The sequence below is a fragment of the Occallatibacter sp. FHG110214_02 genome (assembly GCF_059115385.1).
Map to the genome: position 1 here is coordinate 1 of NZ_JBZYWK010000022.1, position 57,444 is coordinate 57,444.

At 57.3% G+C, this 57,444-nt stretch carries 52 protein-coding genes, 1 tRNA gene, 1 other RNA gene and 1 pseudogene (1 of these 55 only partly in view); 31 read left to right on the forward strand and 24 right to left on the reverse strand.

Going from position 1 to position 57,444, the window contains the following annotated elements:
* The 3 genes from AC5S3R_RS16575 to AC5S3R_RS16585 form a co-directional block, all read right to left on the reverse strand.
* On the reverse strand, positions 1–246 hold a 246-nt coding region (locus AC5S3R_RS16575; RefSeq protein WP_494268270.1), incomplete at its 3' end, for a transposase.
* 155 nt (positions 247–401) lie between these two features.
* Positions 402–1,025 (reverse strand): outer membrane beta-barrel protein, encoded by a 624-nt coding sequence (locus tag AC5S3R_RS16580; RefSeq protein WP_494268271.1) that lies wholly within the window; start codon positions 1,023–1,025, stop codon positions 402–404.
* A 209-nt stretch (positions 1,026–1,234) separates the two neighbouring features.
* The gene (locus tag AC5S3R_RS16585; protein WP_494268272.1) at positions 1,235–2,158 is read right to left on the reverse strand and encodes a LysR family transcriptional regulator; all 924 of its coding nucleotides are present in this window, start codon (positions 2,156–2,158) and stop codon (positions 1,235–1,237) included.
* Positions 2,159–2,288: 130 nt separating this feature from the next.
* Between AC5S3R_RS16585 and AC5S3R_RS16590 the strand changes: the two genes are divergently transcribed.
* The 9 genes from AC5S3R_RS16590 to AC5S3R_RS16630 all read left to right on the forward strand — a co-directional run bounded on the left by AC5S3R_RS16590 (position 2,289) and on the right by AC5S3R_RS16630 (position 13,661).
* Positions 2,289–3,485, forward strand: a complete 1,197-nt coding sequence (locus AC5S3R_RS16590) for a 2-isopropylmalate synthase (protein WP_494268273.1) — start codon at positions 2,289–2,291, stop codon at positions 3,483–3,485.
* 56 nt (positions 3,486–3,541) lie between these two features.
* Positions 3,542–4,633, forward strand: a complete 1,092-nt coding sequence (gene leuB / locus AC5S3R_RS16595; protein ID WP_494268274.1) for a 3-isopropylmalate dehydrogenase — start codon at positions 3,542–3,544, stop codon at positions 4,631–4,633.
* A gap of 19 nt (positions 4,634–4,652) precedes the next feature.
* Positions 4,653–6,086, forward strand: a complete 1,434-nt coding sequence (leuC, locus tag AC5S3R_RS16600) for a 3-isopropylmalate dehydratase large subunit (RefSeq protein WP_494268275.1) — start codon at positions 4,653–4,655, stop codon at positions 6,084–6,086.
* The gene (gene leuD, locus AC5S3R_RS16605) at positions 6,086–6,679 is read left to right on the forward strand and encodes a 3-isopropylmalate dehydratase small subunit (protein WP_494268276.1); all 594 of its coding nucleotides are present in this window, start codon (positions 6,086–6,088) and stop codon (positions 6,677–6,679) included. The genes leuC and leuD overlap by 1 nt, the downstream gene beginning before the upstream one ends.
* Before the next feature lie 105 nt (positions 6,680–6,784).
* Positions 6,785–8,458 (forward strand): dihydroxy-acid dehydratase, encoded by a 1,674-nt coding sequence (gene ilvD / locus AC5S3R_RS16610; RefSeq protein ID WP_494268277.1) that lies wholly within the window; start codon positions 6,785–6,787, stop codon positions 8,456–8,458.
* A gap of 137 nt (positions 8,459–8,595) precedes the next feature.
* Positions 8,596–10,353, forward strand: coding sequence for a biosynthetic-type acetolactate synthase large subunit (ilvB, locus tag AC5S3R_RS16615; RefSeq protein WP_494268278.1), 1,758 nt, complete (start codon positions 8,596–8,598; stop codon positions 10,351–10,353).
* An 18-nt stretch (positions 10,354–10,371) separates the two neighbouring features.
* Positions 10,372–10,908, forward strand: coding sequence for an acetolactate synthase small subunit (ilvN, locus tag AC5S3R_RS16620; RefSeq protein ID WP_494268279.1), 537 nt, complete (start codon positions 10,372–10,374; stop codon positions 10,906–10,908).
* A gap of 67 nt (positions 10,909–10,975) precedes the next feature.
* The gene (ilvC, locus tag AC5S3R_RS16625; RefSeq protein ID WP_494268280.1) at positions 10,976–11,998 is read left to right on the forward strand and encodes a ketol-acid reductoisomerase; all 1,023 of its coding nucleotides are present in this window, start codon (positions 10,976–10,978) and stop codon (positions 11,996–11,998) included.
* Between the two features lie 223 nt (positions 11,999–12,221).
* Positions 12,222–13,661 (forward strand): sensor histidine kinase, encoded by a 1,440-nt coding sequence (locus AC5S3R_RS16630; RefSeq protein ID WP_494268281.1) that lies wholly within the window; start codon positions 12,222–12,224, stop codon positions 13,659–13,661.
* A 14-nt stretch (positions 13,662–13,675) separates the two neighbouring features.
* Here AC5S3R_RS16630 and AC5S3R_RS16635 read toward each other — a convergent pair whose 3' ends face one another.
* From AC5S3R_RS16635 to AC5S3R_RS16670, 8 genes and pseudogenes are all read right to left on the reverse strand, one after another.
* A complete protein-coding gene (locus tag AC5S3R_RS16635) occupies positions 13,676–14,140 on the reverse strand; it encodes a DUF3574 domain-containing protein (protein WP_494268282.1) in 465 nt (154 codons plus the stop codon).
* A gap of 12 nt (positions 14,141–14,152) precedes the next feature.
* Positions 14,153–14,440: pseudogene (locus AC5S3R_RS16640) on the reverse strand (DUF427 domain-containing protein); the annotation flags it as partial.
* 150 nt (positions 14,441–14,590) lie between these two features.
* A complete protein-coding gene (locus AC5S3R_RS16645) occupies positions 14,591–14,923 on the reverse strand; it encodes a hypothetical protein (RefSeq protein ID WP_494268283.1) in 333 nt (110 codons plus the stop codon).
* Positions 14,924–15,011: 88 nt separating this feature from the next.
* Positions 15,012–15,146, reverse strand: coding sequence for a hypothetical protein (locus AC5S3R_RS16650; protein WP_494268284.1), 135 nt, complete (start codon positions 15,144–15,146; stop codon positions 15,012–15,014).
* A 5-nt stretch (positions 15,147–15,151) separates the two neighbouring features.
* Complete coding sequence (locus tag AC5S3R_RS16655) at positions 15,152–15,454, reverse strand: DUF4760 domain-containing protein (protein WP_494268285.1); 303 nt, start codon at positions 15,452–15,454, stop codon at positions 15,152–15,154.
* A 78-nt stretch (positions 15,455–15,532) separates the two neighbouring features.
* Complete coding sequence (gene topA, locus AC5S3R_RS16660) at positions 15,533–18,346, reverse strand: type I DNA topoisomerase (RefSeq protein WP_494268286.1); 2,814 nt, start codon at positions 18,344–18,346, stop codon at positions 15,533–15,535.
* A gap of 345 nt (positions 18,347–18,691) precedes the next feature.
* Positions 18,692–19,873 carry a DNA-processing protein DprA gene (gene dprA / locus AC5S3R_RS16665; protein ID WP_494268287.1) on the reverse strand — a complete coding sequence of 394 codons (1,182 nt, stop codon included), beginning with the start codon at positions 19,871–19,873 and terminating at the stop codon, positions 18,692–18,694.
* A 184-nt stretch (positions 19,874–20,057) separates the two neighbouring features.
* The gene (locus AC5S3R_RS16670; protein ID WP_494268288.1) at positions 20,058–23,828 is read right to left on the reverse strand and encodes an outer membrane beta-barrel protein; all 3,771 of its coding nucleotides are present in this window, start codon (positions 23,826–23,828) and stop codon (positions 20,058–20,060) included.
* 346 nt (positions 23,829–24,174) lie between these two features.
* Between AC5S3R_RS16670 and AC5S3R_RS16675 the strand changes: the two genes are divergently transcribed.
* A complete protein-coding gene (locus AC5S3R_RS16675) occupies positions 24,175–25,047 on the forward strand; it encodes a menaquinone biosynthetic enzyme MqnA/MqnD family protein (protein ID WP_494268289.1) in 873 nt (290 codons plus the stop codon).
* 69 nt (positions 25,048–25,116) lie between these two features.
* Here AC5S3R_RS16675 and AC5S3R_RS16680 read toward each other — a convergent pair whose 3' ends face one another.
* Both AC5S3R_RS16680 and ffs read right to left on the reverse strand, forming a co-directional pair.
* The gene (locus tag AC5S3R_RS16680; protein ID WP_494268290.1) at positions 25,117–26,133 is read right to left on the reverse strand and encodes a beta-ketoacyl-ACP synthase III; all 1,017 of its coding nucleotides are present in this window, start codon (positions 26,131–26,133) and stop codon (positions 25,117–25,119) included.
* Positions 26,134–26,256: 123 nt separating this feature from the next.
* Positions 26,257–26,354, reverse strand: an RNA gene (gene ffs, locus AC5S3R_RS16685) — signal recognition particle sRNA small type.
* A 127-nt stretch (positions 26,355–26,481) separates the two neighbouring features.
* On the opposite strand from ffs, the gene rimO reads away from it, so the two are divergent.
* From rimO to AC5S3R_RS16710, 5 genes are all read left to right on the forward strand, one after another.
* The gene (rimO, locus tag AC5S3R_RS16690; RefSeq protein ID WP_494268291.1) at positions 26,482–28,008 is read left to right on the forward strand and encodes a 30S ribosomal protein S12 methylthiotransferase RimO; all 1,527 of its coding nucleotides are present in this window, start codon (positions 26,482–26,484) and stop codon (positions 28,006–28,008) included.
* A gap of 39 nt (positions 28,009–28,047) precedes the next feature.
* Entirely contained in the window at positions 28,048–28,290 is a 243-nt protein-coding gene (locus AC5S3R_RS16695) for a DNA gyrase inhibitor YacG (RefSeq protein ID WP_494268292.1), read from the forward strand.
* A complete protein-coding gene (locus AC5S3R_RS16700) occupies positions 28,280–28,774 on the forward strand; it encodes a phosphatidylglycerophosphatase A family protein (protein ID WP_494268293.1) in 495 nt (164 codons plus the stop codon). Before AC5S3R_RS16695 ends, AC5S3R_RS16700 begins: the two co-directional genes overlap by 11 nt.
* A 33-nt stretch (positions 28,775–28,807) precedes the next feature.
* Positions 28,808–29,845 carry an IPT/TIG domain-containing protein gene (locus tag AC5S3R_RS16705; RefSeq protein ID WP_494268294.1) on the forward strand — a complete coding sequence of 346 codons (1,038 nt, stop codon included), beginning with the start codon at positions 28,808–28,810 and terminating at the stop codon, positions 29,843–29,845.
* 112 nt (positions 29,846–29,957) lie between these two features.
* Entirely contained in the window at positions 29,958–31,202 is a 1,245-nt protein-coding gene (locus tag AC5S3R_RS16710; RefSeq protein WP_494268295.1) for a competence/damage-inducible protein A, read from the forward strand.
* A 105-nt stretch (positions 31,203–31,307) separates the two neighbouring features.
* Here the strand turns inward: AC5S3R_RS16710 and AC5S3R_RS16715 are convergent, their stop codons facing one another.
* Genes AC5S3R_RS16715 through AC5S3R_RS16730 form a run of 4 tightly spaced genes read right to left on the reverse strand, consistent with a single transcriptional unit; the run spans position 31,308 to position 32,219 of the window.
* Positions 31,308–31,508, reverse strand: a complete 201-nt coding sequence (locus AC5S3R_RS16715; RefSeq protein ID WP_494268296.1) for a hypothetical protein — start codon at positions 31,506–31,508, stop codon at positions 31,308–31,310.
* Positions 31,489–31,869 carry a polysaccharide deacetylase family protein gene (locus AC5S3R_RS16720; protein WP_494268297.1) on the reverse strand — a complete coding sequence of 127 codons (381 nt, stop codon included), beginning with the start codon at positions 31,867–31,869 and terminating at the stop codon, positions 31,489–31,491. Before AC5S3R_RS16720 ends, AC5S3R_RS16715 begins: the two co-directional genes overlap by 20 nt.
* 27 nt (positions 31,870–31,896) lie before the next feature.
* On the reverse strand, positions 31,897–32,046 hold the full coding sequence (locus AC5S3R_RS16725; RefSeq protein WP_494268298.1) for a polysaccharide deacetylase family protein: 150 nt from the start codon (positions 32,044–32,046) through the stop codon (positions 31,897–31,899).
* The gene (locus tag AC5S3R_RS16730) at positions 32,043–32,219 is read right to left on the reverse strand and encodes a hypothetical protein (protein WP_494268299.1); all 177 of its coding nucleotides are present in this window, start codon (positions 32,217–32,219) and stop codon (positions 32,043–32,045) included. Before AC5S3R_RS16730 ends, AC5S3R_RS16725 begins: the two co-directional genes overlap by 4 nt.
* A 106-nt stretch (positions 32,220–32,325) precedes the next feature.
* Here AC5S3R_RS16730 and AC5S3R_RS16735 point away from each other — a divergent pair, with 106 nt between their 5' ends.
* The 4 genes from AC5S3R_RS16735 (at position 32,326) to AC5S3R_RS16750 (ending at position 35,884) form a co-directional block, all read left to right on the forward strand.
* Positions 32,326–33,048 (forward strand): hypothetical protein, encoded by a 723-nt coding sequence (locus tag AC5S3R_RS16735; protein WP_494268300.1) that lies wholly within the window; start codon positions 32,326–32,328, stop codon positions 33,046–33,048.
* Between the two features lie 158 nt (positions 33,049–33,206).
* Positions 33,207–33,839: a glycerol-3-phosphate 1-O-acyltransferase PlsY gene (gene plsY, locus AC5S3R_RS16740; protein ID WP_494268301.1), complete on the forward strand. Its 633-nt coding sequence runs from the start codon at positions 33,207–33,209 to the stop codon at positions 33,837–33,839.
* The gene (locus tag AC5S3R_RS16745) at positions 33,836–34,858 is read left to right on the forward strand and encodes an NAD(P)H-dependent glycerol-3-phosphate dehydrogenase (protein WP_494268302.1); all 1,023 of its coding nucleotides are present in this window, start codon (positions 33,836–33,838) and stop codon (positions 34,856–34,858) included. The genes plsY and AC5S3R_RS16745 overlap by 4 nt, the downstream gene beginning before the upstream one ends.
* Positions 34,859–35,254: 396 nt before the next feature.
* Positions 35,255–35,884, forward strand: a complete 630-nt coding sequence (locus AC5S3R_RS16750) for a methyltransferase domain-containing protein (protein WP_494268303.1) — start codon at positions 35,255–35,257, stop codon at positions 35,882–35,884.
* Here AC5S3R_RS16750 and AC5S3R_RS16755 read toward each other — a convergent pair.
* Together AC5S3R_RS16755 and AC5S3R_RS16760 are read right to left on the reverse strand one after the other, a co-directional pair.
* Positions 35,863–36,045: a hypothetical protein gene (locus AC5S3R_RS16755; protein ID WP_494268304.1), complete on the reverse strand. Its 183-nt coding sequence runs from the start codon at positions 36,043–36,045 to the stop codon at positions 35,863–35,865. The two genes, AC5S3R_RS16750 and AC5S3R_RS16755, sit on opposite strands and share 22 nt — an antisense overlap.
* Before the next feature lie 397 nt (positions 36,046–36,442).
* On the reverse strand, positions 36,443–37,699 hold the full coding sequence (locus AC5S3R_RS16760; RefSeq protein ID WP_494268305.1) for a magnesium transporter MgtE N-terminal domain-containing protein: 1,257 nt from the start codon (positions 37,697–37,699) through the stop codon (positions 36,443–36,445).
* Between the two features lie 166 nt (positions 37,700–37,865).
* Here AC5S3R_RS16760 and AC5S3R_RS16765 point away from each other — a divergent pair, with 166 nt between their 5' ends.
* The gene (locus AC5S3R_RS16765; protein WP_494268306.1) at positions 37,866–38,306 is read left to right on the forward strand and encodes an ATP-binding protein; all 441 of its coding nucleotides are present in this window, start codon (positions 37,866–37,868) and stop codon (positions 38,304–38,306) included.
* 107 nt (positions 38,307–38,413) lie between these two features.
* Positions 38,414–38,758, forward strand: a complete 345-nt coding sequence (locus tag AC5S3R_RS16770; protein ID WP_494268307.1) for an STAS domain-containing protein — start codon at positions 38,414–38,416, stop codon at positions 38,756–38,758.
* A 69-nt stretch (positions 38,759–38,827) separates the two neighbouring features.
* Here the strand turns inward: AC5S3R_RS16770 and AC5S3R_RS16775 are convergent, their stop codons facing one another.
* Complete coding sequence (locus AC5S3R_RS16775) at positions 38,828–39,406, reverse strand: LemA family protein (protein WP_494268308.1); 579 nt, start codon at positions 39,404–39,406, stop codon at positions 38,828–38,830.
* A gap of 73 nt (positions 39,407–39,479) precedes the next feature.
* On the reverse strand, positions 39,480–40,355 hold the full coding sequence (locus AC5S3R_RS16780) for a TPM domain-containing protein (protein WP_494268309.1): 876 nt from the start codon (positions 40,353–40,355) through the stop codon (positions 39,480–39,482).
* A gap of 224 nt (positions 40,356–40,579) precedes the next feature.
* Here AC5S3R_RS16780 and AC5S3R_RS16785 point away from each other — a divergent pair, with 224 nt between their 5' ends.
* Positions 40,580–42,667, forward strand: a complete 2,088-nt coding sequence (locus AC5S3R_RS16785) for a S9 family peptidase (RefSeq protein WP_494268310.1) — start codon at positions 40,580–40,582, stop codon at positions 42,665–42,667.
* Between the two features lie 67 nt (positions 42,668–42,734).
* Here the strand turns inward: AC5S3R_RS16785 and AC5S3R_RS16790 are convergent, their stop codons facing one another.
* Positions 42,735–43,397: a TetR/AcrR family transcriptional regulator gene (locus tag AC5S3R_RS16790; protein ID WP_494268311.1), complete on the reverse strand. Its 663-nt coding sequence runs from the start codon at positions 43,395–43,397 to the stop codon at positions 42,735–42,737.
* Positions 43,398–43,485: 88 nt separating this feature from the next.
* On the opposite strand from AC5S3R_RS16790, the gene AC5S3R_RS16795 reads away from it, so the two are divergent.
* From AC5S3R_RS16795 to AC5S3R_RS16805, 3 genes are read left to right on the forward strand one after another with little or no spacing between them, the layout of a single operon-like run.
* On the forward strand, positions 43,486–44,757 hold the full coding sequence (locus AC5S3R_RS16795) for an efflux RND transporter periplasmic adaptor subunit (protein ID WP_494268312.1): 1,272 nt from the start codon (positions 43,486–43,488) through the stop codon (positions 44,755–44,757).
* Positions 44,758–44,760: 3 nt separating this feature from the next.
* Positions 44,761–47,973 carry an efflux RND transporter permease subunit gene (locus tag AC5S3R_RS16800; RefSeq protein ID WP_494268313.1) on the forward strand — a complete coding sequence of 1,071 codons (3,213 nt, stop codon included), beginning with the start codon at positions 44,761–44,763 and terminating at the stop codon, positions 47,971–47,973.
* A gap of 2 nt (positions 47,974–47,975) precedes the next feature.
* The gene (locus AC5S3R_RS16805; protein WP_494268314.1) at positions 47,976–49,388 is read left to right on the forward strand and encodes an efflux transporter outer membrane subunit; all 1,413 of its coding nucleotides are present in this window, start codon (positions 47,976–47,978) and stop codon (positions 49,386–49,388) included.
* Between the two features lie 444 nt (positions 49,389–49,832).
* Here AC5S3R_RS16805 and AC5S3R_RS16810 read toward each other — a convergent pair.
* Positions 49,833–49,907 (reverse strand) — tRNA-Asn (locus AC5S3R_RS16810).
* 206 nt (positions 49,908–50,113) lie between these two features.
* On the opposite strand from AC5S3R_RS16810, the gene AC5S3R_RS16815 reads away from it, so the two are divergent.
* The 6 genes from AC5S3R_RS16815 to AC5S3R_RS16840 all read left to right on the forward strand — a co-directional run bounded on the left by AC5S3R_RS16815 (position 50,114) and on the right by AC5S3R_RS16840 (position 56,993).
* On the forward strand, positions 50,114–50,710 hold the full coding sequence (locus tag AC5S3R_RS16815) for an HAD family hydrolase (protein WP_494268315.1): 597 nt from the start codon (positions 50,114–50,116) through the stop codon (positions 50,708–50,710).
* A 70-nt stretch (positions 50,711–50,780) separates the two neighbouring features.
* Positions 50,781–51,737 carry a sugar phosphate isomerase/epimerase family protein gene (locus tag AC5S3R_RS16820; protein WP_494268316.1) on the forward strand — a complete coding sequence of 319 codons (957 nt, stop codon included), beginning with the start codon at positions 50,781–50,783 and terminating at the stop codon, positions 51,735–51,737.
* Positions 51,738–51,778: 41 nt separating this feature from the next.
* Positions 51,779–53,053: a Gfo/Idh/MocA family protein gene (locus AC5S3R_RS16825; RefSeq protein WP_494268317.1), complete on the forward strand. Its 1,275-nt coding sequence runs from the start codon at positions 51,779–51,781 to the stop codon at positions 53,051–53,053.
* 126 nt (positions 53,054–53,179) lie between these two features.
* On the forward strand, positions 53,180–54,277 hold the full coding sequence (locus AC5S3R_RS16830; protein WP_494268318.1) for a hypothetical protein: 1,098 nt from the start codon (positions 53,180–53,182) through the stop codon (positions 54,275–54,277).
* Complete coding sequence (locus AC5S3R_RS16835) at positions 54,274–55,479, forward strand: hypothetical protein (RefSeq protein WP_494268319.1); 1,206 nt, start codon at positions 54,274–54,276, stop codon at positions 55,477–55,479. The genes AC5S3R_RS16830 and AC5S3R_RS16835 overlap by 4 nt, the downstream gene beginning before the upstream one ends.
* Positions 55,480–55,625: 146 nt before the next feature.
* On the forward strand, positions 55,626–56,993 hold the full coding sequence (locus tag AC5S3R_RS16840; protein WP_494268320.1) for an alpha-L-fucosidase: 1,368 nt from the start codon (positions 55,626–55,628) through the stop codon (positions 56,991–56,993).
* 16 nt (positions 56,994–57,009) lie between these two features.
* Here AC5S3R_RS16840 and AC5S3R_RS16845 read toward each other — a convergent pair whose 3' ends face one another.
* A protein-coding gene (locus tag AC5S3R_RS16845; RefSeq protein ID WP_494268321.1) for a hypothetical protein crosses the window boundary here: on the reverse strand, positions 57,010–57,444 show its 3' portion. 702 nt of this gene lie beyond the right edge of the window; only the last 435 of its 1,137 coding nucleotides appear in the window; the start codon falls outside the window, past its right edge — the gene reads right to left on this strand; its stop codon occupies positions 57,010–57,012.

Consider the following 57,444-nt stretch of genomic DNA (forward strand, 5'->3'; position numbering starts at 1 on the left):
TTCGTGGAAGATCCGCTCCCAGACGCCGGCGTGGGCCCAGCGCACAAAGCGCTTGTGCACGGTCTTGTACTTGCCATAGCGGTCGGGAAGGTCGCTCCAGCGCGCTCCGGAACGCAGCACCCACAGCACACCGTTTACAAAGATACGGTTATCGGCCGCTGTGCGGCCCACATGCTCCTTGCGTCCAGGCAGAATATCCTTGATCCGCTCCCACTGCGCCTCGCTTAACTCGTACCGGCTCGCCATACTTACACTGCAGCAGCTCGACCAACGGACGCAAAGTGTATATGTCGATACAGCCTAGGGAGTAGGCTGGTCACCGGTAAGCTCAGTCATTCGCAAAAAGAAAATGGCGCAAACCACGGATGTGGTTTGCGCCTCTGTTTTTTCAGTCCCTGTTTTTAGAAGTGGTACGCTACGCCCACTGTCGGAACCGACAGATTCCACCACTTGTTGGTGGTCAGGTTTTCCGTGGTGTTGCTGCTACCCAGACCGAAGTTGGGAACCTTGGTGATATAGGCGCGATATTCAGCGCGGATGTCAAAGCTGGGGCTGATTTCGTAGGCGATACCGGCGCCGTAGAGCACGCCCACCTGCGTCTGCTGCTTGGCGTCCACCGTGCCGGTGCCGCTATTGCGGATTGGCAGGAAGATGAGACCCGCGGGGCCGGCTTCCACAAACGGATTGAACTTGCGGTAGGTAAAGCTGCGCACAAACGCGGCTGAAATTTCCTGCACGCGGGTGTTGATAGGAATGGAGAGCGTGTTCCCGACCAAGTAGCGGAACTTGTTCTGATAGGTTATGCCGTAGTTGGCTTCCAGCGCGCTGCTGGGCGTGAGCATAAAGCGGTAGCTGGCCAGGGCGCCAAGGCCATAGCGGGAGTGAACCTGAACGTCAGTGGAACTAGCGATAAAAGGCGGAATGACGCCGATGCCGCTAATGCTGATATCCTGACGGCTTTCCTGAGCACGGCCCACGGCCGCAAATCCAGCCAGCAGGGAAAGTACGAGCACAATCTTCTTCATTCGTTTCCTGATCCTCAAATAACTGCCCAACCTTGGCGGCTGAAGACAAAACTTGCCCGGCTACCGGGACTTTTTGAAAAAACTCCGGGGACGTGCTGCAGAGATGTCCCTCACAGCATTGTAAATGGCCGGAGAGGGCCAGTTTAACAGTCGAGCCACCGAAAGTTTCTGGTGCTTAGACGCACTGGACGAAAAACGGTGAATATGGCTTACCCTGCTTTCTCCACATGGTAATAAAAGGGGGGGCCCTGTGTACTGGCCAGATCGCGCACTGTGCGTAAAAAAGCCCGCGCTGCGTGGGAAAGGGTGCCGTCGCGCCGGTGCGCCAGGCGAAGGATGCGCTTGACCTCCAGCTCCTTGACCGGCACAGAGGCGAGTTCCCCGGTTTCCAGCTCATGCGCCACCGTGAGGTGCGGAACGAGCGCTACCCCGTTCCCCATGGCGACATAGCGCTTGATGGCCTCGATTGTGGGCAGTTCGATTTCCATATTGAGCGGGGTGCGATAACGCTGGAAAGTTTCGATTACCTTGCGGCGCAACGGCGAGGTAACGTTGTGGGCAATGAAGCTCTCGTTTCCAAGCTGGCTGATGGTGACTTTGCCTGCCTTGGTAAGCGGGTGCTGCGGGCTGGCGATGAGAACAAGGCTATCGCCATAAACGGCGATAGTGCGGAACTGGGCCGGGTCAGGCCGAAAAGAAACCATGCCCAGCTCGAAGGTATGCAGGTTCAGCTCATCAGGAATCCGCGAGGCCAGCATACGGTGGACCGTGACGGAGACCTGCGGGTAGGCTCTGCGGAAAGCATCAATCGCCGGAAGCAGGTAAGTGCAGGTGTATTCATTGGCGGCCAGTTGCAGACGACCCCGTTCGAGGTTCTTGAGCTCACCGAGAGCGCTGGTGGCTTCGCGGCGCAGGGCCATCAGGCGCAGGGCATAATCACGCAGCAGAACGCCGGCTGCGGTCAGCGAACCATCGCGAGCTGAGCGGTCAAAGAGAACTTCCCCGACGGATTCTTCGAGCTTGCGAATCACCTGGCTGACCGCGGGCTGCGTGCGATGCAATCGCAAAGCTGCACGGGAAAAACTACGCTCTTCGGCAACAGTTAAGAATGTTTCCAACTGGTTCAGGTCCATAGCATCTCTAGCATTTGAGACGATAAGTAATTGTAATGCACTCTCAAAAAATAATAACTTTGCCTTATATGGGACCAATAGGCGAAACTACTCAAAGTGGCGGTGAATGTTTTCCCGCACAACCGTTTCTATGAGTGAAAATCACGTAGCATTTTTCGACACCACGTTGCGCGACGGCGAGCAGTCTCCTGGCTGCAGCATGACGACGCAGGAAAAGCTCACCATGGCTCACGCCCTTGAAGATTTGGGCGTGGACATTATCGAGGCTGGCTTTGCCATGGCCTCCGAAGGTGACTTTGCGGCTATCTCCACCATTACGCAGGCTATTCGCAAGCCGAAGATCGCTTCCCTTGCCCGCGCCAAGCAGGAAGACATTGAAATTGCCGCGCGCGCCATTGAGCACGCTGACCGGCCACGCATCCACGTCTTTCTCGCGGCCAGCGATTTGCACCTTGAATACAAACTGAAGATTTCCCGGCAGGAAGCCTTGGACCGCACCGCTGAGTCCGTGCGCCTTGCGCGTTCGCTGGTGGAGGACGTTGAGTTCTCGCCGGAAGACGCTACGCGTGCCGACCGCGACTTCCTCGTCGAGATGGTGAAAGTAGCCATTGAAGCGGGCGCGATGACCATCAATATGCCGGACACCGTGGGCTATACCACGCCGGAAGAGTACAGCAAGATGTTCCGTGAAGTGCGCGAGCGCATCCCGGCTGTCACGGAGAAGAACGTCATTCTCTCCGCGCACTGCCACGATGACCTTGGCCTCGCCGTCGCCAACACACTGGCTGCCATCCAGGGCGGAGCGCGCCAGGTGGAATGCGCCATCAACGGCATCGGCGAGCGCGCAGGCAATGCGGCCCTCGAAGAGATTGCCGCCGCGCTTTACGTTCGCAAGGACTACTACGGAGTGGATACAAGCATTCAACTTGACAAGCTTTATCCGACGAGCGAAGTGCTGGGACAGATTATTACGTTCAAACCCTCGCCCAACAAGGCCATCGTCGGTGCGAATGCATTTGCGCATGAATCGGGCATCCATCAGCACGGCATGCTGGCCAACCCGCTCTGCTACGAGATCATGACGCCCGCACTGGTTGGCGTTTCGCAGACACATCTCGTGCTCGGCAAGCACTCCGGGCGTGCAGCGCTGCGGCACAAGCTGGAAGAACTCGGCTTCACGCTCGACCGCGAGGAGCTGCAGCAAACCTACTATCGCTTTGTTGCCCTGGCCGACCGCAAGAAGAACATCTACGATCAGGACCTCATCAAAATTTTGCCGGATGCGATTCGCTTGAATCGCCGCCAGCCGGTAGCAGAACTCGACTAAGTTCTGCGGAACAACTGAAACCGTGAACCACTAACAAAAAAGAGAATAGAGAACGCATGAAGCTGAAGATTCTTGTTACGGCAGGCGACGGTATCGGCCCGGAGGTTACGAACGAAGCGGTAGCAGTCCTGAAGGACGTAGCCGCTGCGGGCGGGCACGAGTTTACGTTTGATGAAAAGCGCATTGGCGGCGTGGCCATTGAGCAGGACGGCACTCCCCTGCCCAACGAAACGCTGCAGGCAGCGCTTGCGAGCGATGCAGTTCTGCTTGGCGCAGTGGGGGCGAACAAATTTAATTCTCTGTCTCCGGATAAGCGTCCGGAAGCGGGTCTGTTGAAGATTCGCGCAGAGTTGGGCGGCTTCGCGAATCTGCGTCCCGCCTTTGCTTTCAAGGAGCTTGCGGTGAACAGCCCGCTGCGCCCGGAAATCGTGGACGGTGCAGACATTCTCTTTGTACGTGAGTTGCTTGGCGGCCTTTACTTCGGTCAGCCCCGCGCATGGGACAAGGAGAAGGGCGAAAGCTGGAACACCATGCGTTACACGAAGGATGAAGTGGCCCGCGTGGCACGCATCGCCTTCAAGCTGGCACAGGGCCGCAAGAAGAAGCTGACCAGTGTGGACAAGGCCAACGTGCTTGAAGTTTCGCAGCTCTGGCGCGCAGCGGTGGATGAAGTTGCGAAAGAGTTCCCTGACGTCACGCTGGAGCACCAGCTTGTAGATTCGATGGCGATGCACCTGATGAACCAGCCTCGCAACTACGATGTGGTTCTCACCGAAAACCTTTTCGGCGACATTCTTTCGGATGAATCGGCCGTTATTACCGGCTCACTCGGCATGCTGCCCTCGGCCACCATTGGCGGCAAGGTGAATTTGTATGAGCCAGTACACGGTTCCGCTCCGGACATTGCGGGCAAGGGCCTCGCGAATCCGCTTGGCGCAATTCTGACGGCAGCGCTGATTCTGCGCCACTCGGCAGGGCTTGAGGCTGAAGCATCCATCGTCGAAGCCTCTGTGCGCAAGGTGCTGGAGCAGGGCTTCCGTACGACGGACCTGGCCCGCGGAAACACACAGGGCTTTACTGTGCTCTCCACTACGGAGATGGGAGCCAAAGTGCGCGAGACCGTAAAGGCCGCGCTGGTGAACGCGTAACAACTTTCGAGGAATAAAGATGAGCACCGAACCGAAAACACTATTTGAAAAAGTGTGGGAGCAGCACGTCGTCGTAGAGCCCAAGGGCGAGCCGACAATTCTCTACATCGACTTGCAGCTTGTGCATGAAGTCACTTCCCCGCAGGCTTTTGAAGGCTTGCGCCTTACTGGCCGCACTGTACGCCGCCCTGACCGCACCATTGCCACCATTGACCATAACGTGCCGACGACCATTGAAGGCCGACTGAATATTGTGGACCAGATTGCTGCCAAGCAGATTGCCACGCTGCGCCAGAACGCCGCCGACTTCAGCGTGACGCTCTACGACGTGGACTCGCGCGAGCAAGGCATTGTGCACGTCATCGGACCGGAGATGGGTATCACCAAGCCGGGCATGACGATTGTCTGCGGTGACTCGCATACCTCGACGCATGGCGCATTTGGCGCGCTGGCCTTCGGCATCGGCACCAGCGAGGTGGAACATGTTCTCGCTACGCAGACGCTGCCGCAGGGCAAGCCGAAGACCTTCCGCATCTCCGTGGAAGGCGAGCTTCCACTCGGCGTGACGGCGAAGGACATCATCCTCGCCATCATCGGCAAGATCGGCACCGACGGCGCAACAGGCTACGTCATCGAGTACGCAGGATCTGCGATTCGTTCGCTCTCGATGGAAGGCCGCATGACCGTCTGCAATATGAGCATCGAAGCCGGTGCGCGCGCTGGCATGATTGCTCCCGATGAGACGACGTTTGCGTATCTCAAGGGCCGCCGTTTCAGCCCGCAGGGCACGGAGTGGGACAAGGCTGTAGAAGAGTGGTCGAAACTAACCACCGACGAAGGCGCAAAGTTCGACCGCGAGCTAGTTATTGATGCCGCAACGCTTACCCCCTACGTAAGCTGGGGCACCAGCCCCGGCATGGTTGCGCCAATTACGGCTACCGTGCCAAACCCCGCCGATGAAACCGACGAGCTCGACCGCAAGTCTTACGAGCGCGCTCTCGAATACATGGCTCTCACCGCCGGCACGCCTCTGACGGAAGTCAACATCGACCGCGTCTTTATTGGCTCCTGCACCAATGGCCGCATTGAAGACCTACGCGCTGCCGCAAAAATTGCCGCCGGACACAAGGTCTCTTCGCATGTGAATGCGATGGTCGTTCCGGGCTCGCAGCAGGTCAAGTCACAGGCGGAAAAAGAAGGCCTCGACGTAATCTTCAAGGAAGCTGGTTTTGAATGGCGCGAGCCGGGCTGCTCCATGTGCCTGGCCATGAACCCGGATATTCTTTCGCCGGGCGAGCGCTGCGCTTCCACCAGCAACCGCAACTTTGAAGGCCGCCAGGGCCGCGGCGGACGCACCCACCTTGTCTCGCCGGAGATGGCCGCCGCCGCTGCTATCGCCGGTCATTTTGTCGACATTCGCAACTGGGAAGTTCGCACGGAGGTAAACGCCTAATGCAACCGTTCAAGACACTCACCTCCATCGCCGCACCGCTCGACCGCACCAACGTCGATACGGACCAGATTATTCCCAAGCAGTTTTTGAAGCGCATTGAACGCACCGGATACGGTGAATTTCTTTTCTTCGACTGGCGCAACGAGCCGGGCTTTGTGCTGAACGAAGAAAAGTACAAGGGCGCGCAGATTCTAGTAGCGGGCAAGAACTTCGGTTGTGGCTCCAGCCGCGAACACGCCGCATGGGCGCTCAGCGATTATGGTTTCCGCGTGGTCATTGCACCGACCTTTGCGGACATCTTCTTCTCGAATGCCGGCAAGAACGGCATCCTTCTTGTGAAGGTGACGGAAGAACAGATTGAAGAACTGCTGCACAAAGCGCAGAACACACCTGACTACAAGCTCAGCGTTTCTTTGGAAGAGCAGACGTTGACCGATGGCCAGGGCTTCAGCACCAAGTTCGACGTGGACCCTTTCCGCAAGTATTGTCTGCTCGAAGGGCTCGACGACATCGGCCTCACGCTGCGCCACGCCGCCGCGCTGGACGCATACGAAAAGCAGCACGACAACGCCACTTGGCTGAAAGTGAAATAGAGCGGAGTCAGCGCCGTTAGCGGAGTTAGCGGCGCTAGCAGAACACAGACAAATGAGCTAACTCCGCTAGCACAGCTAACTGCTAACACCGCTTAAAGGATTGCAATGACCATCGAAGGCAAACGCCAGAGTGTACCGCTGACCGAAGGAGCCAGCCGCGCCGCTGCACGCTCGTACCTGCGCGGAGCGGGATTCAAGAAGGAAGACCTGCACAAGCCCATCATCGGCATCGCCAACACGTGGACGGAAATCGGCACCTGTAATGTGCACCTGCGCGAAGTGGCCGAAGCGCTGAAGGAAGGCATTCGCGAAGCAGGCGGCACGCCGATGGAGTTCAACACCGTCACCATCTCCGACGGCATCACGATGGGCACGCAAGGTATGAAGGCTTCGCTGGTTTCGCGCGAGGTGATTGCGGATTCCATCGAACTGGTTGCGCGTGGCAATTTGTTCGACGGTCTCGTCGGCATTGGCGGCTGCGACAAGAATATGCCGGGCATCATTATGGCGCTCTGCCGTCTTGATATTCCCGGCATGATGCTCTACGGCGGCTCGATTGCTCCGGGCAAGCTCAACGGCATCGACATTACGATTCAGAATGTCTTTGAAGGTATCGGTTCGCACGCTGCCGGACGCATCGATGATGCGGGCCTTGAAGCTCTGGAAGCCGCAGCCTGCCCCGGAGCCGGTGCGTGCGGCGGCCAGTTCACAGCCAACACCATGGCCATGTCTGCCGAAATCCTCGGAATCTCGCCCATCCAGCTCTCCGGTGTTCCAGCTACTTCCAATGACAAGCATGCCGCCACACGCGAAGCCGGACGCATTCTTATGGAGGCTGTCCGCGCCAACCGCCGTCCTTCGCAGCTCATTACGCGCAAGTCACTGGAAAACACCATTGCCAGCGTCGCAGCCAGCGGCGGCTCCACCAACGCAGTGCTGCACCTCATCGCTATCGCAAAGGAAATGGGCATCGAGCTTACCGTGGATGACTTTGATGCCATCAGCAAGCGCACGCCTTTCATCTGCGACCTCACGCCTGCAGGCAAGTACGTTGCCAAGGACTATCAAGCGGCGGGCGGCTCACGCCTTCTTGCCAAGCGCCTCATCGAAGCAGGACACGCAGACGGCAGCACACTGACCATCAGCGGAAAGACGCTAGCGGAAGAAGCTGCTGAAGCCGTTGAAACGCCCGGTCAGGTTGTCATTCACACCTTTGATAAGCCAATCAAGCCAACAGGTGGACTTGTCATTCTCAAGGGTAATCTTGCGCCGGAAGGCTGCGTGATGAAAATCGCCGCCGCTGACCGCGTGGAGCATCGCGGCCCCGCCCGCGTCTTCGATACGGAAGAGGCATGCTTTGAGGCTGTGCAGTCCGGCAACATCAAGCCGGGCAATGTACTCGTCATCCGCTATGAAGGTCCCAAGGGCGGCCCCGGTATGCGCGAAATGCTGCAAGTGACCGCGGCTATCAGCGGTATTCCTGAGCTTAGCTCGACTGTTGCTCTCATGACAGACGGACGATTCAGCGGCGCGACTCGCGGATTCACCGCAGGCCACGTAGCCCCGGAAGCATTTGTCGGCGGACCCATTGCAGCAGTACGCGAAGGCGACTCGATTCACTTCGATATTCCGAATCGCACTTTGACGCTTGAAGTCAGCGACGAAGAGATTGCCGAGCGTCTGAAGAACTTTGCGCCGCCAGCACTGCGCTGGCCGAATGGCGTCTTCCGCAAGTATGTGGACCGCGTTACCTCGGCCTCGACGGGGGCAACGACATAAAGGCAGCTTTTAGCTTTTAGCCCGATATCCCGTCGCAACATCCTTCACAAGGCGGCAAAGGGCACAAAAGCCCGCACCATCACCACCGAGCTAACGGCTAATAGCTAAAAGCTAATGGCTGTTTTAAGGAGTCAGTCATGGACACGAATGCCAATCCGCTTTCTGCTGCACCGGCCACGTTGACCGGCGCGGAAATCATCTGGGCCACGCTGGTTGGCGAAGGCGTGACGGATGTCTTCGGCTATCCGGGCGGGGCGATTCTGCCTGCATATGATGCGCTGCGTAAGTTCCCTATCCGGCACATCCTTGTACGCCATGAGCAGGGCGCGGCGCACATGGCCGATGGCTATGCGCGCGCATCGGGCAAGGTGGGTGTAGCGATTGCGACCAGCGGTCCCGGCGCGACGAATCTCGTTACTGGCATTGCGACAGCGATGCTCGATTCGATTCCGATGGTCTGCATTACGGGCAACGTGTCGAGCAAGGTGCTCGGCACGGACGCATTTCAAGAAGTGGACATCACTGGCGTAACGCTGCCGGTGACGAAGCATAGCTTTCTCGTGACGCGTGCGGAAGACATTGCTTCGGCTCTGCGGCAGGCCTTTCAGACCGCCAAGTCTGGCCGCCCTGGTCCCGTGCTCGTCGATATCACCAAGGACGCGCTGCAGGCCACGGCACTGTTTGACTTTGAAGCAGCCAAACCAACCCCGTATCGCCCGCATCCGATGCTGAAGGTGGAAGTGAATGGGCTTAGTGATGCTGCAGAGCTGATTCGCAATGCGAAGAAGCCCGTCATCCTCGCCGGCCATGGCATCACGCAATCCGGAGCCATGGAGCAGGTGCGCACGCTCGCCGAACGCGCGCAGATTCCCGTTGCGATGACGCTCCTCGGCATCGGCGGCTTCCCCGCCTCGCATCCGCTGCACCTTGGCATGATGGGCATGCACGGGGAAGCGTGGGTCAACGATGCGATTCAGAACGCTGACCTGCTTATTGCATGCGGCATGCGCTTTGATGACCGCGTGATCGGCACGCCAAACACCTACGCGCCGAACGCGAAGAAGATTCACATTGAAATCGACCCTGCGGAAATCAACAAGAACATCAAGGTGGATGTTGCGCTCGTTGGCGATTTGAAAGAAGTTCTTGAACAGCTTCTGCCGCTCGTTGGCTCTGCAAATGCGGGAAGTGCGACGTGGCTCAAGACCATTGATGCCAGCAAGGGCGAAAGCGCTGTTGTCGATATCAAGAACCTGCCTGACTCCGGGCACCTTTATGCAGCGCATGTAATGCATGACTTGTGGCGCATCACCGGCGGCAACGCTATTGTTGCTACGGACGTAGGCCAGCATCAGATGTGGGAAGCGCAGTACTTCCATCATGAGCATCCGCGTTCGCTTGTCACTTCGGGCGGCCTCGGCACAATGGGCTTTGCGCTACCCGCTGCGATTGGAGCAAAGGTCGCCTGCCCTGACAAAGAAGTATGGGTCGTCGCCGGTGACGGAGGTTTCCAGATGACGGCTGCCGAGCTAGCCACCATCAAGCAGGAAGGCCTCAAAGTCAACATTGCCGTCATCAACAACGGCTATCTCGGCATGGTGCGCCAGTGGCAGGAGTTCTTCTACGACCGCAACTACCAGTCCACGCCGCTCGTCAGCCCGGACTTCGTCAAGCTGGCAGAAGCGCATGGCCTTGCAGGGCGTGCTGTGAAGACACGGGCGGAGTTGGAAGATGCCGTGAGCGAAGCGCGCAGCCACAACGGTGCTTTTCTGCTGAACTTTATGGTTGAGCAAGAAGACGCGGTATACCCAATGATTCCCGCAGGCAGCGCGCTGCATGAGATGATTCGCCGCCCTGATCATAACCCCATTATTGAAACCTCTGATGATTTGTAATTCCGAAGAAGGAAAGAAATGTTGCACACATTTGTTGCATATGTCGAAGACAAACCCGGTGTGCTTACCCGTGTAGCGTCTTTATTTCGCCGGCTGAATATCAACATCATCTCGCTCACGGTTGGCCGCAGCGAGCGCGCCGGCATCTCGCGCCTCACGCTCGTTTGCGAAGCATCGGCAGAGGCCAGCAACCGCATCCGTGCCAGCCTCTACAAGCTCGACAACGTTGTGGAAGTAGACGACATTGCTGGAGCGCCCACCGTCACGCGCGAACTGGCGCTCATCAAGGTTGCAGCAACCAAAGACACGCGCTCCGCCATCTTTGAGCTTGCAGAAGTCTTCCGTGCCCGCATTGTTGACCTCACCGCGGAATCCCTCATGATTGAGATGACCGGCGTGGAAAGCAAGATTGAAGGCCTGATTCAAGTTCTTGAGGATAGCGAATTCCAGATCCTCGAAGTCAGCCGTAGCGGCAAGATGACCATGCGCCGCGGCCATCACACCAGCCGCGTGCTCAAAGCGTTGGCACAGCCAGCCACCAGCAGCGCGCACTAGCCGGAAATGACGCAACCCGGCCCAAGAGATTAACCTGTACCTAAGCAAAGGAAAACGAGAAAACACAATGGCAACCACGTATTACGATCACGATGCAGACCTTTCCCTCATTCAGTCCAAAAAGGTAGCCATCATCGGCTACGGTTCGCAGGGCCACGCCCACTCGCTCAATCTGAAGGACTCGGGCGTACAGGTCAAGGTTGGCCTCGCTGCCGGCTCCAAGTCCATTGCCAAGGCCCAGAAGGCCGGCCTTGAAACCGCCACCGTCGCGGAAGCCACCCAGTGGGCGGACGTCATTATGATTCTCACGCCTGACCAGACGCAGGCGAAGCTCTACACGGATGAGATTGCGCCGAATCTGACCGCAGGCAAGCTGCTGCTCTTTGCTCATGGATTCAACATCCACTTCAAGACCATCGTTCCCGCTGCGGACATTGACGTAGCTCTTGCCGCGCCCAAGGCTCCCGGCCATCGCGTTCGCGAGGTCTTTACCGAAGGCGGCGGCGTCCCCGGCCTCATCGCCGTGCACCAGGACCCGACCGGCACCGCGCACGCGCTCACGCTCAGCTACCTGAAGGGTATTGGCTGCACCCGTGCAGGCGTTCTGGAAACCACCTTCAAGGAAGAGACCGAAACCGACCTCTTCGGAGAACAGGCTGTCCTCTGCGGCGGCGTCAGCGCGCTCATCAAGGCGGGCTACGAGACTCTGACCGAAGCCGGCTACCAGCCCGAGAGCGCCTACTTTGAAGTGCTGCACGAGCTCAAGCTCATCGTGGACCTCATCTACCGCGGCGGCCTGGAGTACATGCGTTACTCCATCAGCGACACGGCAGAGTGGGGCGACTACGTCAGCGGTCCTCGTGTCATCAACGAAGAAAGCAAGAAGGCCATGAAGGGCATCCTCACCGACATTCAGGACGGCACCTTCGCCAAGCGCTTCCTCGCTGACCAGAACTCGGGCCGCAAGGAGTTCAACGCCTTCCGTGAAGCGGAAGCCAAGCACCCGGTCGAAATCGTCGGTAAAAAACTTCGTGCCTCTATGCCGTTTCTTGATCCCGTAACGGTGGAGGAAGTGGCCAAGACGCGATAAACTTGAAACAGGAATCGCAATCGTCGAAGGCCCGCAGATACAAGCTGTGGGCCTTCAACTTTTCACGCAACTGTTACACGAATTCCCCGCACCCCGCGATAAAACACACCGGATAGCACTATCCATCGAGCACGGAATAGTGTACTTTGCTTACTCAAGCAGCATGTTAAGCGCTGCGCCTGTCGCCAACGTCTCTCAACCAGCACTTTGGAGTTGAACAACCTTGGTATCCCCCATTGCCAATCCGCTTGCACGCCCCACGCCTGCTGAAGAAATTGCAGCCGCGCTGGAAAAGCTTGGCCCCATGCAGGGACTCACGCTGGAAGAGCGCCTGTGGCTGGCCCGCAATGGCGAAGAACGCCGCGCCGAGCCTGGCGAAGTTCTGTTTGAGGAAGACTCGCCAGCCGACTGCATGGTCATCATGATCAAAGGGGACATCCACGTCTACCGCCAGCGTGGACCGATGGGATTGTTTATCGGCCGCGTGCATCCCATCACCGGCCTGCTTCCCTTCTCGCGAATGAAGAATTTTGGCGGCCAGGGTGTGGCGGTTACGCATGTCTGGTCGCTTATGATTCACAAATCGCTCTTCCCGGCCATGCTGGAGGCGATTCCGTCGATGGGGCAGCGAACGGTTTCTGCCATGATCGACCGAGTGCGCGAGGTCACGCGCATTGAGCAGCAGGCAGAAAAGCTGACGGCGCTGGGCAAGCTGGCCGGCAACCTTGCCCACGAGCTGAATAATCCTGCGTCCGCGGCACAGCGCGCCGCCGCTGGCCTCGTCGCCGAGTTACGCGCCAACCGAATCAACCGCCATAAGCTGGTCAACCTCTGCCTGAATGAGGAGCAGGTGCGCAAAGTTGAGGCGTGGGAACAGCGCATCATGGACCGCGGCCCTGTGCATGGCGAAACGGCATCGGAAGCGCTCACGCACGAGGATGATATTCGCGCATGGCTGGTGGCGTTGCCGTGCGATACAGCTTCGGAAGTTGCACCATCCCTTGCCGAGCAAGGTGTAACGGTGGCGGAGTTGCAAGAGTTGAACTCGTGGCTCAAACCGGAGGCGACCAGCGTCTCTCTGCAATACTTTGTGCGCTACCTCAGGTCCAAGCGCTCCGTGCAGACGCTGCAGCACTCCACTGCGCGGATTTTCGACCTTATCAGCGCCATCAAGGACTACTCCAACATGGACCGTGCGCCCATCCAGGAAGTGGATGTGCCAGCGGGGCTGGATACGACCGTGCAAATGCTGCAGTCGCGTATGGACAACATGACCGTTGTACGGGAGTATGATCCGGGGCTGCCGTGCATCAACGCTTACTCGGGCGAACTGAACCTTGTCTGGATGGCGCTGATTGAAAACGCCATTGATGCAATGGAGGGAATGGCACAGCCGAGGCAGTTGCGGTTGGTTTGCCACATGGAAGGCGAGTTGATGCTCGTTGAGGTCCACGATAACGGCAGAGGCATCCCTGAGGATTTGCAGGACCGCATCTTCGAGCCGTTCTTTACCACTAAGGCCCCTGGAATGGGTCTCGGGCTAGGCCTCGACACCGCCATGCGCATTGTGCACATGCACAAAGGCATGCTGAGCGTGAAGTCAGAACCGGGCGATACGTGCTTCCGCGTGCGGCTGCCACTGGACCAGTTCCAAGCGTATTAAAAACAGGGGCAGGGTCAGAAAGAAACGTCTGCTGGCACCGTCACGCGCATCACGGACTGGTCGCCGGTCAGCTTCTTCCATGCCGCACGGATGGCCTCAATCTTCTCCCGATTGGCAGGCGTGTCGGGATAGTCGATGATGAGGCACTTGCTGCGCAGGCGCTCCGGCGTCATCTGCTGCTTCCCCTGCCACTGGCCGTAAACATCCACCACGCTCAGCCCATCCGGAAAACGCGGCGAGACCTCGTGGTCCAGAAACTCGCGCCAGCTAGCCTCGCTGACTCCCTGCTCGGGATGGTCCGCGAGGCCGAGACCGAAGTAGAGACGCGTATCCACCCAGCCCTGCGTAGCGGCTGGGTGAGCAGGATCGCCGGAAAGTGTGGGAGCTACGGCTGGCGTGCTGGCTGCAGGCTGATGCGCCGTGCAGCCAACCAGAGAGAGCGAGAGAACCAGGCCAAGCGAAATGAAAGAGATGCGCATTCTTTCTTCGAGCTATTTCTCAATTTCCACGCCGCGCCAAAAGGCAATATAGCCCTTGATTTTGCGGGCGGCAGGCTTGGGGTCGGGATAATACCAGGCGGCGTCAGGGTTTTCCTGGCCGTCCACAACAAGGCTCAAATAGCGCGCTTGTCCCTTCCAGGGACAGGTAGAAGTGGTGCTGGATGAGCGGAAATATTCCCGCTTGATGCTGGACTCGGGGAAATATACGTTATTCTCCACCGTTTCCGTTGTGTCACTTTCGGCAATCACCTTGCCGTTCCAGGTTGCTTTCGCCATATTCCTTCTCGATTCAACAACTTCCGTATGCCACTAGAGGCGCCCACGGGGATGGACGCCTACAGCGGCAGAGTCCTAAAGACAATAGCAGAAGTTGGCCGAGGGGTCGAGAGCAATCCGAGGAAAACCCGGCTGCGGAATCAAACTGATTCCCTACTTGGCCGCGTCCTTGGCTTCCTCGATGTTGGTGATGTGAACGGACTTGGCATCGGCATCCACCGCTGCGGAGACGTCCACCTTGGTGCCCCAGAAGGCCTTCACGGCATCCGGGTTGTCAATCTTGTAGACCGTCTTGCTGGCCGAATCAACGAAGACCGGCTTGTCGCCGCCTTCAAGGCACTTCTTGGCACAGGCAGCGCCAGTTCCGGCATGCTTGGCGCCACACATCGTGTCCGAAATGTAGCCGGTGAGCTTGGAGTCGGCCGCATGGGAAGAAACGGCCGCAAAGGCAAGAACTGCTGCAGCGAGAGTGAGTGTACGTTTCACTTCTGACCTCCTGAATGTACGTGCGAGTTCGGATACCATGATGCTCCCTTGGGGTGCGTTTCCGCAAGTACGCGGGGTGAAAAGCGCATTACGCCTTCGCCAGTCGCGCGGCGCGCATATTCTCCACGTTCTTCCGTGCACCCTCATACTTCGCCGCAGCCGCCGGAAAACGCTGCACCAGCTCACGCGTCTTCGCCAGAAATTGCGGATTCCGCCGCACCATCTCGTCTAGCAGATGCGAGTACTTGGCCAGCAGAATCCCTCCGCATTGCAGTCACAAAACAGCTCCGGCGAAACAGCCCCATGCAGCACAAACGCAGCCGCCATCTCCCAGTAAGTGTGCACCTGACGAATGTAGGGATTTTGCGGATGCTGAGGGTTCGTCGCCACCGCGAGGTAGTCGGCAATGGTATCAGGCCAGAACTCGCCCAGAATCCATGCGCGCGCCTCACGAAGCACAGCCTCGCGGCGCAGGTCATACAGTTTCAGAATAATGTCGGCATCCGCCGGGCTCGCGAGTACGCTTTCCATAAAGAAAAACCCTCCGCTGCCCATAGTAATGGATGCAGCGGAGGGTAGATACAGTGAGCGCGAGCACAGCAGACAAAGTTACGCCGGCTGCAGCTCCTTTTCCTTCTCCACCACCGGGCCATGAGTTTCAGCCGTCGGCGGAGGCGGGGCGTCGCCAATGCGCTTCGAATAGTGATATGCCGCAAGCCCCGCAGGCTCGGCTTCCGCGGCCTTCTTCTTGCCGCGTCCCTTCTTCGGCGCTTCCACTTCCTTCTCGGCAGCCTCACCGCGGTTCGGGCAGACGAGGTACACGCCATCCTTGAAGGTGCGCTCCACAAGATACGCATTGCCGCAAGCCGGGCACTTCTCCGCCACAGGCTTGTAGTTCGAGGTAAAGTCGCACTTCGGATAATTCGTGCAGCCCCAGAAGAGATTTCCGCGCCGCGCCTTGCGTTCGGCAATATCGCCGGTCCCGCACTTCGGACACTTCAACCCTTCAATGATGTTCTGCTTCACGTACTTGCACTTCGGATAGCCCGAGCATGAAACAAACTCGCCGTAAGCTCCCTGACGCAACACAAGCGGCTTGCCGCACAGCGGGCAATCTTCGCCCGTAAGCTGCGGAGCGCTCTGCTTCTGCTGCTGCTTGGAGCTAAGCTTGCGGAAGGTCTTGCACGGCGGATCGGCGTTGTAATCCGGGCAGGCCAGGAACATGCCAAACGGCCCGCGGCGCATCACCATCACCTTGCCGCAGTTCTCGCAATACTCATCCTGCTCGGCAGCTTCCTGCCCTTCCGGAGTATTCAGATCCGGCTTCGCAGCGGTGTTCTCCTTCGTAAAGGTGCAGGAGTTCGGATCTTTCTTGTTGTAAGCCGAACACGCATAGAAGCTACCGAACTTGCCCCACTTCAACACCAGCGGAGAACCACAGAGCTCGCACTTCTCGTCTGTCAGTTTCTCCATCCGCTTGATGCTTTCCATGTTCTTCTCGGCGTCCTTGAGTTCGTCCTCAAAGTAGCCGTAGAAGCCCTTCAGCAACTCGGTCCACTTCTCCTTACCGTCTTCAATATCGTCCAGCTCCGTTTCAAGCTTCGCCGTATACTGCGGATCAAAGATGTACGGGAAGTTCTTGACGAGCAAGTCGCAAACCACCATGCCGATTTCCGTCGGATAGAAGCGGTTCGCAATCTTCGTCACATACTCGCGATCCTGGATCGTATTGATAATTGACGCGTAGGTCGAAGGGCGGCCAATGCCGCGCTCTTCCAGCACCTTCACCAGAGACGCTTCATTGAAGCGCGGAGGCGGCTCAGTAAACTTCTGCACGCCATCCACAGCGGCGGCCCGCACAGCGGAATCAATCTTCGGCTCGACAAACTCCGGAATCGCCTCAGGCTCAGCACCCTCAGGCGCACGGTCATTCCGCGCCTCAATCCGGGCAACATCCGCCGCGTACTTCTTGCGGGCACGTTCCAGCTTCTCCGCGCGCTCCAGCCCTGCAATCCGCTTCAACTGCTCTGGTGTTGCAAGCGAAAGCTTCGCGCCATTCGGAATCTCCGGCAGAACCTCTTCCTCGTCATCCTCCACCTGGTAGACGCGAAGGAAGCCGTCAAACTTCAGCACTGAACCCGAAACACGGAAGTTGTACTTCTTGCCGTTTACAGCATCAATCTCGACAGTCGTCACGTCGTAGACAGCGGGCGTCATCTGCGAAGCTGTAAAGCGCTGCCAGATGAGGCGATAGAGCTTGTACTGCTCATCGGTCAGGTAACGCTTCACGCGATCAGGGTGCCGCGAGGGGTCCGTCGGGCGAATCGCTTCGTGCGCGTCCTGCGCGTCCTTCTTCGACTTGAAGGTATTCGGCTGGCCCGGCAGATACGGCGCGCCATACTCCTTGCCGATGTACTCACGCACCGACGCAATCGCTTCCGGAGAAACACGCGTCGAGTCCGTTCTCATATAAGTGATGAGACCGGTCGTTCCTTCCGTGCCGAGGTCAATGCCTTCATATAAACGCTGCGCCACGCCCATGGTGCGGCGCACGTTGAAACCAAGCTTGGCCGAGGCCTGCTGCTGCAACGAACTGGTGGTAAACGGAGCAGGGCTGGACTTCCTGCGCTCCTTCTTCTCCACCGAGCGAACCAGCCATTGCGCCTTGGACGCAGCTTCAATAATCTCCCGAGCAATCGCCTCGTTAGCCACGGACGGAGCGCTCACTGTATCGACGGACGCGCGCTCGCCATCAATGCCAACAAAGCGCGCCGTAAACCACTCAGGCTGCGAGCTCTTCGCATTGAAATTCGGCGTCTGCAAGATCGCGTCAATTGTCCAGTACTCAACCGGCTTGAAGGCTGCAATCTCGCGCTCACGCTCCACAATCAAGCGCACCGCAACGGTCTGCACACGGCCTGCGGAAAGCCCGCGGCGCACCTTATCCCAAAGCAGCGGAGAAATCTGGTAGCCCACCAGGCGATCCAGCACGCGGCGCGTCTGCTGCGCGTCCACAAGATTCTGGTCCACATCGCGAGCGTGCTTAAAGGCCTCCTGTACGGCCTTCTTCGTAATTTCGTTAAACGTGATGCGATGAATTTTCTTCTTGTTTTCGGCAGTCTTACCCAACTGCAACGCAAGGTGATATGCAATCGCCTCGCCTTCGCGATCAGGGTCAGGAGCAAGGTAGATTTCATCCGCCTTTGCGGCGGCCTTCTTCAACTGCGCAACCACCTTCTCCTTGCCCGGAGAAACTTCGAGCGTTGGCTCGAAGGTGCGCTTATCCAGTTCTACACCCAGGTCGTTCTTGGGCAGGTCCATAATATGTCCGACCGAAGCCAGCACCTCGAACCCCTTGCCCAGATATTTCTCAATCGTCTTGGCCTTGGCCGGCGACTCGACGATGACTAGTGATTTGCTCATTGCCTTCCTTACTTCCCTACCAACTTCAGATTCTGCCTACTGCTTGAACCCCGTATGGAGCGATTGGACTCGGTACGGGCCATTCCGTCATTCCTTATATTGACGCGCTTGGTAAAAACGCCGCCACTCCCGGCCAATTCTGCAACCGGATTTGGACCATGCTTCCAAACTGGGCACGAAACTTGGAAACTATCATGGAAGGCGGGGCCATTTCCACTCAGCCCAAGGATTTTTTTGCTCCCCGACTCCAATCCTGATTCCAACACTGTACGCGGAAATGAGTCTTTGCGTGAGAAAACTCACAAAAAGTTATCCACAATCTGTCCGTAATCGGAGCGCATTCCATCACAGGACGCGTACATAATTCTTGCCCGGCAGCGAACGAATACGGCCAGCCATCTCCAGCTCAAAAAGTGCCGTAAACACTTCGGAGGAGGTCAGTTGCGTATCGAGCTTATCCAGCAGTTCATCCATCTGGATGGACTCGTCTGCCTGTATCGCCTCCAACACCATCACCTCATTGGGCCGTAGTACCGGATCAGGCAATAAGGATGCGGTAACTTCTGATTTGGATGCAGAAGCCGCCTGCAACTCCAGCTCAATCCGCACCTGCGAAGGCAGCGCCTGCCACACGTCCTCCCATGTGGCAACCAACGTAGCTCCCTGTTGAATCAACATATTAGGAGTCCACGAGCCCTTGTTCGTCACGTTGCCGGGCACGGCGTAAATATCGCGATTCTGCTCCGTGGCGCAGCGCGCGGTAACGCGTGTGCCGGAGTTCTCTGAAGCCTCCACCACAAGCACACCAATACTGATGCCGCTCAAAATACGGTTACGTCGGGGAAAGTTCTGCGGTGCTGGAAATGTGCCCAGCGGAACCTCGCTGACAATGGTGCCACCAGACGCGAGAATATCCTCCGCAAGCTTTTTGTTCTCTTTGGGATAGATCACGTCAATTCCCGTTCCCCATACCGCCAGCGTAGGCTGCCGCGCCGCAAGCGCTCCCTGGTGCGCACAGGTATCAATTCCCCGCGCCATGCCGCTGGCTATCAGCACATTGCGCGCCGCCAGATCGCGGCTCAGCATCTCGGCCATTCCGGAGCCATAAGGCGTGGGCTTGCGCGTACCAACAACGGCAACAGTTGGACGCGATAAAAGTTTCACGTTGCCGCGAGTCCAGAGAACTGGGGGAGGGTCATAAATCTCTCGGAGGCGTTCCGGATACTCCTCGCAGAGGTAAGTAAGGATAGTGCCCCCCTGTGCGACAACAGCGGCCCACTCCTCCTCCGCCACCCGACGTGCCTTGCCATCAAAAATAAACTGCGCAGCCTCTGCCGGGAACCGCAGCGCCTCAAGCTCCGTGAGCGTAAGCGCAAAGACGCGCCCCGGCGTTTCCAGTTGCTGCACCGCATCCAGAATGCGTTTGGGCCCAAGACCGGGAGTCAGCACCAATGCAAGCCATGCAAGCCGGTCGTCATCCACTTGTGCGGACGAGCCGGCAGAAAAATTCTGCGAGAGTGTCGCCATTCGGAAAATGCCTTTCCTGAACGCAGGCTTTCCGGGGAAAAGTAAGGCAGCGTTTGCTTCTGATTTTCTTGAGGATTTGCGCTCAAGTTACGATGCGCCGCCGTAGTAAGTCAAGCCGCAAATGCTAGCGCAACAAAAAGGGATGCCGGTAAGGCATCCCCCTCTGCTGATTTCTGTCTCTCTCTTAGAAGATGTACTTGAGAGAAACTTCCATCACGCGGCGGCCCGTCTTGTAGAACGGCTTACCGGTGGTTGTTGTGTTGACGTTGGTTCCGCCCTGGTCGCAGGTAGGAGTCAGCGAGCTTTGTGTTGTCGAGTTGCAAGCCAGCGCCAGGTTGATATCGCTGGCAAGGTTGAACTGCGGCAACGCATGGTTGATGAAGTTGAAGGCTGAAGCGCGGAACTGAATGTTCTGCGTCTCGGTAACCTTGAAGCTCTTCGCCAGTGCAAGGTCGCTGTTCACATACTTAGGACCAACGATGTCCGGCCAAACGGTCTGGCCGTTCACGCCCTGCGTCGTCGGAGTTCCAAAGCAGCTAACGTTAAACGCATACCCCTTCCCCGAACGCGGATTGCACGTCAGGTAAGGCATGAGCAGGATGGCGTTCGTACCAAGCATGTAGGTATTGCTCGGCGCGAAGGTCTTGCCGTTGGCATCCGCAGCGCTGGTCTGCCAGCCGGGGCTTCCGCTCGCGTTCAACTCGCCCTGCGTGTTGGGCTGAATCGGCGCACCGCTCTGGACCTGGACATCTCCGGAAAGATCCCAGCCCGAAGTAGCATAGCGGATTGCATGGCTGCCAGGCGCGCCCGGCAGATGAATCACATACGCAGCATTGAAAATGTGCGAGTGGTCATAAGCCAGCGGACCATAGTTGTTGGCGAGGCTAAAGGGATCGACCGTAACGCCATTGCCATTACCGTTGTCGGTCTGTCCGTCACGAACGCCGAGCACCTTGCTCCACGTGTAGTTCAGCAGGAAGGTGGCGCGGCCGGTCTGCTTCTGCAGGGCCACAACCATGCCGTGGTAGTTGGAGTAGCTGCCGTGCTGGATGACGTTCAACACGCCGTAATCCCTGTAAGGACGGTAGCCGGAGTAGTAGTAGTTGTTTGAGACGTTGCAGGTTCCGGTGGCGCAGGCCATCTGGTAAAGGTTCTGCCCATCGTTCGGCGCGCCGGGAAGGTTATACGTACCCCACAGAGCGCCCGCCGGAATCTTGTTGATGTTCGAGTAGAAGTTTTCGGAGGTGCCGTTGCCCGTCAACAAGCCGTTGCGGGTGGCGTTGCCAATGTACTGGAGTTCAAAGATCATGTGGCCGGGAACTTCCTGGTCCACCATGACCGTCCAGTTCATCGTGTAAGGCGTCTTGTCTTCGCCCTCCTTGATGGCGTCCACACCCGAGGGGCAGGAGTTGCCACCGTAAGCGCTGTTCGCAGCCGAAGAGCTTGCGCCCTGCGGCAATGCGCACCACGTGCTGCTGTCAGGAGCAAAGCTCTTCAGAGCTGCAAAGGACTCCGTAGAACCAGTGCCGATGGTCGCGATGTTGTAGGACGGGTTCAACGCCGGATCGACGTCGCCTTCCGAGAACTGCCAGCGATAGAGACCGAAGCCGCCACGGATGACCGACTTGCCGTTGCCGTAGAGGTCATAGGCAGCACCTACGCGCGGGTCAGGATAGAGAAGCACCGATTTGAAACCGGAAATCGGAATGCTGCTCTTGTTCTCATGCCAGCGCATACCGGGATAGCTGTTAACCGGAACGCCTACGTTGTGATTCGAGTCCGTGTCGTAAGCCGCTGCATCCCATGCAGCAAGGCCAGGACCGGAGTTCGGATACCACTGGCCGTCATGCTCAAAGCGAACGCCATAGTTAAGTGTCAGCTTGCTTGTCGCATGCCACGAGTCCTGCAGATAGAATGCCCACTCGTGATACTCCATGTCGTGGACAGGAGCAGCAGCAATCTGGGAGTCGCCATCCGTGTGGCCAATCAGCACGTCAGCAAACGGGTTGCCCGTGGTGTAGGTGGAGTAGTTGTCAAAGTCAATGGCGCCCTGCGAATAGAAGCTGCCCTGTCCGGTGGTCTGAATCTGGTGGTTGTTATCCCAGAAGAAACCAGCCTTGAGGCTGTGGCTGCCAATAACCTTGGTGAAGTTATCCTGCAATCCGGTAACGTTCTTCTTGTTGCCGTATGCGTTGCCGAAAGCCTTAATGGACGGCGGAGCATAGAGGCCGGAGAAGCTGCCGTTGTTGTTGCTCAGGTTAGAGCCCCAGCTGATGATGTTCGGAATCTGGTCGAAGGTGTTGTCCGCCGGGCTTCCGAAGGGGTTAACGTTAGCCATTCCCGCGGTGGAGTTCATCATCGCCGTGGGGTTGTCATATCCCAGCGGGAAGGTGAAATACGTGTACGAGAAGCTGAATTCGTTGGTGGTCGTAGGGCTGAAGACGCGCGTGTAATTCGCGGTATAGAGCCGAGCCAGCGTGTTGGCGGACAACTGTGAAGGCGCGGGCGATGCAAAGCCAGGCCACCACCAGATGCCGAAGTTGTTCGTGTCTCCTTCGTTCTGCTGCGTGTAAACGAAGTTGATCTTGTCATTTTCCGTCGGGTTGTAATCGCCGCGTGCACGAAGTTCCCAGCGGTTTACCGGAGGAGCGTCAAGGAACTGGTAGTTGAAGCCGTTGTGCGTAGCCGGGTCAATGTTTGGCGGATGAATCTTGTTCAGGTAGGTCAAGAGAGCAAGACCATTGGGATCAATGATGCTCTTGTTGACCAGCACGCCGTTGTTCCAGTCTGCAAGGCCGGGCTGCGTGGTACCGGAAGCGCAGTAAGAGGTCCAGTTATACGCAACCGTACAAGGCACCGCTGCGCTGTTCCACGACTGCGAGCTGCTGGCCTGCTGTGCAGGCAGCGTTGCAGCACTGAAATTACCATTCAGCATCTCCGTCGTCGGCGTATCAAGATAGTGCAGCGTCGGGAACGGATTCTGGAACATCTTTTCAAAGCCGGCAAAGAAGAAGACCTTCTTGTGCGTAAACGGAACAGAGCCGCCGATGGTGCCACCGGGATAGAGCTGGTGATCCATCGGGCGCGATGCGCCGGGGTTGGCAGCCTTGTAAAAGGCGTCATTGGCGTTAGCCTGCCAGTTGCGGGCATAGATGTATGCGTCGCCGTGATACTTGTCGCCACCGGATTTGCTGGTGATGGCAATGATTGTCGGACCGCGTGGCGTATCCGCCCCGAAAGCAGCGTTAAGGAAGGTGAACTCAGCTGTCATGTCCTGGTTAACGTTGGCAAGCTGCGTACCCATGTTGCCGGGATCGACAAGGCCAGCGCCGTCCAGCGTCATCTGCATGCCGCCGTAGGGCTGCGTGCCGCTGGCAGAGAACGCGCCAATCGGACCGCTGTTGGTAGAGGTGGTTGCCGAGTTAAAGGAAGCTCCCTGTGTCAGGCCGTTATTAAAACCCATGCCCGGCATGAACTTCACCAGTTCCGCTGCGTCGCGTCCCTGTACCGAAAGGTTCTCGACCAGGTCCTGGTTAATGGTGGTGGAGCTGGTACCGCTGTCTACAGGAATAACCGCTGCCTCCGACGAAGTTACAACCACGTCAGAGGATGCACCGGCTACTCCAAGAAGCAGGTTCGGCAGCGTATGGTCTTCCGAGGCGTGGATGATGATGTCCGTCGCCTGGTAGCTGGTGAAGCCGGTTGCGGTGATAGTTACCTTGTAGGTTCCTACGGGCACGGCAGCAAAGTTAAAGAAGCCCGAACCGTTGGAAACCGTGGTGCGCCTGTCGCCGGATGACACATTTTGAAGCACGACATTGGCGCCGGGAATAACTGCGTGGCTTTGATCCTGGACCGTGCCGCTGATTGTTCCCGTGTCACGCTGCGCAAACGCCGCGGAACCTGGGAAAAATACAGTCAGCATCAGTAAGAAGAACGCTGAGAATCCCAGCATGGCACCGCGAATCTTTGCGAACCTGCCAGGTGTACCTGTTGAGTAGCCCTGCATAAATGACCTCGTAGCTGTTGGTATCAATGATGTTGTCTAACGAAATTAGCCGCCGGCTTTGAGAGTGTTTTTCCTCTCTTCGCTCAAACCAGCTAAATCGTTTTTTTGGCCGCGTTTCGTACAAAACTTCAAACGCGACGACAATATTAGCTCTGCAAAAAAACGATAGTCAATTTTTTTAGTGACTGGCATCGCAACACCGAACTCCACGCACGCAATCTGGTATCCTGAGAGCAGTAAAGTTTAGGCGAAGACTAATATCCCCCTCGCCCAATCCATTTACACTGAGAAAGTGGTTCGTTCAATTCAGGCACGTCTGCGCATCGCCGCAATTCGCTTTCTCAATCCCGCACCTCTGATGTGGGACTTCGAACACCCTCCTTTACAGGAAGAATTAGCCGGGCGCTACCAGCTTGACTGGATGCTTCCCTCGGAGTGCGCCGACAAACTCGTCTCTGGCGCGGCAGACCTCGGCCTGGTGCCTATCGCTTCACTCGCCGCCAATCCGCAACTACGCATCGTGCCCGGCTGCACCATCGCCTCCAAGCGCCACATCCGCTCGCTGCTTCTCGTCCGCCGCGCCGCGCAACCGCTGAACGAAATCCGCACCGTGGCCGCCGACACCGCAAGCCGAACCACCGTCACCTATGCACGCATTCTTTTCCAGAAGTGGTGGAACCCCGCCACGCAGTTCGTGCCCATGGCCGCTGACCTCGACGCCATGCTCGAACGCGCCGACGCAGCCGTAGTAATAGGCGACCCCGCGCTGATGGCCCTCGAAGAGCAGGCCAATCGCTATGAGCGCACCGGCGAGGAGCTTGTTTATCACGATCTGGCAGACGAATGGCGCGCCCTGACCGGCCTTCCCTATATCTCCGCAGTGTGGGCAACTGCATCAAGCAGCATCTTGAGCGAGCAAATCATCGAGGACACAACCCGCTCCCGCAACAACGGCCTGGCCAACATCGACGCGCTCGTCAGCGAATGGTCCCAGAAGATGCCCGTCCCCGCCGAGACCATCCACACCTATCTCTCCGAAAACATCCACTATGTTCTCGATGAAGAGTGCATCGAAGGCATGCGCGGCTTCTACAGCTACGCCGCCGAAGCAGGCATCCTGCCGCAATACACCTTCGAGCTAGCCACTCAGCCCATCACCAAATAAAAAGCCCCGCATCCAACGATGCGGGGCTTTTGAGCTAAAAGTTAATAGCTAGCAGCTAAAAGCTGCTTTTCAGATTTCCCACCGCAACAGCACCGCGCCAACCGTAAAGCCCGCACCTGCTGCAGCCAGCAACACAAGGTCCCCCTTCTTCAGCTTGCCTTCATCCACAGCCGTCTGCATGGCCAGCGGAATCGTGCCCGCAGAAGTGTTGCCGTAACGATCAATGTTGATAATCACGCGGCTCGGGTCCATCCCCAGCCGTTCCGTCGTAGCGTTAATGATGCGCAGGTTCGCCTGGTGCGGAATAAACGCACCCAGTTCACTTCCCTGCACGCCATTGCGCTCAGTCACCTTCACCGAAGCCTCAGCCATCTTGCGCACGGCAAACTTGTAAACCGTAGGCCCATCCTGGTGAATGTAGTGCTGACGCTTGTCGATGGTCTCATGCGTAGCCGGATGCAAGCTGCCGCCCGCCGGCATATTCAGCGCCGAACCGCCCGCGCCATCAATCTCGTGCACAAAGTCGATGAAGCCGACCTCGCCCTCTTCGCAAGGCTCAATCAGCACAGCGCCCGCGCCGTCACCAAACAGCACGCAAGTCGTGCGGTCGGTGTAGTCGGTCATGCGGGTATTCGCATCCGCGCCGCAAACCAGCACCTTGGAATGCGCGCCGCTCTCAACAAGCTTCACACCAGCCTGCAGCGCAAACACAAAGCCCGAACAGCCCGCCGAAACATCAAAGCCCCACGCGCCTGTAGCGCCAATCTTGTTCTGCACCAGGCAGGCCGTGGAAGGAAACAACATATCCGGCGTCACGGTGCCCACAATAATCGCTTCCACTTCCGTCGGAGCAATACCGCGCCGCTCAAGGCACACCTTTGCCGCTTCGGTGCACATATCACTCGTGCCCTTGCCCTCTTCCAGAACGTGCCGCTCGCGAATACCGGTACGCGTGACGATCCACTCGTCCGAGGTCTCCACTATCTTTTCAAGATCCTGGTTGGTGAGCACTTTGGGAGGAACGTAAGTTCCGAGCGCAGTAATCTTGGCACGGCGGCCCACCACGGGACGAAGGGCGAGGGTCAAAGCAATTCTCCTTACAGCCTGCAATGCCGGAGCACGTCTGCACCCAGCGGCAACAAAATGAGAAAGGCGCATAGCGCGCCTTCTAACGTGTCCGCGGGTTTTCCAAAGCGCCCACGGCGCAAAAAGTACCGGGTGACCTACTGCGCCCGTACTAGCCCGTTACCGTTGCTTCCTTCCGGACCTGGCGGGGTTAGCGGGATTACGTCGCGTAGGACCCGGCACTAATTGATTTTAACACTATGCACAGGGCGAATCGCACTTCGCGCTACACACGCATGCATCAGCATTAGAATCATTCACGAAACCTCTCCTAAAGCGCAAAATTCCATATCCCGGTACAATAGAAAAGTGACCGTAATTGCAGAAAAAGAAGAAAAAGCAGCACTGTCCGCTGCCCCAGTAGTAGGCTTCGTCTCCCTCGGCTGTCCCAAGAACCTCGTCGATTCCGAAGTGATGATGGGCCTGCTCGACCACGCCGGCGCGCGCCTCACCGCCAAGCCCGAAGAGGCCGAAATCCTCGTCGTCAATACCTGCAGTTTCATCGACACCGCCAAGCAGGAATCCGTCGATACCATTCTCGAAATGGCGCGCCACAAGACCGAAGGCCGCGCAAAAAAGCTCATCGTCGCCGGCTGCCTCGTCGAGCGCTACCGCGATGAAATCCGCAAAAGCATCCCTGAAGTCGATGCCGTAGTAGGCACCGGCGAGCTTGAGTCCATTCTCGAAGCCGCAGGCGTAGCCCAGCCAAAACCCAAGGCATCCCCCTTCAACATCCTCACCGGCGCGGCAGACGTGCACCACGGCAAGGAAGCACTCGCCGGAACGCACTTCCGCCCCGAAGGCGACCACCGCGAACAACAAGGCCGCTTCACTCGCGAAGACTGGCAAGGTGCATCGCACCTGCTGCCCACCTATCTCTACGACGAAACAACGCCGCGCCTGCTTTCAACGGGACAGACCTCCGCGTACATCAAAATCGCCGAAGGTTGCGACCACCCCTGCACCTTCTGCGTTATCCCCAACCTGCGCGGCAAGTTCCGCTCGCGCCGCTTTGAATCCGTAGTCTCAGAAGCCCGCCAGCTAGTCTCCCGTGGCGTGCAGGAAATCACACTCATCGGCCAGGACACCACCTGCTACGGCGAAGACCTCGGCATGAAAGACGGCCTCGCCACGCTGCTCGATGAACTCGCAAAAATCGAAGGCCTCCGCTGGCTACGCTTCCTCTACGCCTATCCCAACCGCGTCACCGGCAAGCTGCTCGAAACCATCGCGAAGCACAACAACATCTGCAAATACCTCGACGTGCCGCTGCAACACGCCTCACCCGATGTGCTCAAGACCATGAAGCGCGGCGCAGGCGCAGACATCTTCTTAAAGACCGTGGAAAAGGTTCGCAAAGCCGTCCCCGGCATCGTGCTGCGCACCAGCTTCATCGTCGGCTTTCCCGGCGAAAAAGAAGAGGACGTAGAAATCCTCGAAGACTTCATCAAGGAAGCAAAGTTCGACTGGCTCGGCGTCTTCACCTACTCCGACGAAGAAGGCTCAAAGGCTCACGACCTCGAAGGCAAAGTCGCCAAGCGCAGCATTGAAGCCCGCAAGCGCCGCCTCATGAAGCTGCAGCAGAAAATCAGCAAGCAAGCCAAGCAGGAGTGGATTGGCCGCGAACTAGTCGTACTGGCCGAAGGCCTCAGCGAAGAGACCGAGTTGCTGTGGGAAGGCCGCACGCAGTTCCACGCACCCGAAATCGACGGCAAGGTTTACATCAATGACTTCGGTGACAACGAATCCCTCGAACCCGGCAAGTTTTACAATGCGGAAGTGACAGAAGCGCACGAGTATGACCTCATCGTGCGCATCACTTCACCAGCACTTTGAATCAGGACAATTGAGTCCGGCATCTCATAACTGAAAACCATGCCAGCTAAGAAAAAATCTGCCACCAAAACCGCAAAGGTTCTCCGCTGCCCCACGTGTGGAATGCTCGTGCAGCCCAAGGACGAGGACTTCCCTTTCTGCAGCGACCGCTGCCGCAAAATCGACCTCGGTAAGTGGGCCATGGGCGCGTACAAAATTAGCTCGCCCATTCTCGACCCTGAAGTTTTAGAAGACCTCGACGGACTCCGCGGCGGCCAGACGAAAGACACGAATGTCAACTAGCGAGACCTCGGAACGTAAAACTTTCTGGGCCTGGACAGTAGCCACCTTTTTCGGCGCAGGCCTCGGCAAACCCGGCCCCGGCACATGGGGTTCCGTAGCAGCCGTGCTGCTCTGGTGCGCCGTCGCCTTCCCGCTGCATCCCGGCCCCATCGCACTCCAACTCATCCTCGCTGTCGGCATCGCGCTCTCCATCGCTCTCGGAGTTCCCGCCGCCACCATCGCAGCCCGCGAAAGCGGACGCAAAGACCCCGGCTTCGTCGTCGTCGATGAAGTCGCAGGCCAGTGGATAGCCCTTCTCGGCTGCCGTGCCGACTGGCGCGAAGCTCTCTCCGCGCTCATCCTCTTTCGCATCTTCGACATCCTCAAGCCATGGCCCGCGCGCCAGCTTGAAAGCCTGCCACGCGGCTGGGGCATCGTCTTCGACGATGTGGCCGCGGGGTTGTATGCTTGGGGTATCGGCGCGATTCTTCGCATCTGGATTTAAGAGCGAAAACAGACGCGCCAAGAGGCAAACCCCATGCCGCGTGCAAGAACCCAATCCGCCAGTCCCTCTCCACGCATTGATGATGTTGTGCCCGCCGCGGCCCTGCCCGGCGGCGACGTGGAATTAACCGGGGCCAATCTCGGCCCAACTGGTTTTGTAATCCCCGCAGTCACCATAGATGGCGAGCCCGCCCAGGTGCGGCTAAGCCGTTCCTCGCGACTCGCAATCCAGATCCCCGAGCTTGCCGCAACAGGCCTGGTAGAAGTGCACACGGCGCATGGCGCAGCCTCTGTACCGCTGCGCGTTGCCCGCGAGCTATCGAACGGTCTGCATCCCGTAACAAGCCCCGCCGTCAGCCGCTCAGGAATGATCTACGCCACCATCTCCGGTCCACGCGGAAAAACCACGCCCGTCTCCGTCGTCCGCATCAGCCCCGATGGACGCGGCACGCCCTTCGTCACCGGAATCCTCAACGCCACCGGCCTCGCCTTCAATCCCGAGGGAGAACTCTTCGTCACCTCACGCGCCGAGGGCATCGTCTATCGCGTGGACGCCGCCGGAGAGTTCACCACATACGCCGAAGGTCTCGGCATCGCCACCGGAGCCGCCTTCGACTCCGAAGGCAATCTCTACGTAGGCGACCGCAGCGGCACCATCTTCAAAATCAGCCCCGAGCGCGGCATCTTTGTCCACGCCACGCTGGAACCAAGCGTAGCCGCCTACCATCTCGCCATCGATGCCAACGGCACGCTCTACGTAACCGGCCCCACGCTAGGCTCCAACGACGCCATCTACGCAATCTCTCCGCATGGCGATGTAGCCGTGTGGTATCGCGGCCTCGGCCGTCCGCAGGGCCTCGCAGTCGCGCAAGACGGAAACATCTTCGTAGCAGCTTCCGTGCGCGGACATCGCGGCATAGTGCGCGTAACGCAGGAAGGCGAATCGTCGCTGGTCCTTTCCGGAGCCAACCTTGTCGGCATCGCATTTTCCCCGCTCGGTTCCGCCATCCTAACCACCAATCAAGCCGTCTTTGATGTAGACCTTGGCGTCGAAGGCGCAAACATTTTCTAGCTTTTAGCTCTTAGCTTCTCTAGTTTTAAGTGAAGCCGGGTTCAACACTCAGAGCTAGCCTCCCAATGGAACCAGCTAAAAGCTAATAGCTAGGAGCTAATAGCTGCTTTTTATGAAATCAGAAATCATCGCCATCGGCTCTGAGATGCTCACGCCGCACCGGCAGGACACCAATTCCCTCTTCATCACGGAAAAGCTCAACGAGCTTGGCGTCACCGTCGCCTTCAAAACCATTGTCGGCGACCGCCGCAAAGACCTCGTCAACGCCACCCGCGCCGCGCTTGGCCGCGTAGACATCGTCATCCTGATGGGCGGCCTTGGCCCCACCGAAGACGACCTCACCCGCGAAGCCGTTGCCGAAACCCTCGGCGTCAAGCTCAAGCGCGACGGCGCGCAAGTCGCAGCCCTCGCCACGCGCATGGCCGCATGGCGGACTCCCATTCCCGATAACAACCTCAAGCAGGCCGACGTAATCGAAGGCGCGGTAATTCTTCCCAACGCCAACGGCAGCGCGCCCGGCCAGTGGCTCGACACCACCTTCCAGGACTTCCGCAAAATCCTCGTCCTCGTGCCCGGCCCGCCCAGCGAGTGCAAGCCGCTCTTTGAATCGGACGTCATGCCGCGCCTCCGCGAAGCCCTGCCACCGCGCTTCCTCGCCAAGCGCAGCCTCAAAGCCGCCATGATCCCCGAGTCGCAGGCTGACAAGCTTCTCGCGCCCGTCTACACCACCTACGCCGACATCGAAACCACCATCCTCGCCCACAACGGCGACATCCATCTCCAGCTCCACTGCGTCAAACGGGACCAGGCACAAGCCGAGCAACGCGTCAGCGAACTAGCCAGCAGGATGGAAGAGATTCTCGACGACTGGCTCTACTCCTCCGAAGGAGAGTCGCTCGAACAAATCGTCCTCTACTACCTCGGCCTGCGTCAGGCCACACTCGCTGTAGCGGAAAGCTGCACCGGCGGCCTCGTCGCCGAGCGCATCACGTCAGTCCCCGGCAGCTCGCGCTCGTTCGTAGGCGGCGCAGTCGTCTACTCCAACACAATGAAAACGCAATTCGCCGACGTTCCCGCCGAACTCATTGAACAACACGGCGCAGTCAGTGAAGAAGTAGCCCGCGCACTCGCCGAAGGCATCCGCAAAAAAACCGGCTCCACCATCGGCCTCGGCATCACCGGCATCGCCGGCCCCACCGGAGCCACCGAAACCAAACCCGTAGGCCTCGTCTACATCGCCGTAACCGACGGCGCCAAAACCGACGTGCTGGAAAAGAACTTCCGCGGCTCCCGCCAGCGCATAAGAGACTTCACCGCCCAGCAAGCCCTCGATCTAGTAAGACGCAGGCTGATGTAATCATTCGCAAATTATCAATAATTAGAAGGTGTCATCCTGACCATAGCCGCTTTTCAGGCGGAGGGAAGGACCTGCTTTTGTCTTTCGTTCGCAAACCACCACCATCTACTTACAAATCTCATTCAAATCCACATCCGGCTCAGGCTTCACTGGAACCGGTCCGATATGGCTGACAGGATAAGCCGGCCCCGGCTCCGGCACTCCCGGATGCACATCCTTGGCATACGCCGGATCTTTCTCCGCCTCCTCCAGCGTCACAAACTTGAACCCGCGCTTCTTATAAAGCTCAATCAACTGCGGCAGCATCTCTGCATCCAGCGCGCCCGCATGCATCAGCAGCACATATGGAACCTCCCTCCCCCCACGGAGCCTTCGCAGTCGCCCGCGCGTAATCAATCTCCTCATCCGCCATCCGCAGATAATTCGCCTTCAACTTCCCAATCGCCGCCGTATCATTCTTCGCCACGCACCGCGCATACGCCCCGCCAAGCATCCAGTCGCCAAAGCTCATCGTCACCTGCGCAATCCTATATCCATGCTCCGCTAGAAACTTCCTCTCCCCCGCCCGCTTCTCAGGAGTGTCACCCTCCGCAAGATTCGGATACCGCAACCAATGCCAGTCCTCCCCCGCCGCATACTTCTCAAGCACCGGCTCATTCTTCAGCACATCCGCCTCCCACTCCTCCAGTGAGTGCTAATTCAAATTCATGTGCGACCACGAGTGATTCCCCAGCGGGAACCCCGCCGCCCGCCACTCCCGCAGCATCGGCTCCGACAACGGCTCTTCCTCCAGCCGCACGCCATTCACAAACCCATACGCCGGCGGCAACCCTCCAGCCTTCACGCCGCAATCAGCTTGCGCCCGATCTCCACGCGCGTTGTGTTCGCAGGCAGCGCCGAGTGCGCAGGCAAATCATCCCACGTAAAAGCAATCTGCTGCGCACGCGCATGAACCGCCGCCATCGCCAACAGAACACCCAGCACACAACGAACCCCGCGCAACAGAAACATCCTCATTCGCCTTTACCTCAACGCAAGCATAATGCCTCCAGCACGCGCATTAAAACGCAGCCGGACAACACAAAGCAGCAGAAACGCTCCCCTCTTCGATACAATTCTCCCCATGCGCTACAGCGGCCCTGTTGAATATGCAGACGAACGCAAAATTCGTCCACGAAACAAACGTTATTACCGCGCCCTCCACTGGCCCATCTGGATATGGGTTTACTTCCTCACTCCAGGCCCGCTGACCTTCGGCCTCTTTGCGCACGGCTTCAGCCTCTGGAACTCGCTCTGGCTCGGCATCGTGCTCGTCGGCACATTCATCGGGCTCATCGCCGGCCAGATGCCCGGTTGCGAACCCAAGCCCTACATCCTGCGCTTCGATGAAGACCGCCCCAACCCGCTCTACCGCCGCATCTGTTACACCTTTGCGTGGAACGCCGCGCTGAACTTCGCGCTGCTCAACCTCGCCGGACTCATCTACGCCACCATCACCGGCGTATGGGTAATGAAGCAGCTCTACCAGTACGCTTACCTTCCGCTCGCCCTCATCATCCTCACTCTCGGAGCGCTGGGCAAGCTACCACGCGTAGGCCCATCAACAAAGGGCGAGGGCACCGAGCGCCGCTACTTCTACGGCACCGTCTGGTCCGTCACCATCGCGCAAACGGTGTTGCTCATCCTCTGGAAGGCCATGCCGCAATCTCTCGCCTCCACCCAAACCGGTTCGGCCATCAAGCTCGTCATCTACGCCAGCGTTCTCTTCGCCATGGGCTACTCGGCATGGAGCGGCAAGCTCCCACGCACACGCCCCATCCTCCCCGGCGAAGTCATGGTGGACTAAGCAGTCCAGCCACAAAAGTACGTGCCCCATCCTTGCGATTTTTTCTGTCGCAAGGGTGGGATACCTTAATCTCCACCCCATCTCAGACCTGCCTTTGCTTTCTTGTTCCCTGGTTCCCTTGCTCCCTCGTTCCCTCTCTCCCTGATAAACTCATATCGATGTCAGCCGCAAGCCTTCTGATTATTGCCGCCTCCTACCTGCTTGGCTCCATTCCGACAGGTTATCTGCTGGTGCGCTTCATCAAAAAAGAAGATATTCGCAACATAGGCAGCGGCAACATCGGAGCCACCAACGTTCTCCGCTCCGGCGGCAAAGGGCTTGGAGCGCTTACCTTCCTGCTCGACGCTGGCAAAGGTGCTCTCGCCGTCGCACTCGGCGGATGGCTCGCCCCCATACTTCTTCCCACTTGGCCCGTGCGCAACGTTGCGGCCCTCGCCGCACTCTTCGCCGTCCTCGGACACATCTTCACCGTCTGGCTTCGTTTCAAAGGCGGCAAAGGCGTCGCAACGGGATTCGGCGTCTTTCTCGTAGCTGCGCCGTGGGCAGCCCTGGCAGCAATTGGTTTGTTCTTTCTGACCATCGCGCTCACGCGGTACGTCTCGCTGGCGTCCATTCTCGGTGCGGCCAGTTTCCCCGTCTTCGCATGGTTCTTCGTCCACGGAGACAAACCAGCCTTCTTCATCGGCGTACAGGTTTTCGTTGCGCTGCTGGTCATCGTGAAGCACCACGCCAACATTGGCCGGCTGCTCTCCGGCACTGAGCATCGCTTTGGAGCACCCAAGACGGCATGACCGTTCTTCCAATAGCCCCGCGTATCGCAGTTCTCGGCTCCGGCTCCTGGGGCACGGCCATTGCTCTCTCGCTTGCGCGCAGCGGACGCTCCGTAACCCTCTGGTCACACTCGCAGGAAGCCGCAAAGACCATCGCCGCCGCCCGCGAAAACCGCAAATACCTGCCCAGCTATCCCTTTCCGGAATCCGTTCGCGTTACCAGCAACGACGCGGAGCTTTCCTCTGCGGACATTCTCGTCTCCGTCGTACCATCGGAGTTTTTGCGCGCGACCATCACACGCATCCGGCCTCATCTGCATGAGGGACACATCCTGCTCAGCGCCACCAAGGGCATTGAGAACGGCTCGTTTCTGCGCATGTCGCAGGTCATCGCAGCCATCCTGAATGAATCCAACCTCACTCTCCCCATCGGCACACTCAGCGGCCCCAGCTTCGCGCAGGAAGTAGCCGCCGGGCAACCCACCGCCATCACCGTGGCCTTCGAGACGCACGCCTACGCAGCGCTGGTGCAGCGGGAGTTCGCTTCCGAGTCACTGCGGCTCTATACCTCGCAGGACCTCATCGGCGTAGAGCTGGGCGGCGCGCTGAAAAACGTAATCGCCATCGCCGCCGGAATCTCCACCGGCGTAGGTCTCGGCTCCAACTCCATGGCCGGCCTCATCACCCGCGGCATCGCGGAAATGACGCGCCTCGCCATCTCCTGCGGCGGCCGCCGCGAAACCCTCGCTGGTCTGGCAGGCCTCGGCGACCTCGTGCTCACCTGCACCGGCAGCCTGAGCCGCAACCGCACCGTAGGAGTGGAACTCGGCAAAGGCCGCAAGCTGCCGGAGATCCTCGCCTCACTAGGCGGCAAAGTCGCGGAAGGCGTCCACACCACCCGCGCCGCCTTAGGCCTCGCCCGTCAGCAGCGAGTAGAAATGCCCATCACCGAGCAAATGGAGCTAATCCTCGACCACGGCAAAGACCCCCGTGAAGCCATCAAGGATTTAATGCTCCGCCCCGGCAAACACGAGCACTAGGCAGTGTCTGACGAATCAACTTCGGCGCGGTTTTGAAAGGGCACGGCTTTAGCCGTGCCGCAAAGGCACACAAAAAGCACTGAGCTTTAGCCCCTGAGGGATGCTTTACCGCCTGTCGAACACCGAATTGATTCGTCAGACACGAGCGCTAGGACTGGCCATCCGGGCAACTGCGCCGGGGCACCCAAGGTCCGGGATCCCCAGCAAGCGTTCTTTGCTCGCTGGGGTGGGAGAATGCTTTTCAGTTCAGGGGTGGTGAGTCGAAGAACCTGCTTTTGCCTTTTCGCCCACCCATCGCAATACCCCAAAAATCAAGCAATGACGATCCAATGACAATCCCGCGACAGTCCAAAATTTCCCCCTCGCTATACTGGCATCCACTACTCAATCGCACTCATGAAACTCACCTTCCAAATGCTCTCCGAGCGCATCTTCCTCCGCTTCCGCCGCAAGCGGATGCAGACCTTCTTCACCCGCATGAGCCCTCCGCCAGAGACCCTTCTTCTCGACATCGGCGGCACAGCGCAAACCTGGTCCGTTGAATCGCCCACCCACAAGCCCTTTTCCGTAACGCTGCTCAATAACCGCCCCTATCCCGACAGTCCCGACAAGCGTTTCCTCTCCGTCCTCGGCGACGCGGCAAAGCTCCCCTTTTGCGATCAGTTTTTCGACATCGCCTTCTCCAACTCCGTCATCGAGCACATGGTCACATGGGAGCAGCAGCAGCGCTTCGCCAGTGAAGCCCGCCGCGTCGCCCGCCGGCTCTGGATTCAAACCCCGGCCCGCTCCTTCCCCATCGAGCCGCACCTTCTCGCCCCGTGGATTCAATACCTGCCCAGGAGCCTGCAGCACCGCATCGTCCGCTGGACTCCCCGCGGCCTCCTCACGCCGGAAGTCGTGCACCAGATTGTCGACGAAGTGCGCCTGCTCACCTACCGCGAGTTCCGCGAGCTCTTCCCCGACTGCATCATCCTCCGCGAGCGCGTCTTGGGATTAACAAAAAGCTACATAGCCGTACGCCAGTAAGCCACCGTGCCCCATCCTTCGTGCTCTTTGCGAAGGGTGGGATAGCACTCCCACCCGCTCTCCCGTCTTCGCTCTCCCGCAAAATCAAGCGGTGTCATCCTGACCATAGCCGGAGTCCCCGCAGACAGGTCTTCGTCGCTGGGGTGGTAATCGTGCCGCAAAAAACCCACCAAAGGCACTGGGCTTTAGCCCCTGAGGTTTTGTCTTTGCTCAGCCGCTCAAAAATAAATCTCAAATCTGTGGAAAACCGTTGCGTACAATTACGCCCTTTTATGCCAAACTAAAAATGACCAATACGAAGGCCCGATTCCAGACAGAATCGGGCCTTTGTAGTTTCGGAACCGGAGAGGTCCCCCCCTCCCCCTATCTCAGAATCTGTAAGCCGGTCCACAAATCGAAATCGCAACACTGAGATACTGAAAAAAAGAAAAAAATCGCAATTTTCAAAAAATTATCCGCTTTGATGGTTACCATAGACTAATCAGTAAACACGAAAAAGCGTAAATATAGCGATTGCAATCAATCACTTAGAAAGAGAAACATCCTCTAAAAACTGAGCTACAGCTTCTCCCGCAAAAAGCTGATGACATGATCGGCCTGCACCACGCCAACCATGCGGCCTAGCGCATCTACGACAGGCAGCGCATGCAGGTTGTATTTGTCGAAGGTCTCCGCCAGCTCATTCTGATGCATATCAAAGGGGCAGGACAGGATACGCGGCTCGGCCAGGACGCTGAGGCGGGTTTCGGGCTGCGCCATCACCAGCCGTGCCAGCGAGACCGAGCCGAGCAGGATGCGGCGATCTCCGAGAAGGTAGATTTCGGTAACAGATTCGGGATCTCCGTCGAAGTTTTTGAGCGTCTGCACAGCCTGCGCCACCGTTGCGTCGGCGGGCACGGCGACAAAATCCGTAGTCATAGCGCCGGCAGCGGAATGCTCGTCGAACTCAAGTAGCTCGGCGACTTCCTGACGCTCCTCGGGCTCCATCTCTTCAAGGATGGCGTCGGATTGCTCCTCGGGCAGCTCGGCGAGCAGGTCGGCAGCTGCACCGGGGTCCATCTCTTCGACGATGTCGGCAATGCGCTCCTCGTCCATCTTTTCGAGGAGGGCTTTTTGCAGCTTGGGGTCGGCCTCTTCGAGGGCCTCGGCAGCCACCTCTTCGTCGAGCGCGGTGAAGACGGCCTCGCGCTCGGCAGGCGGCAGGTCTTCGAGGATTTCGGCGAGGTCGGAGGGGTGCATCTCGTTGAGGCGTTCATACTCGATGCGGAGCTTGACGCGGCGGGCGGGGTCTACCTCGATAACGTCCACGAACTGCCACGGGATGCCGTTGGCTGCAAGCCGCCGCGAGAGTGATTCGAGCGTGGTGCGCGGAAGCAGGCCTTTGAAGACCCGCCGCATGGCTCCGCGGAGGCCGACTTCGACTTCGGCCACCCGCAGCAGGTGGGCCGCGCCATGGCCCAGCCATTCGAGGTCCACGTCGTTGACGCGTACAACCTTGCGCCCATGCACGTCGATAATCTGGCGGTCTATCAGGTCCTGCTGGAGATAGAGGTAGTTTTCTTCATCGTTGAGCGGGACAAGCGCGCCGGCGGAGCGCAGTTCGAGTGTGCCGGCGGGGGTTTCGAGGACTTCCTGCGAGGGGACGATGCTGAGGCCGTTTCTTGTTTTCAGAACGAGGCCGGCTACGCGGCCGCCGTCCGCGCCAGTGCTTACTGCAATGTCCTTGAGCTTGCCGCGGAGCTGGCCCTGCGCGTCAGTGACCGGGGTGCCGAGTAAAGCTGTGAGACTGACGCGGGTTGTGGTGCGGGTCTGCATGAGTTGAGTTTAGACGGTTAATATGGCTTTCGCGCACAAGGGAAATCAACCAGATAACGAGAATCATCTGCTGGCAATTCTTGACACAATGAGCTTCAGCCATGAAACTGCCGTCAGGTGGCTTGTGGGCTGCCGCATTTCCGCAACTCGAAGGGCCCAGACGATATTGAGCGAATCCACCGCAGGCCGCCAGACGCTCCGACTCAACTCCACCATGGAAAGCGTGGAGGAGATTGAAGCCGTTGCGGAGAAGCTGGCCAAGGATGCCGGCTTTGACGAGGACGAGGCTTTTCACATCACCATGGCTGTGCGCGAGGCCGCGGTGAATGCCGTGCTGCATGGCAACGAGTACGACCCGGCCAAGCATGTAACGGCCAGCTTTGAGCTGACTGGGGCCGATGTGATTTTTACCGTGGGCGATGAGGGCAAGGGTGTGGACCCGGAGTCGCTGCCCGACCCGCTGGCTCCGGAAAACCTGTTGCGGGGGACGGGGCGCGGCATCTTTCTTATCCGCTCCTTCATGGATGAGGTACACTTTCGTCAACTGCATCCCGGCACTGAGCTGACCATGATTAAACATCGGCATCAGGCGGGAGCCTCATCTTGAAGATTCCAGCCGCCTGAGTGGCGTATCCGGCTGGTATAAAGAGATTTTCACCCGGACCTGTGCGGTCCGGATGCTATAACTAAGTACCGACTTAAGGAGGAGTTTCCGTGGCACTAACGATTGCTTCCCGTGAAGTGGATGGCGTAACGGTTCTGGATCTGGGCGGAAGGATTACCCTGGGCGAAGGCAGTGTGCAACTGCGCGAGGCCATTCGCGACCTCATCAGCAAGGGTTCCAAGAACATTCTGCTCAACCTGGGCGATGTGAACTACATCGATAGCTCGGGCCTGGGCGAGCTGGTGAGCGCTTTCACCACGGCCAAGAACCAGGGCGCGACGTTGAAGCTGCTGAACCTGACCAAGAAGGTCAAGGACGTGCTGCAGTTGACGAAGCTCTACACTGTGTTTGATATCTACGACAGCGAATCCACGGCCATCGCTTCTTACAAGTAAGCTGCGAGTTCACGAAAAAGAGCCATCCCTCGGGATGGCTCTTTTTGTCATACGTGGATTTTTGCTGCGTTAGAACTTGACGTTGGGGACGGCGCGCGACGCGGCGGATGCCTCGAAATAAGCCTCGTTGGACTTGAAGCCGAGGATGCCCGCCCAGATGCTGTTGGGGAACGAGCGCACGAAGGTGTTGTAGTCGCGCAGCGTGGTGTTGTAGGTGCGGCGCGAGACGGCGATGCGGTTTTCCGTGCCGGAAAGCTCGTCCTGCAGGCGCATGAACTGCTCGTTGGACTTGAGCTCGGGGTAGTTTTCCGTGAGCGCGAGCAGGCGGCCAAAGGCCCCATCGAGGGTGTTGTTGGCCGCGATTTTGTCCTGCGGGGTGTGCGCGTTGAGTAGACCGGCGCGGGCGTTGGCAATGTCACCAAAGACCGTGGTTTCCTGCTTGGCGTAGCCCTTGACCGTTTCCACGAGGTTGGGAATCAGGTCGGCGCGGCGCTGCAGGTTGATGTCTACCTGCGACCAGGCGGACTTTACGGCCTCGTCCTTTTGTACGAGCTGATTCTGCGTGCTCTTGAAGCTGCCAAAGACGAACAGCGCCGCAAGCACTAAAACGCCGAGAACTCCCAAACCAGCTAAACATCCCTTACCCATACTGTTGCTTTCTCCTTTCGCCCGTTGAGGGACGAACAAACAAACTTTACCTTACTTGTGTTGCCGGGACTACCTACCAGTCTCCGCCGGCGCCACCGCCACCAAAATCTCCACCACCAAAACCGCCGAAGCCGCCGCCTCCACCGCCGCTGTCTCCGCCACCACCGAAACCACCACCTCCACCCCAGCCGCCTCCACGCCAGTTGTCATTCCGGTAGCGCGGGCCGTTGTTCAGGCTGCCGAGGAAGAGGCCCCAACCTAGCCATCCGAAGATGGAGCGGGTGATGCCGAAGCCCCCGAAGAGGACGAGCAGGAAGAGGAAGAAGATGAGGATACCGAGGCCGGAACTGTGATGTACGCGGCGGCCGGGCTGCACGGCGAGCTGGTCGTCTTGCGCGCCCTGCAAGGTGATGTTGGCGTCCTTGGCAATGATCTGGCCTACGTGGCCGACTGCGCCGAGGAGAGCACCATCGTAATCCCCTGCCCTCAGGTCTACGCGCATCTCGCGGCCTATGTCGCCGACGAGGCCGTCGGGGAGGATTGGCTCAAGGCCGTAGCCTACGTCGATGCGGTATTTATGGTCCTGCACGGCGAGGAGGATAAGGACGCCTTTATCGGAGCCTTTTTTGCCGATTTTCCACTTGGTTTCAAGCTCGTTGGCCCAATCGGCAGGGTCGTCTCCGTCAAAGGTTTTTACCGTGACTACTGCGATTTGGGCGTTGGCTTGCGAGTGGTCTAACTGGCTGCAAAGGCTATCGATACGGGAGATTGCCGCAGGGGAAAGCACATGGGCCAGGTCGCTGACGTAGTCAGTAGGCCTGGGGAGAGAATCTACAGGCCTGGGGAGAGAATCTACGCTCTCTGCGTGGAGGAAAAGTGCGGAAAACAGAAGGAGCGAGGCAGCCAGCAACCTCATTCCGTACGCAACGCGGTGCGTTAAGACGTTCATCGCACTCTATTGTACGGGGATTGGGAGCAGAAAGTTCCGTGGTCCTAAGTAGAGGCTCAACTTGCAAAAGTATGCCTCAGGGGCTAAAGCCCGGTACATTTGTATGCCTTTTAATTGCCGGGGTATAAATCCCCGGCCTACCAGACGCGCCTTTCCAAAGAACTACAAGCCGTCCATCCCTTACTCGGAGATTCCGCCCATACAACTACTAAACTGGTAATACGATGACCGAACAAGTGATCCCCAACACTCCTGTTGCTTGCGTTGAACATACTGAAACTGCGCTCCATGGCGTAACGCTTGTGGATGACTATGCCTGGCTGCGCCAGAAAGAGAATCCAGAGGTTACGGCTTATCTTGATGCTGAGAATGACTACGCGGAAGCCGTGATGGCTCCGCAGGCCGCGTTGCGCGAGCAGCTATATGAAGAGATGCTGAGCCACATTAAGCAGACGGATGTGTCGGTTCCCTATCGCGATGGGGAGTGGTGGTATTACTCGCGCACCGAAGAGGGGTTGCAGTATGCGATTCACTGCCGCAAACGCGGTGGCGCGGCCGGGCCGGATGAGAATGCTGCCGAGGAAGTGATTCTGGATGGCAATGTGCTGGCCAAGGGGCATGCGTTTTTTGCGATTGGCGGGACGGATATCTCTGACGATGGACGCTGGCTGGCTTATAGCGTGGACACGACCGGGTTTCGGCAGTACACGCTGCATATTAAGGATTTGAAGACGGGCGAGATGCTGCCGGGGCAGGTGGAGCGGGTTGGCTCGATTGTGTGGGCCGCGGATAACTTTACGCTCTTTTACACCGTGGAAGATGAAGAGCAGAAGCGGCAGTATCAGCTTTGGCGGCATGGGCGCGGGACACCGTTTGCGGCGGATGCGCTGGTTTATCAGGATGATGACGAGCGGTTCAATGTGGGCGCGGGGCGCACGCGCGATGGGAAGTTTCTGATTCTTGAGTCGCACAGCCACATTACGAGTGAGTCGCATGTGCTGGCCGCGGATAAGCCTGAGGGCGAGTTCCAACTGATTGCGGCGCGCGAGGATGGGCATGAGTATTTTGTCGATCATCGCAATGGGCAGTGGTTTATTCGCACGAACGACAAGGGGCGTAATTTCCGGCTTGTGACGGCACCTGTGGATGCGCCTGATCGTGCCCACTGGGTTGAGCAGATTGCGCATCGCGAGGGCGTGATGCTGGAAGATGTGGACCTTTTCCGCGATTTCTTTGTTGCGTGCGACCGCGAGAATGGGCTGCCTCATCTGCGACTCTACAAGTTTGCTGGAGATGGGCCGGAGGCTAAGGCGTCTGGGGAGATTTCTTTCCCTGAGCCTGCTTATAGTGCGTATCCGCATATCAATCGCTGCTTTGACACGACGACGTTTCGTTATTCGTATCAATCGCTGGTTACGCCTAGTTCCGTGTTTGAGTATGGGGTTGCAAGTGGCGAGTCTACGCTGCTGAAGCAGGTGGAAGTACCGGGTGGCTTTGACCGCACACTTTATGCGAGCGAACGAATCCATGCAACTGCGGCGGATGGCGTGCAGGTTCCGATTTCGATTGTGTATCGCAAGGACAAGCGGGAGGCGGGCAAGAATCCGCTTTACGTTTATGGGTATGGCTCGTATGGCTATGCGCTGCCGCTTGGTTTTAGCGGGAACCGGCTGAGTTTGCTGGATCGCGGCATTGTGATGGCTTATGCGCATATTCGCGGAGGCGGCGACCTGGGCGAGACATGGCATGATGCCGGGAAGATGCTGACCAAGCTCAATACGTTTACTGACTTTATTGCATGCACGGAGCATCTTACGAAAAGCGGTTATGGCGATGCGGCGCGTGTGGCGATTGAGGGCGGCTCAGCGGGCGGGTTGCTGATGGGCGCGGTTACGAATATGCGGCCTGAGCTTTTCAGGGCTGTTGTTTCGCATGTTCCGTTTGTGGATGTGATGAATACGATGCTCGACGCTTCCCTGCCGCTGACGGTGCCGGAGTATGAAGAGTGGGGCAATCCGAATGAAGAGCAGTACTTCCAATACATGCTGCGCTATTCGCCGTATGACAATCTGAAGGCTGCGAAGTACCCGTCCATGCTGGTGAAAACCAGTTTGCATGATAGCCAGGTGATGTATTGGGAGCCGGCGAAGTATGTGGCGAAGCTGCGTACGCTCAAGCAGGATGCGAATCCGCTGCTGCTGGTGACGAATATGAAGGCTGGGCATGGCGGAGCCAGCGGGCGATATGACTATCTGAAGGAAATTGCGTTTGATTATGCGTTTGTGCTGCGGGAACTGGGAGTTGTGAAGTAGAGATTTGTGCGCCCCATGTCTCCAAAAGAAGGAGACATGGGGCACCCGCCGTATGGGTACGCCGAGATTATTTGCTTTCCTGCGGTGAGTTCAAGATTGCTTCGATGCCGCAACGTAATTGCCTTAGCAGTAGTTCGGAATCCATGTTTTCGGGGTCGAAGAGCCAATTGATGGCAAGTCCGTCTACCAACGCGGCAAACTGCGCGGCTTGCCTGCGCTGTGCTCGTGGGTCTTCCAGTCTCATTTCCGGAATCAGGTGATCAATGCGGGTTTCACCAGCGCACAGGCACATTTCCGTGAAGATGTCTGCTAGCCGTTTGGTGCGGTGTGGATGGCGAATTGCGTAGGCTTTGAATTCGAGGCTCAAAAGCATTTGCCAAGGGCGCTGAATGATTGCAGCCAAATGCTGCACCAGAATCTCGATGCGCTCTTTTCCGGATGTAGCTTCGATAAGAGGCTGCCGCAGGCTCTCCCTCTTTTCCATAATGTCTTCTTCAAAGATGGCGAAAAAGATGTCTTCCTTATCACGGAAGTGAGCATAGAAAGCGCCGCGTGTTTTGCCTGCAGCGGCTGCAATATCTTCAAGCCGCGTGAACTCAAAACCATCGCGCGCAAAGATTTCGCGCGCCGCATCCATGAGTTGCTTGCGTGTTTCCTGAGCCCGCTGTTGCTTGCTCGCATTGGCAAACGGGGCTAAGTGGTTTTCTTCAGATGTTTTTGAATCCAGCACAGCGTTTCTATAATCTCATAATTTACATACATGCGTGTATGTTTTTCGAGCGCAGATCAAGATTTCCCGTTTCCATGAGAGGTTACAGATGCAAATACAGAGGGCGACTCACCCCTTCAAGAATGAACGTTTTCTATATGGATCATGGGCCGCTGCCGGAGTGCTGGCGGTCTCTGCCTCGCTGCTGATGGGATGCAAGCCCTCACAGGGGGCGGCTCCCGCGATGGGCGCAATGCCGGTGACCGTGGTTAAGATTGCAACCTCAAACGTGCCACTCAAGAGCGCGTGGGTGGGCACGCTGGACGGTTATGTGAATGCGCAGATTCAGCCGCAGGTGAGCGGCTACCTGGTGAAGCAGAACTACCGTGAAGGCTCGCTGGTGCATAAGGGCGATGTGCTCTTTGTGATTGACCAGCGTCCTTTCCAGGCAGTTCTGGACCAGGCGCTGGGCCAGCAAGGGCAGGCTGAGGCGCAGCTTGCACAGGCACAGGCGCAGTTGGGATTGGCGGATATTAATGTGAAGCGCGATTCTCCGCTGGCGGCTCAGCATGCGATTGCGCAGAGCCAGCTTGATAATGAGTTGCAGACGCAGGCACAGGCGCAAGCGGCGGTGAAGCAAGCACAGGCGGCGATTGCGACAGCGAAAGCAAATGTGGAGACGGCGAAGCTGAATCTTGGATTCACCGAGGTTCGTTCGCTGATTAGCGGCATTGCTGGACAGGCTACGACACAGGTTGGCAATCTTGTGAGCCCGCAATCGGTGCTTACTTCGGTTTCCCAGCTTGATCCGATCAAGGCTTACTTCTCTATCAGCGATCAGGAATATCTTTCACTGGTTCAGCAAGCGCATGCGGGTGGCGGCGATCTGTTGAAGGCTTCCGCGAAGCTTCCGCTAACGCTGACGCTTGCTAATGGAGAAGTTTATCCGCACCAGGGCAACATCGTATTTGTTGACCGGCAGATGAATCAGCAGACGGGCGCGATTCGCATTGCGGCGGCGTTTGCCAATCCCGGCAATGTTCTGCGCCCCGGCCAGTTTGGCCGCGTCAGTGCGAATACCCAGGTTGCTACTTCCGCGATTCTGGTGCCGCAGGTTGCGGTATCGGAGCTGCAGGGACTGCAACAGGTGGCCACCGTTACGGCGGACAACAAGGTGCATATCGTGAATGTGCAACTTGGCACGCAGTATGGAAGCCAGTGGGTTGTGACCAGCGGCCTTGATGCTGGCGCGCGCGTGATTACCGACAACCTGCAAAAGCTGAGAGAAGGCGCTCCGGTTAATCCGCATGAGATTTCGCTCTCGGATGCGGATGCCGCCACTTCTACACTCGTCACCAGTTCTTCACCGGCGGGGAGGTAATAGGTGTCTAAGTTTTTTATCCGGCGACCTATCGTCGCCATTGTGATCGCGATTGTCACGGTTGTCGTTGGCCTTGTGTCGATGCTCAGCCTGCCGACAGCGCAATATCCGGACATTGTTCCGCCTGAGATTATGGCGCAGGCCACGTATCCGGGCGCGGACGCCAAGACGCTGCTGCAAGCTGTCGCCACGCCGATCGAGCAGCAGGTCAACGGCGTGGACAACATGCTGTACATGTACTCGGTCAATGCCAACAACGGCCAGGCCACCGTATATGTGGACTTCGACGTTAAGACCAACCCCGATATCGACCAGATTCTGACGCAGACGCGTGTTACACAGGCGCAGTCGCAGTTGCCTGCGGAAGTGAACACTGCCGGTATCACGGTGCAGAAGTCGCTGACTTCGCCGCTGATGATTGTCGGCATCAACTCGCCGGGCAACCAGTATGACGCTGCGTGGTTGACCAACTACGCGATTATCAACGTGCAAGACCAGTTGACCCGCGTGAAGGGTGTTGCCCGCGTGCAGGTGTTCGGCGGCCAGTATGCGCTGCGCATCTGGGTTGACCCGGACAAGTTGGCGAAGCTGGGCGTCACGGCGAATGACGTTATCGCCGCGCTGACTGTACAGAACAACGTAAACCCCGCTGGACAGATTGGCGGCGAGCCTGTGCCGCTAGGCCAGCAGTTTACCTACACGGTACGCACGCAGGGCCGTCTGGTTACGCCGGATGAGTTTGAAAAAATCATCATTCGCGCCAATCCTGACGGCTCTATTCTTCACCTGAGCGATGTGGCCCGCGTAGAATTGGGCGCCCAGTTCTACAACCTGCAGGCGCGCTACAACGGGGCTCCGGCCGGCATGATGGGCATCTACCAGTTGCCCGGCTCGAATGCAGTGGAAACGGCAAAGGCTGTCCGTGCGAAGCTCGATGAGCTTTCCAAGACCTTCCCTGCCGGAATTCGCTATGACGTTCCGCTCGACACGACAAAGGCTGTGACTGCAGGCATCAACGAAATTGTCGTAACGCTCGGTATTGCGCTGCTGCTCGTTATCCTTGTGGTCTTCCTGTTCCTGCAGGGATGGCGCGCTACGCTGATTCCGCTGATGGCTGTGCCTGTTTCGCTAATCGGCACGTTCGTCCTGTTCCCGCTCCTTGGATTTTCGATTAACACGCTCTCACTCTTCGGACTGGTGCTGGCTATCGGACTCGTTGTCGATGACGCCATCATCGTGGTTGAAGCTGTGGAGCATCACATTGACGAAGGACTGTCGCCGAAGGATGCTTCCATCAAGGCGATGGAAGAAGTGGGTGGGCCTGTTGTGGCCATCGCACTGATTCTGGCCGCGGTGTTCATTCCGACAGCAGCCATTCCAGGCATCACTGGACGCATGTATCAGCAGTTCGCTGTGACCATTGCGATCTCGGTGCTGATTTCGGCCTTCAACGCGCTTACGCTCAGCCCGGCTCTTTCCGCGCTGCTGCTGAAGCCGAAGGATCACACACGGCGTCAAGGGCCGCTGGCACGCTTCTTCGGGCTGTTCAACAAGGTCTTCAACAGAACAACCAGAGGTTATGTTTCTACATCGGAAGTGTTAATTCATAAGTCCGGCGCAACGATGCTGGCGCTTGTCGTCATCGCTGTGATTGCGGTCTTTATGGGTTCACGCCTGCCTACCGGCTTTATTCCGGAAGAGGATCAGGGCTATCTGTTTGCAGCGATGCAGTTGCCGGATGCAGCCAGCTTGCAGCGCACCGACGCAGCAGCGCTCAAGATTACACAGGTGCTGTTGAAGACTCCCGGCATTGGCGGCGTTATCCAGGTTGACGGTTTCAACCTGCTGACGCAGACACAAAGCACGAACACGGCCTTCTTCTTCATCTCGCTCAAGCCATGGGAAGAGCGCAAGACCAAGGAAGAGCAACTGAAAGCGATTCAGATGAGCGTGATTCAGCAGCTTGGTGCTGATAAGGACGCAATTGCCTTCAGCTTCCCGCCTCCGTCGATTCCCGGCGTTGGTACTTCGGGTGGTGTCACGATGATTCTCGAAGACCGCTCCGGTGGTGACGACCCGACGTTCCTTACCAAGAACCTCGGCGCGTTCCTTGGCGCTGTTGCGAAACACAAGGAAATTGCGGCCGCAATTCCCTCTTATCTACCGGCTGTGCCGCAGATTTATGCAGACGTGGATAAGGAAAAGGCGATGCAACAGCAGGTAGACCTGTCCAATGTCTACCAGACGATGCAGACCTTTATGGGCGGCTACCTTGTGAACTACTTCAACCGCTTTGGCCGCCAGTGGCAGACCTATGTAGAAGCCGAAGGCAGCTCGCGCACAAAAATTGAAAACATCAATCAGTTCTATGTGCGCAGCGCGAACGGCAGTCAGGTTCCGCTTGCTTCTCTGGTGCATGTGAAGCAGATTACCGGGCCTGAGTTCATCATGCGCTTCAACGAATTCAACGCGGCGCAGTTGAACATTACCGGAGCTCCGGGATACAGCTCAGGCCAGGTGCGAGCCGCGCTTGAAGCTGCCTTCAAGGAGTCGATGCCGGCAGGTATGAGCTACGACTACCAGGGTATGAGTTACCAGGAACAGGTTGCGGCCAAGGGCGTTCCAACGTGGGCGGTCTTCGGACTCTCGCTGCTCTTCGTCTTCCTGATTCTTGCGGCTCTGTATGAAAGCTGGACGTTGCCTTTCAGCGTACTGCTCAGCACGCCGGTTGCAATTCTTGGCGCGTATCTTGCGCTCAGCATGCGGTCGCTTGAGAACGATATCTTTGCCACCATCGGCCTCATCATGCTGATTGGTCTTTCGGCAAAGAACGCGATTCTGATTGTCGAGTTCGCGGTGGTGAACTACCGCGGCGGACACAGTATTGCAGAAGCGGCGTTGCATGCGGCTCGGTTGCGCTTCCGGCCAATCGTCATGACCGCGCTTGCGTTTATCTTTGGTTGCTTGCCCTTGTGGACAGCGACTGGAGCAGGATCGGCTTCGCGGCGGATTCTTGGCACCGTGGTTATCGGCGGCATGACGCTTGCTACCGTCATCGGAATCCTGATGGTTCCAGTTACGTTCTCGGTTGTCGAATTCCTCTCACACCGCTGGAAACACGGCGGAAAAGGAACCACCATGGACTCGAAGCATGCCCCTGAGCCACAGCATCCCGGCGAAGATCCAAAACTGGAAACGGAAGGAGGGCAGGCATAACCATGCAAGCCATAGTGAAAACATTCGCACTTTCTGCGAGCCTTGCCGCCGTCTTTCTTGCCGGCTGCAACGTCGGGCCGAAGTACGCCCGTCCGCAGATTACCGCGCCGCCAGCTTATCGCGGCGCGGACGAGGCCTCGGTGTCAAGCGACGCACAGAACTCTCTCGGCGACCAGCAGTGGTCCGCGGTTTTTCGCAAGCCTGAGCTGCAGGAGCTGATTCGTACGGCTCTTGCGAACAACCTTGACCTGAAGATTGCAGCGCAGCGCGTGCTGGAGGCTTCGGCGCAGGTACGTGTTACGCGCTCACAGCAGTTTCCGCAGGTTAGCATTGGCGGAAATGGCCTCGGCGCGGGCTTTGCGTCCGGCGAGTTCGGCGATAACGTCAGCAGCCCGCTTGTCAGCGGCGGCTTTAGCCTTTCCGCTTCGTGGACTCCTGATTTCTGGGGTCTTTATCGCAAGCAGACCGAGGCCGCTCGTGATCAGCTCCTGTCTCAAACATGGGCGCAGCGCGCGGTGCGCATGAGCCTTGTTTCACAGGTTGCCAGCACATACTTCCAGTTGCGCGCTCTCGACAAGCAACTGGAGATTGCGCAGCAAGCGGCCAAGGTTCGGCAGGATTCTGTTGAGCTAACGCGCAAGCTGGAGCAGGGCGGCGACGCTCCGCTCTCAGATGTGCGCCAAGCGGAACAGTTGCTCTACACAGCTACGTCGGAGATTCCGCAGTTGCAGCAGCAGATTCAGCAGAACGAGAATGCAATGCGGCTGCTGCTTGGGCAGGACCCCGGTCCTGTTGCGCACACCGACCCCACTGCGCTTGCGCCTGTGCCAGAGAATCTGCCCACGGGCCTGCCTTCTCAACTGCTCGAACGCCGTCCGGATATTCAAGAGGCGGAAGCTCAGTTGATGGCTGCGAATGCGCAGATTGGCGTGGCGCGCGCGCAGTTCTTCCCGCAGCTCTCTATCAGCGGTTCTGCAGGCATCAGCGGCGACTCGCTCTCGCAGTTGTTCAGCACGAATAGCTGGCTCGGCTACGGCATTGGACAGCTCACGCAACCTCTCTTTGAAGGCGGTAAGCTGCGTGGTCAGTTGCAGCTTTCCAAAGAGCAGAAGGAAGAGATGGTTTTGAATTACCGCAAGACCATCCTCGGCGCTTTCCGCGATGTTTCCGACTCGCTGATTGCGGTTAACAAGCAACGCTCCTCTCGCGCAGAGCAGGAGAAGCTGGTTACGGCTGCGGAGGACGCGACACGGCTTGCTCGTGTTCGCTATCAGGGCGGCGCGACGAGCTACCTGGAAGTGCTTACGACTGACTCGAACCTGCTGAGCGCGCAACTCAACCTGACTACCGCGCAGCAGAATGAGGCGCTGTCACTTGTGCAGCTTTACAACTCGCTCGGCGGCGGCTGGCAGTAAGCGGCTAAGCCTTACAACAAAGGACGGCGTCTTCTCAAGCGCCGTCCTTTTTATTTTTGGTCTATAAAACATTGGTCCGAATCTACGCAACAGGCTCTTCCCTGCCGGCAGCTTTGCTATCTCGATAAGCTTCACTTGATTGCGTCCAGCTGACTTTGCGGAATAGAGTTGTCAAGCCATCTCAAAACTCTCCTGTTCAATTCAGAACTTGGATAAAATATGCTCAAACTTAACTCACATCAACCATAAGTTATTCGTAAAAGTTCATTTATTCACATTTACGTTGTTACGGCAATGCAGCTTATAGACACAAGAATGTGAGCATGGCTATTCGCAGCCAGCTATTAGCAGCCGTCTGGAATCACAGACTAAAAATTATGGGGCTTGGGGGCTTTGATTCTCTAGGGAGCATTGCGATGTAAGTTCTTGATATTAAACAAACTATGGCTCCGCAGGTAGGACTCGAACCTACAACCCTTCGGTTAACAGCCGAATGCTCTGCCATTGAGCTACTGCGGAATAACTGGCGTTGAATTGTCCTTATTCAAGGTAACAGACAAGGGCCTGTGAGTCAAAGTCTGCAAGCTCCTTTTTCTTCTGCTACCTGCGCGGCTTCTCTGGACAGGAAACTTCGGCCGGTTGCGTCACAGTAAAAGCTCCTTTTGCAGGTCAGAAACCGCACTTCTCCGGCTGGTAGCATAGAGAAAGGAGCCTGCATTTACCCAATGAAATTACAGATCCCCGAAGGCGAGTTTCGCGCCTACCTTTTTGATTGCGACGGCACTGTCGTTGATTCCATGCCCCTGCACTACATTGCCTGGAAAAAGTCACTGGCGGAGTGGAACTGCGTTTATGAGGAAAAGCTCTTTTATGACTGGGGAGGTCGCCCCATCCGAGAGATTATTTCCCTGTTGAACGAGATGCAGGGACTGAACATGCCGGTTGAAGAGGTCGCCATTCGTAAAGAGGAGTTCTACTTTGAGCTGCTGCCGCAGCTTAAGGCGATTCCGGAAGTGGTAGCGCATGTGGACGCCATGCACGGCAAGCTTCCCTTCGCCATTGCCTCGGGAAGCCGTCGCGACTCTGTGGAAAACTCCCTCAAGATTACGGGACTGATTCACAAGTTCGACACACTGGTTTGCGCCGAAGATTATAAGAAAGGCAAGCCTGCGCCAGACTGTTTTCTGTTGGCAGCCGAACGGCTTGGCATAGCTCCGAAAGATTGCCTTGTTTTTGAAGACACCGATCTCGGCATTGAAGCGGCAACCGCGGCAGGAATGGCTTCTGTTAAAGTTCCGCAGCCGCTGGAACGCGTTGGCTAAGCTGCGTCAACCGCCTATCTGCAAATTCAATGTATTCAAGGCTAAGGCGTGTGAGTAAACTGTACTCATCGTGCTCACACGCAATCCAATTGATCGCCGAACCTTTCTGAAGGCTGCAGCCGCTACGGCTGCAGCGCAAGCTGTGCTTCCAGCAGAGGCACAAGCCGCACCGCTCAAGCCATTCGCGCTTGGTCTTCTTATCTCGCCTGCTCCTGCGCCTGAGGAAAAGCTTCGACTCCTCACTGAGCTTGGCTTTAACAATTGCTACCTTTCGCTGGACTCCTATATCAACGACGGCAAGAACGGCTTTACGCCGGAAGTTGTGCGTCTTTATCGCGGGCTACTTGCGAAGTACGGCGTTACCGTAACCACGGTAGAGGTCGTCGGACCGCCGCCGCTCGAGTGGAATTTCCTTCGCGGGCCAGCCACGATTGGCATTGTGCCGCCCGCTACGCGCGCTGCGCGCATTGCCGCGCTCCAATACGCCTCAGACTTTGCGCATGAGCTTGGCATTCAGCAGGTGCAGACGCACTGCGGATTTCTTCCTGAAAATCCCGACGATCCTCTATACCCACAAACTGTAGAGGCAATTCGCACCATTGCCGAACACTGCCGCGCCAATGGGCAGTATTTTCTAATGGAAACAGGCCAGGAGACGCCTACCACCATGTCCCGCGTCCTGCATGATGTGGGCATGCCCAATCTTGCGGTTGGGCTCGATACGGCGAACCTCATTCTTTATGGCAAGGCGAATCCGGTGGACACTGTTGATATTCTTGGGCCACACATACGCGGGGTTCATGCGAAGGACGGGCACTGGCCAACCGACCCCTCCGAGCTTGGCGAGGAAGTAGCGATTGGCAAGGGGCTCGTTAACTTCCACGAGGTCTTCCGCAAGCTGCGCGCAGCCGGTTATCAAGGCGCGGTGACGATTGAGCGGGAAACATCTGGCCCGCAGCAGATTGAAGACGTAAAGCAGGAGAAGCTTTATCTTGAACGCGTGCTTCGTGAAGTTATTCCGAGCTGATTATTCCGCTCCTTCACCGTGCTTCCATCAAAGGAAATCTCATGAACCGTCGTGAATTTGTAACTGCCGCAGCAAGTCTTATTGTTGTGAAACCCTCCACCGTTTTTGGATATGAAGCGAACTCCACCGTTAACCTTGGGCTGATCGGCTGCGGCAATCGCGGCACGGAAGTTGCTTCGTCCTTTGCACGCAACACCGCTGCGCGAGTTGTGGCGCTGGCGGATATTTTTCCCGATAAGCTGGCCGCCGGGCGGGACCACTTCAACCAGCTCAATGCAAAGCTGGGGCATGCACCTATTGCAGAGTCACAGCTTTTCCACGGAGCGGAGTCTCATGCTGCGATCTCGCACTCCCCCGCTGTTGATTTGATCCAGATTTCTTCGCCGCCGTTCTTCCATGTACATCATCTGGAAGGCGCAGTGGCCGCAGGCAAACATGTTTATTGCGAAAAACCCGTTGGCATTGACGTGAAGCAAGCTCAGCATGCGCTTGAGATTGCGAAACGCGTGAAGCCAGGCCAGTCTGTTGCTGTCGGTTTCCAGTGCCGCAATGCTCCGCCGATTGCAGAAGTAGCACACCGCATTCAGTCCGGCGCACTTGGCCACGTCGCGACTGTCTCCGGGCATTACTATGCGCCTGCATCTACTGAGAAAAAGCGAGAAGGAGCAGGCAAGGACGAATACCGCTTGCGCAACTGGCTTTGGGACCGTGCGCTCTCCGGGGACATTCTTGTGGAGCAGAACATTCACATTATTGACCTTGCCAACTGGATGCTGGGATCGCATCCAGTGAAGGCTACGGCCACGGCAAGCCGTACGGTGATAAACCATTTTGGGGACTGCTCGGATAACTACCAGGTCACCTATGTTTATGAGGCACCTGCTGGCGGCAATCCAATTCACTTCTCCTTTGCGTCTACGCAGTTTGGTTCCTATGGCTTTTTTGATGCGGGTCTGGAGTTCTTCGGATCAGAGGCTTCTGCGACCGCGCCCTACTCGGGGCCGGTGCACATTGTCGGCGCGAATGCCTGGGAGTGGAAAGACACCGCGGCACCAACTGCGCAGCCCGCCCAGTTTGCCGCCAATGGGGCCTTCCATGACAATCTCGAGTTTGCCGACCGTGACAAAGAGCGCGCAGTAATTGACAGCATTGTCTCCGGTCACGCTCTCAATGAGATTACCGCAGGTGTAGATACGGCTCTGAGCTGCATGCTGGGACGCATGGCCGCTTATACAGGCCGCGCGATTACCTGGGATGAGTTGCTTGCTCATGGCGAAACCTACGAGCTTGGCTTCGACCTGAAGCAGTTCGCTTAACTTTTAAGCAAACTGCAGAATTTGCTTTCTTCAACATCGCTGCTGCATCATACTTGCTGCATGAATCCGCATGGTCTTGCTTCTTCCGTAATCTCCCGTACGCGTAGGGACTTTCTGCGAAGCAGTATGGGGCTTCTATCCGCGCCGTGGTGCAGCAGCGTTATTCGCGCGCAATCTATCTCGCGCCATTTTCCGTCTGAGAAAACCATCCTTGTCACTTTCGGTGGAGGCGCACGCGACGATGAGACCTTTGCTGAAGATGGCCACCAGAATATTCCGCATCTGCTGAAAGAACTGCTACCGCAAGGCACTTTTTTCACGCAGGTCATCAATGCCGGCATCCTGGGACACTATGTTGCAACGGCAAGCATTGTGACAGGCGTCTACGAACGGTTCGATAATTTCATTGCGCAGCCTCCACCAAATGCAACGTTATTTGAGTGCTTCCGTAAAGGGTTGCGGCGCCCTTCAACTGACGCATGGGTGATTGCGCCCAGCAACGGATTTCAGCGCATTGGGAGCAGCAGTAACTCCGCCTTTGGACCAGGCTTTGGTGCGGGAGTGATTCTGCCCAAGCGTCTGCTTGGTGCTGCACTGCACAATGGCACACCGGGATTGGAAAACAATCTTACGCATCTTCTGCAAGACAATTACGAGATGCCGGTCTATCAGGCTGACGAGACAGCCTACGACCACGAACTGCATCTCAACATGCTGGAATCTGCGCTCAAGGTTTCCGTGAGCGATTTCGTGCAGCATGCGAGAACGCTGGACAGTGCAGATGAATTATCTATCTACATTACGTGGCAGTTGATGAAGCAGCATGCGCCTTCCCTCATGATGCTTACGCTGCATGATATGGATATTGCGCACTCCGGTGCTTTCTCGCTCTATGTGGATGCGATTCAACGGGCGGACCGGCTGTGCGCCGAGTTGTGGACGATGATTCAGTCGGATCCGGAGTACAAGGACCGAACGACGCTCTACATCATGCCCGATTTTGGACGCGATTCCGACGACGACCCTTCCGGCAATGGCTTTCAGCACCATCGCACAGGTGGAGCTTCGGCACGCACCACCTGGCTGCTGGCTCTTGGGCCTCATATTCGTCAAAACACAATCGTGGAACACCCAATTGAATCAATCGATCTGGTTCCTACAATAGGACGGCATCTCGGCTTTACCACCACCTCAACAGGCCGCATCATTGAGGAGTTGGCATGAAGCCGGACCAGTTACGCGCGCAGGACTTTCATCCATATCCGTCTCAGGGGCGTGAGTTTGCTGTGGAGTATCTGTCGCTCTTGCGGCGGTTGCCGCTCTCGGTATGCCCATCCTTTCTGGCACAGATTCAGCAATTCGATACAAGCTTTCCGGCAGAGCGAGCGGCTCTGCGGCACCAATGCGATTTTCTTCTGCACATGGAATCGGAGCAATTCGCAAAACTTGTGTTGCCTTTTGAGCACATTGAGTTGTCCTCCGAGTTGAAGTCCAGCGACTGGGTTCAGTCGCCTGCCAGCTTCATCACCAATCTTTCAGCGCATCTCTGGTCAAGTGGGCAGATTGATTCGTTTCGCAAGGCATCCACTGCATTCTTCGCGGCCATTCCAGCTCGCGACGTAGCTCCACATCGAATGACCGTAGTGGTACTAGGCCGTGAGGCCAGCACGCCAACCACACCAATCTTTCAGAAGCTAAGGCGGCACGGCGTAATGCTGACAGCGCTGGACACAAAAGATATGCCTTCGCAAATCTTTCGCGTCTTTCGCGAACATGCAACTCTCTCTTCCGAAACATACGCGCACTGGTACGTGGATGGTGGAGAGCCATGGGCAGAAGATTATGCGTCTGTGCCTGGCGCAATTTGCGTAACGTATCCAGCATTGGCTCCGTTACGCAAGCATGTGCTTGCAAGTATGGAGAACGTGACAACCAGCGGTGGCGGAGGCGCGGAGTTTATGCGCACGCGACTTGCTGAAATCAACGCAAAGCAGTTGAACGCTATTGCGGTTACACCTGATCCTATTTTGCAAAGGTTCTATACCGAGTTATTCACGGAGAGCTCTGGACCACAATTATTCAGCACCAGCTTTGTACAGTGGGCAGGACGTGAGCTTGCGCGCCGTGCGCAACCACAAACGCTTCTGCTGCGTTATGCGCCTCGGCAGCGCTACCGCGCGTTTGAGGAACTACTGCGCAATACCGACCCACAGAGCACGGACCCAGAAGGTTCCCTACGAGATGCGGACATGGGCGCATGGTATAGCTGGATTGAAATGAACCGAATTACAGCTCCGAACAAGGGCACGTTCTTTGCCTGGCTTGAGGACACGAAGCAAGCTGTACTGATTGGCACCAATGCTCCTTCCGGCACAACTTGCAGCACTCTGCTTACTCTTGAACAGGCTCTCCGCACATTCGCATAAGCAGCCCGCAAATCTTCCAAACGCCTGTAAGCCGGCGACATAATCTCGCGTGATATCGTGCCAAATAGGAACAAATCCCATAACGCTGCGCCCCGTACGCAGCCTTACCCGCAAGGAGAGCAATGAAGAGCATCAGGTCATCCCACATGAAACGATTTCTACACAGCATGTTGAACATCTCCCTTGTGGCAGGCGTAGCATCTGGAGGAGCTTCGTATGGGGTTGCACAAAATGCAGTTGATCTGAAGCCCACGCCGCAGCAGACCGAGTGGCAGGATATGGAGTTTGGCGTAATCCTGCACTTCAGCACGAATACATTTCTCAATCGCGAGTGGGGCGATGGAACCGCCAGCCCGCAGGTCTTTAATCCAACCAACTTCGATCCCGATCAGTGGATGAAGGCAATTCGAGCCTCGGGCGCAAAGTACGTTGTGCTTGTTGCCAAGCACCATGATGGCTTTTGCCTGTGGCCAACGGAGCAAACGGATTACAGCATCAAGCAAAGCCCGTGGAAGAATGGCAAGGGCGATATCGTCGGTGAGGTTGCGAAAGCTGCACGCGCAAACGGCCTTAAATTTGGTGTTTATCTCTCGCCGTGGGATCGGCACGAACCGAAGTACAAGGACCCCGCTGCTTATGATGCTTACTACAATGCTGAGCTAACAGAGTTAGCATCGCACTATGGCGACCTGGTAGAGTTCTGGCTTGACGGCGCAGGCAGCACTGGCCGGACATATGATTTTGGACGGATTATTGAAACGCTGCGAACCTATCAGCCGAATACGATTGTCTTTGCAGACACGGGACTCTTTGAATACGGCGATGCGCGCTGGGCCGGCGATGAGAGCGGCAAGATTGAATATCAGAACTGGAATGTAATTGATCGCCACGGCTATCTTCGCTGGCGTCCAGTTGAGGTTGATACTCCGCTGCGTAAGCTGCACTGGTTCTGGCATCCAAATGACGAGGCATCCCTGAAGAGCGTAGACGAACTCATCGACAGCTATGAAAATGCTGTTGGCCACGGCGGACAGTGGATGCTGGGTGTAGCTCCGGATAATCGTGGCCTGCTGCCGGATGTAGATGTAGCGCGCCTGCACGAACTTGGCGAAGCAATTCACGAGCACTACTCTCACAGCCTGCTGGAAACACATCTGTCAGCGGATGACAACACGACAAAAGCACTCGACAACGATACTGACACCTTTTGGAGTGCTCCATCTGGCTCAAAGACAGCAACACTGGAAGTTCGCCTCCCCAAGCCAATTACCTTTGACCACACGCTAACAATGGAATGGCTGGTAGATGGCCAGCATGTGCAGAAGTACAGCATTGATGCGTGGGTGGACGGACAATGGAAGAGCATCGTGACAAGCTACGCAATCGGTCACAAGAAGATTGACCACTTTGCGCCTGTCACTGCACAGCGGCTAAGGTTGAATATTCTTGCCGCCTCTGGCGATGTTCGCATTCGGGAATTCCAAGCCTTTTCTCTCGACAGCACAAACAAGTAGTTATCGCTTGTCGAATTCAGATACCAAGAAACATAGCTGCAGGAGTCTTTTGCTCATATCGAACTTCCCGCGGAAGTTCGATATGAGGAAGATGCGAATAAGATTGCCGCTCCAGAAGAAACATCGCTCCAAAAACCATAACGACCACCGCAATTCCTATCCAGATTCCGCGCTGCAGAAAAAACGAGAACAAGAAACCGCCCAGGATAACTACTCCAATGGCATCTATTACCTCAAAGCCTTGAAACACTGGCAAAAGCGCAAGGATATCTGAGTGGCTGGAGCCTGCAAAACAGATAGAAACCGCCCACGCTGTTACTCCGATTAACATACAACTCATGGAAAGCCTGCCTATTCTGGAGGCAGGTGTGCATCGAAGAGCGCTAATTAACAAGAGCGCAATAGGCACACAGAATTGAACAATCTCACCACTCTGTATTCCGCGAATAGA

Excerpts from the sequence above, each read along its gene's own strand:
- plsY (WP_494268301.1), top strand. The coding sequence starts at position 33,207 with ATGTCAGCCGCAAGCCTTCTGATTATTGCCGCCTCCTACCTGCTTGGC.
- AC5S3R_RS16785 (WP_494268310.1), top strand. The coding sequence starts at position 40,580 with ATGACCGAACAAGTGATCCCCAACACTCCTGTTGCTTGCGTTGAACAT.
- AC5S3R_RS16730 (WP_494268299.1), bottom strand. The coding sequence starts at position 32,219 with ATGAGGATGTTTCTGTTGCGCGGGGTTCGTTGTGTGCTGGGTGTTCTG.
- AC5S3R_RS16760 (WP_494268305.1), bottom strand. The coding sequence starts at position 37,699 with ATGCAGACCCGCACCACAACCCGCGTCAGTCTCACAGCTTTACTCGGC.
- AC5S3R_RS16750 (WP_494268303.1), top strand. The coding sequence starts at position 35,255 with ATGAAACTCACCTTCCAAATGCTCTCCGAGCGCATCTTCCTCCGCTTC.
- AC5S3R_RS16670 (WP_494268288.1), bottom strand. The coding sequence starts at position 23,828 with ATGCTGGGATTCTCAGCGTTCTTCTTACTGATGCTGACTGTATTTTTC.
- AC5S3R_RS16710 (WP_494268295.1), top strand. The coding sequence starts at position 29,958 with ATGAAATCAGAAATCATCGCCATCGGCTCTGAGATGCTCACGCCGCAC.
- leuC (WP_494268275.1), top strand. The coding sequence starts at position 4,653 with ATGAGCACCGAACCGAAAACACTATTTGAAAAAGTGTGGGAGCAGCAC.
- ilvC (WP_494268280.1), top strand. The coding sequence starts at position 10,976 with ATGGCAACCACGTATTACGATCACGATGCAGACCTTTCCCTCATTCAG.
- AC5S3R_RS16580 (WP_494268271.1), bottom strand. The coding sequence starts at position 1,025 with ATGAAGAAGATTGTGCTCGTACTTTCCCTGCTGGCTGGATTTGCGGCC.
- ilvN (WP_494268279.1), top strand. The coding sequence starts at position 10,372 with ATGTTGCACACATTTGTTGCATATGTCGAAGACAAACCCGGTGTGCTT.
- leuB (WP_494268274.1), top strand. The coding sequence starts at position 3,542 with ATGAAGCTGAAGATTCTTGTTACGGCAGGCGACGGTATCGGCCCGGAG.
- AC5S3R_RS16830 (WP_494268318.1), top strand. The coding sequence starts at position 53,180 with ATGGGGCTTCTATCCGCGCCGTGGTGCAGCAGCGTTATTCGCGCGCAA.
- dprA (WP_494268287.1), bottom strand. The coding sequence starts at position 19,873 with ATGGCGACACTCTCGCAGAATTTTTCTGCCGGCTCGTCCGCACAAGTG.
- topA (WP_494268286.1), bottom strand. The coding sequence starts at position 18,346 with ATGAGCAAATCACTAGTCATCGTCGAGTCGCCGGCCAAGGCCAAGACG.
- AC5S3R_RS16715 (WP_494268296.1), bottom strand. The coding sequence starts at position 31,508 with ATGCTGCCGCAGTTGATTGAGCTTTATAAGAAGCGCGGGTTCAAGTTT.
- AC5S3R_RS16775 (WP_494268308.1), bottom strand. The coding sequence starts at position 39,406 with ATGGGTAAGGGATGTTTAGCTGGTTTGGGAGTTCTCGGCGTTTTAGTG.
- AC5S3R_RS16795 (WP_494268312.1), top strand. The coding sequence starts at position 43,486 with ATGCAAATACAGAGGGCGACTCACCCCTTCAAGAATGAACGTTTTCTA.
- AC5S3R_RS16590 (WP_494268273.1), top strand. The coding sequence starts at position 2,289 with ATGAGTGAAAATCACGTAGCATTTTTCGACACCACGTTGCGCGACGGC.
- AC5S3R_RS16650 (WP_494268284.1), bottom strand. The coding sequence starts at position 15,146 with ATGGTGCGGCGGAATCCGCAATTTCTGGCGAAGACGCGTGAGCTGGTG.
- ilvB (WP_494268278.1), top strand. The coding sequence starts at position 8,596 with ATGGACACGAATGCCAATCCGCTTTCTGCTGCACCGGCCACGTTGACC.
- AC5S3R_RS16825 (WP_494268317.1), top strand. The coding sequence starts at position 51,779 with ATGAACCGTCGTGAATTTGTAACTGCCGCAGCAAGTCTTATTGTTGTG.
- AC5S3R_RS16805 (WP_494268314.1), top strand. The coding sequence starts at position 47,976 with ATGCAAGCCATAGTGAAAACATTCGCACTTTCTGCGAGCCTTGCCGCC.
- AC5S3R_RS16695 (WP_494268292.1), top strand. The coding sequence starts at position 28,048 with ATGCCAGCTAAGAAAAAATCTGCCACCAAAACCGCAAAGGTTCTCCGC.
- AC5S3R_RS16635 (WP_494268282.1), bottom strand. The coding sequence starts at position 14,140 with ATGCGCATCTCTTTCATTTCGCTTGGCCTGGTTCTCTCGCTCTCTCTG.
- AC5S3R_RS16735 (WP_494268300.1), top strand. The coding sequence starts at position 32,326 with ATGCGCTACAGCGGCCCTGTTGAATATGCAGACGAACGCAAAATTCGT.
- AC5S3R_RS16705 (WP_494268294.1), top strand. The coding sequence starts at position 28,808 with ATGCCGCGTGCAAGAACCCAATCCGCCAGTCCCTCTCCACGCATTGAT.
- AC5S3R_RS16745 (WP_494268302.1), top strand. The coding sequence starts at position 33,836 with ATGACCGTTCTTCCAATAGCCCCGCGTATCGCAGTTCTCGGCTCCGGC.
- AC5S3R_RS16840 (WP_494268320.1), top strand. The coding sequence starts at position 55,626 with ATGAAACGATTTCTACACAGCATGTTGAACATCTCCCTTGTGGCAGGC.
- AC5S3R_RS16655 (WP_494268285.1), bottom strand. The coding sequence starts at position 15,454 with ATGGAAAGCGTACTCGCGAGCCCGGCGGATGCCGACATTATTCTGAAA.
- AC5S3R_RS16700 (WP_494268293.1), top strand. The coding sequence starts at position 28,280 with ATGTCAACTAGCGAGACCTCGGAACGTAAAACTTTCTGGGCCTGGACA.
- AC5S3R_RS16815 (WP_494268315.1), top strand. The coding sequence starts at position 50,114 with ATGAAATTACAGATCCCCGAAGGCGAGTTTCGCGCCTACCTTTTTGAT.
- AC5S3R_RS16835 (WP_494268319.1), top strand. The coding sequence starts at position 54,274 with ATGAAGCCGGACCAGTTACGCGCGCAGGACTTTCATCCATATCCGTCT.
- leuD (WP_494268276.1), top strand. The coding sequence starts at position 6,086 with ATGCAACCGTTCAAGACACTCACCTCCATCGCCGCACCGCTCGACCGC.
- ilvD (WP_494268277.1), top strand. The coding sequence starts at position 6,785 with ATGACCATCGAAGGCAAACGCCAGAGTGTACCGCTGACCGAAGGAGCC.
- AC5S3R_RS16780 (WP_494268309.1), bottom strand. The coding sequence starts at position 40,355 with ATGAACGTCTTAACGCACCGCGTTGCGTACGGAATGAGGTTGCTGGCT.
- AC5S3R_RS16585 (WP_494268272.1), bottom strand. The coding sequence starts at position 2,158 with ATGGACCTGAACCAGTTGGAAACATTCTTAACTGTTGCCGAAGAGCGT.